The organism is Stenotrophomonas sp. TWI700 (assembly GCF_039673645.1).
GTDB classification, from domain to species: domain Bacteria; phylum Pseudomonadota; class Gammaproteobacteria; order Xanthomonadales; family Xanthomonadaceae; genus Stenotrophomonas; species Stenotrophomonas maltophilia_AA.
The window spans coordinates 1-57,070 of sequence record NZ_JBDJMB010000014.1 but is presented as its reverse complement, the minus strand read 5'-3'; the positions used below and the strand labels follow the sequence as shown (position 1 = coordinate 57,070).

Annotated in this window: 49 protein-coding genes and 1 riboswitch (1 of these 50 cut by a window edge); of the genes, 22 read left to right on the top strand and 27 right to left on the bottom strand. The window is 68.0% G+C overall.

Annotated features, from left to right (window positions below; genetic code table 11):
* Positions 1-195: the 3' portion of a phospholipase D family protein gene (locus ABE473_RS11740; RefSeq protein ID WP_346489591.1), read on the top strand. It extends 1,383 nt beyond the left edge of the window; 195 of the gene's 1,578 nt are visible here — the last part of the coding sequence; its start codon lies off the left edge, out of view; its stop codon occupies positions 193-195.
* 1 nt (position 196) lies between these two features.
* Here the strand turns inward: ABE473_RS11740 and ABE473_RS11735 are convergent, their stop codons facing one another.
* Positions 197-1,312, bottom strand: a complete 1,116-nt coding sequence (locus ABE473_RS11735) for an HDOD domain-containing protein (protein WP_346489619.1) — start codon at positions 1,310-1,312, stop codon at positions 197-199.
* Positions 1,313-1,599: 287 nt separating this feature from the next.
* Between ABE473_RS11735 and ABE473_RS11730 the strand changes: the two genes are divergently transcribed.
* A complete protein-coding gene (locus tag ABE473_RS11730; RefSeq protein ID WP_346489590.1) occupies positions 1,600-2,697 on the top strand; it encodes a Glu/Leu/Phe/Val dehydrogenase dimerization domain-containing protein in 1,098 nt (365 codons plus the stop codon).
* Between the two features lie 80 nt (positions 2,698-2,777).
* Here ABE473_RS11730 and ABE473_RS11725 read toward each other — a convergent pair whose 3' ends face one another.
* Complete coding sequence (locus ABE473_RS11725) at positions 2,778-5,645, bottom strand: S8 family serine peptidase (protein WP_346489589.1); 2,868 nt, start codon at positions 5,643-5,645, stop codon at positions 2,778-2,780.
* Between the two features lie 176 nt (positions 5,646-5,821).
* Between ABE473_RS11725 and ABE473_RS11720 the strand changes: the two genes are divergently transcribed.
* From ABE473_RS11720 to ABE473_RS11710, 3 genes are all read left to right on the top strand, one after another.
* Positions 5,822-6,997, top strand: coding sequence for a thiolase family protein (locus ABE473_RS11720; protein ID WP_346489588.1), 1,176 nt, complete (start codon positions 5,822-5,824; stop codon positions 6,995-6,997).
* A 124-nt stretch (positions 6,998-7,121) separates the two neighbouring features.
* Entirely contained in the window at positions 7,122-7,463 is a 342-nt protein-coding gene (locus ABE473_RS11715) for a hypothetical protein (RefSeq protein ID WP_019183430.1), read from the top strand.
* A 150-nt stretch (positions 7,464-7,613) separates the two neighbouring features.
* Entirely contained in the window at positions 7,614-8,018 is a 405-nt protein-coding gene (locus ABE473_RS11710; protein ID WP_346489587.1) for a hypothetical protein, read from the top strand.
* A gap of 66 nt (positions 8,019-8,084) precedes the next feature.
* Here the strand turns inward: ABE473_RS11710 and ABE473_RS11705 are convergent, their stop codons facing one another.
* Positions 8,085-9,716, bottom strand: coding sequence for an isovaleryl-CoA dehydrogenase (locus ABE473_RS11705; protein WP_346489586.1), 1,632 nt, complete (start codon positions 9,714-9,716; stop codon positions 8,085-8,087).
* A gap of 109 nt (positions 9,717-9,825) precedes the next feature.
* Between ABE473_RS11705 and ABE473_RS11700 the strand changes: the two genes are divergently transcribed.
* From ABE473_RS11700 to pdeM, 4 genes are read left to right on the top strand one after another with little or no spacing between them, the layout of a single operon-like run.
* The gene (locus ABE473_RS11700) at positions 9,826-10,830 is read left to right on the top strand and encodes a ligase-associated DNA damage response exonuclease (protein WP_346489585.1); all 1,005 of its coding nucleotides are present in this window, start codon (positions 9,826-9,828) and stop codon (positions 10,828-10,830) included.
* Positions 10,827-12,431: an ATP-dependent DNA ligase gene (locus ABE473_RS11695; protein WP_346489584.1), complete on the top strand. Its 1,605-nt coding sequence runs from the start codon at positions 10,827-10,829 to the stop codon at positions 12,429-12,431. The genes ABE473_RS11700 and ABE473_RS11695 overlap by 4 nt, the downstream gene beginning before the upstream one ends.
* A gap of 14 nt (positions 12,432-12,445) precedes the next feature.
* Positions 12,446-14,893, top strand: a complete 2,448-nt coding sequence (locus tag ABE473_RS11690; RefSeq protein WP_346489583.1) for a ligase-associated DNA damage response DEXH box helicase — start codon at positions 12,446-12,448, stop codon at positions 14,891-14,893.
* Complete coding sequence (pdeM, locus tag ABE473_RS11685; protein WP_346489582.1) at positions 14,883-15,527, top strand: ligase-associated DNA damage response endonuclease PdeM; 645 nt, start codon at positions 14,883-14,885, stop codon at positions 15,525-15,527. The genes ABE473_RS11690 and pdeM overlap by 11 nt, the downstream gene beginning before the upstream one ends.
* 44 nt (positions 15,528-15,571) lie before the next feature.
* Here the strand turns inward: pdeM and ABE473_RS11680 are convergent, their stop codons facing one another.
* From ABE473_RS11680 to ABE473_RS11645, 8 genes are all read right to left on the bottom strand, one after another.
* Entirely contained in the window at positions 15,572-15,841 is a 270-nt protein-coding gene (locus ABE473_RS11680) for a hypothetical protein (protein WP_176989201.1), read from the bottom strand.
* A 256-nt stretch (positions 15,842-16,097) separates the two neighbouring features.
* Positions 16,098-17,345 (bottom strand): NAD(P)/FAD-dependent oxidoreductase, encoded by a 1,248-nt coding sequence (locus ABE473_RS11675; RefSeq protein ID WP_346489581.1) that lies wholly within the window; start codon positions 17,343-17,345, stop codon positions 16,098-16,100.
* A gap of 63 nt (positions 17,346-17,408) precedes the next feature.
* Positions 17,409-17,615: a cold-shock protein gene (locus tag ABE473_RS11670; protein ID WP_019183439.1), complete on the bottom strand. Its 207-nt coding sequence runs from the start codon at positions 17,613-17,615 to the stop codon at positions 17,409-17,411.
* 88 nt (positions 17,616-17,703) lie between these two features.
* Entirely contained in the window at positions 17,704-18,450 is a 747-nt protein-coding gene (locus ABE473_RS11665; RefSeq protein ID WP_346489580.1) for an S-methyl-5'-thioinosine phosphorylase, read from the bottom strand.
* The gene (locus tag ABE473_RS11660; protein ID WP_019183441.1) at positions 18,450-19,004 is read right to left on the bottom strand and encodes a hypoxanthine-guanine phosphoribosyltransferase; all 555 of its coding nucleotides are present in this window, start codon (positions 19,002-19,004) and stop codon (positions 18,450-18,452) included. The genes ABE473_RS11665 and ABE473_RS11660 overlap by 1 nt, the downstream gene beginning before the upstream one ends.
* Positions 19,004-20,011 carry a beta-N-acetylhexosaminidase gene (nagZ, locus tag ABE473_RS11655; protein ID WP_346478688.1) on the bottom strand — a complete coding sequence of 336 codons (1,008 nt, stop codon included), beginning with the start codon at positions 20,009-20,011 and terminating at the stop codon, positions 19,004-19,006. Before nagZ ends, ABE473_RS11660 begins: the two co-directional genes overlap by 1 nt.
* Before the next feature lie 67 nt (positions 20,012-20,078).
* The gene (locus tag ABE473_RS11650) at positions 20,079-20,771 is read right to left on the bottom strand and encodes a DsbA family oxidoreductase (RefSeq protein ID WP_179458252.1); all 693 of its coding nucleotides are present in this window, start codon (positions 20,769-20,771) and stop codon (positions 20,079-20,081) included.
* 44 nt (positions 20,772-20,815) lie between these two features.
* Positions 20,816-21,319 carry a CYTH domain-containing protein gene (locus tag ABE473_RS11645; RefSeq protein WP_346489579.1) on the bottom strand — a complete coding sequence of 168 codons (504 nt, stop codon included), beginning with the start codon at positions 21,317-21,319 and terminating at the stop codon, positions 20,816-20,818.
* 78 nt (positions 21,320-21,397) lie between these two features.
* Here ABE473_RS11645 and ABE473_RS11640 point away from each other — a divergent pair, with 78 nt between their 5' ends.
* On the top strand, positions 21,398-22,009 hold the full coding sequence (locus ABE473_RS11640; protein WP_346489578.1) for a hypothetical protein: 612 nt from the start codon (positions 21,398-21,400) through the stop codon (positions 22,007-22,009).
* Between the two features lie 12 nt (positions 22,010-22,021).
* Here ABE473_RS11640 and rlmD read toward each other — a convergent pair whose 3' ends face one another.
* Positions 22,022-23,356, bottom strand: coding sequence for a 23S rRNA (uracil(1939)-C(5))-methyltransferase RlmD (gene rlmD, locus ABE473_RS11635; RefSeq protein WP_179458249.1), 1,335 nt, complete (start codon positions 23,354-23,356; stop codon positions 22,022-22,024).
* A gap of 137 nt (positions 23,357-23,493) precedes the next feature.
* Here rlmD and ABE473_RS11630 point away from each other — a divergent pair, with 137 nt between their 5' ends.
* Positions 23,494-24,228, top strand: a complete 735-nt coding sequence (locus ABE473_RS11630) for a response regulator (protein ID WP_346489577.1) — start codon at positions 23,494-23,496, stop codon at positions 24,226-24,228.
* 70 nt (positions 24,229-24,298) lie between these two features.
* On the opposite strand, the gene recO is transcribed toward ABE473_RS11630, so the two are convergent.
* The 9 genes from recO to rpoE all read right to left on the bottom strand — a co-directional run bounded on the left by recO (position 24,299) and on the right by rpoE (position 33,014).
* The gene (gene recO / locus ABE473_RS11625) at positions 24,299-25,024 is read right to left on the bottom strand and encodes a DNA repair protein RecO (RefSeq protein WP_346478684.1); all 726 of its coding nucleotides are present in this window, start codon (positions 25,022-25,024) and stop codon (positions 24,299-24,301) included.
* 31 nt (positions 25,025-25,055) lie between these two features.
* Positions 25,056-25,952 (bottom strand): GTPase Era, encoded by an 897-nt coding sequence (era, locus tag ABE473_RS11620; RefSeq protein WP_176989192.1) that lies wholly within the window; start codon positions 25,950-25,952, stop codon positions 25,056-25,058.
* Entirely contained in the window at positions 25,949-26,629 is a 681-nt protein-coding gene (gene rnc, locus ABE473_RS11615; protein ID WP_179458247.1) for a ribonuclease III, read from the bottom strand. Before rnc ends, era begins: the two co-directional genes overlap by 4 nt.
* Entirely contained in the window at positions 26,619-27,002 is a 384-nt protein-coding gene (locus ABE473_RS11610) for a DUF4845 domain-containing protein (protein WP_346489576.1), read from the bottom strand. The genes rnc and ABE473_RS11610 overlap by 11 nt, the downstream gene beginning before the upstream one ends.
* A 32-nt stretch (positions 27,003-27,034) precedes the next feature.
* Positions 27,035-27,829, bottom strand: coding sequence for a signal peptidase I (gene lepB, locus ABE473_RS11605; protein ID WP_313211356.1), 795 nt, complete (start codon positions 27,827-27,829; stop codon positions 27,035-27,037).
* Positions 27,830-27,929: 100 nt separating this feature from the next.
* Positions 27,930-29,720 carry a translation elongation factor 4 gene (lepA, locus tag ABE473_RS11600; RefSeq protein ID WP_176989513.1) on the bottom strand — a complete coding sequence of 597 codons (1,791 nt, stop codon included), beginning with the start codon at positions 29,718-29,720 and terminating at the stop codon, positions 27,930-27,932.
* 168 nt (positions 29,721-29,888) lie between these two features.
* Entirely contained in the window at positions 29,889-31,412 is a 1,524-nt protein-coding gene (locus ABE473_RS11595) for a DegQ family serine endoprotease (RefSeq protein WP_346489575.1), read from the bottom strand.
* Between the two features lie 85 nt (positions 31,413-31,497).
* Positions 31,498-32,397 (bottom strand): sigma-E factor negative regulatory protein, encoded by a 900-nt coding sequence (locus ABE473_RS11590; protein ID WP_346489574.1) that lies wholly within the window; start codon positions 32,395-32,397, stop codon positions 31,498-31,500.
* Positions 32,394-33,014 carry an RNA polymerase sigma factor RpoE gene (rpoE, locus tag ABE473_RS11585; protein ID WP_176989186.1) on the bottom strand — a complete coding sequence of 207 codons (621 nt, stop codon included), beginning with the start codon at positions 33,012-33,014 and terminating at the stop codon, positions 32,394-32,396. Before rpoE ends, ABE473_RS11590 begins: the two co-directional genes overlap by 4 nt.
* Before the next feature lie 238 nt (positions 33,015-33,252).
* On the opposite strand from rpoE, the gene ABE473_RS11580 reads away from it, so the two are divergent.
* The 4 genes from ABE473_RS11580 (at position 33,253) to ABE473_RS11565 (ending at position 37,868) form a co-directional block, all read left to right on the top strand.
* A complete protein-coding gene (locus ABE473_RS11580; protein WP_346489573.1) occupies positions 33,253-35,316 on the top strand; it encodes a 3-hydroxyacyl-CoA dehydrogenase NAD-binding domain-containing protein in 2,064 nt (687 codons plus the stop codon).
* Between the two features lie 158 nt (positions 35,317-35,474).
* Complete coding sequence (locus ABE473_RS11575) at positions 35,475-36,338, top strand: pirin family protein (protein ID WP_346489572.1); 864 nt, start codon at positions 35,475-35,477, stop codon at positions 36,336-36,338.
* A 114-nt stretch (positions 36,339-36,452) separates the two neighbouring features.
* Positions 36,453-37,175, top strand: a complete 723-nt coding sequence (gene aqpZ / locus ABE473_RS11570; protein ID WP_346489571.1) for an aquaporin Z — start codon at positions 36,453-36,455, stop codon at positions 37,173-37,175.
* A gap of 231 nt (positions 37,176-37,406) precedes the next feature.
* Positions 37,407-37,868 carry a hypothetical protein gene (locus tag ABE473_RS11565; RefSeq protein WP_346489570.1) on the top strand — a complete coding sequence of 154 codons (462 nt, stop codon included), beginning with the start codon at positions 37,407-37,409 and terminating at the stop codon, positions 37,866-37,868.
* 124 nt (positions 37,869-37,992) lie between these two features.
* On the opposite strand, the gene ABE473_RS11560 is transcribed toward ABE473_RS11565, so the two are convergent.
* Positions 37,993-38,844, bottom strand: a complete 852-nt coding sequence (locus ABE473_RS11560; protein WP_346489569.1) for a pirin family protein — start codon at positions 38,842-38,844, stop codon at positions 37,993-37,995.
* Between the two features lie 227 nt (positions 38,845-39,071).
* Between ABE473_RS11560 and ABE473_RS11555 the strand changes: the two genes are divergently transcribed.
* Positions 39,072-41,153, top strand: a complete 2,082-nt coding sequence (locus ABE473_RS11555) for a carbon starvation CstA family protein (protein ID WP_346489568.1) — start codon at positions 39,072-39,074, stop codon at positions 41,151-41,153.
* Entirely contained in the window at positions 41,153-41,377 is a 225-nt protein-coding gene (locus tag ABE473_RS11550; RefSeq protein ID WP_019183464.1) for a CstA-like transporter-associated (seleno)protein, read from the top strand. Before ABE473_RS11555 ends, ABE473_RS11550 begins: the two co-directional genes overlap by 1 nt.
* A 141-nt stretch (positions 41,378-41,518) precedes the next feature.
* Here ABE473_RS11550 and ABE473_RS11545 read toward each other — a convergent pair whose 3' ends face one another.
* The 3 genes from ABE473_RS11545 to ABE473_RS11535 all read right to left on the bottom strand — a co-directional run bounded on the left by ABE473_RS11545 (position 41,519) and on the right by ABE473_RS11535 (position 44,902).
* On the bottom strand, positions 41,519-42,769 hold the full coding sequence (locus ABE473_RS11545) for a DUF819 family protein (protein ID WP_346489567.1): 1,251 nt from the start codon (positions 42,767-42,769) through the stop codon (positions 41,519-41,521).
* 113 nt (positions 42,770-42,882) lie between these two features.
* Positions 42,883-44,214 (bottom strand): HAMP domain-containing sensor histidine kinase, encoded by a 1,332-nt coding sequence (locus ABE473_RS11540; RefSeq protein WP_346489566.1) that lies wholly within the window; start codon positions 44,212-44,214, stop codon positions 42,883-42,885.
* A complete protein-coding gene (locus ABE473_RS11535; protein ID WP_346489565.1) occupies positions 44,201-44,902 on the bottom strand; it encodes a response regulator transcription factor in 702 nt (233 codons plus the stop codon). The genes ABE473_RS11540 and ABE473_RS11535 overlap by 14 nt, the downstream gene beginning before the upstream one ends.
* A 130-nt stretch (positions 44,903-45,032) precedes the next feature.
* Between ABE473_RS11535 and ABE473_RS11530 the strand changes: the two genes are divergently transcribed.
* The 4 genes from ABE473_RS11530 to ABE473_RS11515 all read left to right on the top strand — a co-directional run bounded on the left by ABE473_RS11530 (position 45,033) and on the right by ABE473_RS11515 (position 51,623).
* On the top strand, positions 45,033-46,742 hold the full coding sequence (locus ABE473_RS11530) for a glycosyltransferase family 39 protein (RefSeq protein ID WP_346489564.1): 1,710 nt from the start codon (positions 45,033-45,035) through the stop codon (positions 46,740-46,742).
* Positions 46,743-46,962: 220 nt separating this feature from the next.
* On the top strand, positions 46,963-47,613 hold the full coding sequence (locus ABE473_RS11525; protein WP_346489618.1) for a phosphatase PAP2 family protein: 651 nt from the start codon (positions 46,963-46,965) through the stop codon (positions 47,611-47,613).
* On the top strand, positions 47,610-49,262 hold the full coding sequence (locus ABE473_RS11520) for a phosphoethanolamine--lipid A transferase (RefSeq protein WP_346489563.1): 1,653 nt from the start codon (positions 47,610-47,612) through the stop codon (positions 49,260-49,262). The genes ABE473_RS11525 and ABE473_RS11520 overlap by 4 nt, the downstream gene beginning before the upstream one ends.
* 378 nt (positions 49,263-49,640) lie before the next feature.
* On the top strand, positions 49,641-51,623 hold the full coding sequence (locus ABE473_RS11515) for a M2 family metallopeptidase (protein WP_346489562.1): 1,983 nt from the start codon (positions 49,641-49,643) through the stop codon (positions 51,621-51,623).
* A gap of 122 nt (positions 51,624-51,745) precedes the next feature.
* Here ABE473_RS11515 and ABE473_RS11510 read toward each other — a convergent pair whose 3' ends face one another.
* Together ABE473_RS11510 and ABE473_RS11505 are read right to left on the bottom strand one after the other, a co-directional pair.
* Positions 51,746-52,132 (bottom strand): hypothetical protein, encoded by a 387-nt coding sequence (locus ABE473_RS11510; RefSeq protein WP_176989172.1) that lies wholly within the window; start codon positions 52,130-52,132, stop codon positions 51,746-51,748.
* A gap of 70 nt (positions 52,133-52,202) precedes the next feature.
* The gene (locus tag ABE473_RS11505; RefSeq protein WP_346489561.1) at positions 52,203-53,426 is read right to left on the bottom strand and encodes a multidrug effflux MFS transporter; all 1,224 of its coding nucleotides are present in this window, start codon (positions 53,424-53,426) and stop codon (positions 52,203-52,205) included.
* A 280-nt stretch (positions 53,427-53,706) separates the two neighbouring features.
* Positions 53,707-53,808: riboswitch (glycine riboswitch) on the top strand.
* An 89-nt stretch (positions 53,809-53,897) separates the two neighbouring features.
* On the opposite strand from ABE473_RS11505, the gene gcvP reads away from it, so the two are divergent.
* Positions 53,898-56,777, top strand: a complete 2,880-nt coding sequence (gcvP, locus tag ABE473_RS11500) for an aminomethyl-transferring glycine dehydrogenase (protein ID WP_346489560.1) — start codon at positions 53,898-53,900, stop codon at positions 56,775-56,777.
* The last annotated feature ends 293 nt before the right edge of the window (positions 56,778-57,070 follow it).

Below are 57,070 nucleotides of genomic sequence, written 5' to 3'. Positions count from 1 at the left end.
CTGCGCCAGGAGTACCTGCGCCTGGCCAGCCCGAGCCAGAGCTACTGGGTGGCCCTGGGGCCGGACGGTGACGTCCGCTGGCTGGAACGCGATGCCCAGCCACCGCAGTGGCTGTATACCGAACCGGATACCGGGTTCTGGTTGCGCGTCAGCGCGCGCGCGATCAGCTGGCTGCCGCTGGAATCGCAGCTCTAGCTCAGCCGGCCCCGGCGACCTCGAGCTCGGCTTCTTCACCGTCCAGGGTCTCCACCGCACGCCCGTGCACGCGCCGCCAGATCCACTGCAGCGCATGCGGCGGCGTGCCGTCCAGTTGTTCCAGCAGGGCCAGCGCCTGGACCTGGCCGATCTGGCCGTGCCGGCACAGCAGGCTGGCCGCCGCCGCCGCGCGGGCGAAACGCAGGCTCGCCGCCAGTCCACTGCCGCTCTGGCGGATCAAGGCGTCGTGCACGGCCTTGGGCAGCTCCCATGCCGCCGCGATGCGGCTGGCCACCGGCAGGATCCAGTTGTCGAGCAGGTCCGCCGCCAGCGCACGGGGTGGCGCGGCCACCGACTGCTGCGCACAGGCATCGAGCAGGTGGCGCATCACCAGCGCTGCGCCCAGGCCCTGGGTCAGGCCCAGCCACTGCGCGGCGAAGCCATCTTCGTGGGTCACCGTGCGGGCGTGGTCGGCGGCCGCGCGCGAGGCCAGCAGCGCGTGCTCCCAGATCACCGCACTGAACTGCGGAAACGCATCGCACTGCAGCTGCATCACCGGCTGTACCAGCACCGCACTGATGATCTGGCGGATGCCATCGGTCCCCACCAGGGTGACCGCGCGCTGCAGCGTCTCCACCGGGCGCGCCTGCACCCGGTAGACGGGGCTGTTGGCGATGCGCAGCAGGTTGCCGGTCAGCACCGGATCCTGGCTGATGATCGCGGCCATCGCACGTGCCGATGCATCGCTGTCGTTGACGGTCTGGATCAGCTGCGGCAGCAGCTGCGGCCGACGTGGGAGGTGCTTGGCCGACCAGTCACGGGCCAGCAGCGACGCCGTGACAGCATCGCGCAGTTCCACCGTGTGCGGCGCCGCGGCATCGGCGGCATCGCCACTGCGGGGCACCAGCGCGAGCGTGTGCAGCCCGGCCTGCAGCACCGCGACCGGATCGGTGCCCGGCGACAGAGCGGCGGCAGGCACTGCCGTCGCCCCCGCCTGCCCGGCGGCGGCACGCGCTCTCGATGGCTGCGCCACGGCACGCCGGTGGCGGACCAGGCCGATCACCCCCAGCAACGCCAGCACGGCGGCGCCAACCAGCATCACGCCGATCACGCCCATGGCCCTGGACACGCCGGATCCCGCACTTGCCTTATTGCGACTGCGCCCACGTGATCCTTCCTGCGATGACCGGCCATCCACACCGTTGCCACGGCATCGGCCTGTGCTTCAGCAACTTTAATGGCGGCGCGACGGGAGAGCCCTGACAACACCCTCCGCCGGAATGCACTAGAATGGCGCCGCGCGACCCGTCCGAGACCCGACGACGTCGCTTTTTTTGTTTTACAACCCACCTTTTGCTGGCGCGTTCGCCGCTGTTCGCCACCGTTCGCACCATCGGAGCCACCATGTTATTTGAAACCCTCGAAACCACCGGTCACGAACAAGTGGTGTTCTGCCACAACCGCGACGCCGGTCTGAGGGCGATCATCGCCATCCACAACACCACGCTCGGCCCGGCCTTGGGCGGTGTGCGCATGCGCCCCTACGCCAGCACCGACGAGGCCCTCGCCGACGCGCTGCGGCTGAGCCGCACCATGACCTACAAGAACGCGCTGGCCGGTCTGAATGTGGGCGGTGGCAAGGCGGTGATCATCGGCGACCCGAAGCGCGACAAGTCCGAGGTGCTGTTCCGCGCGTTCGGCCGTTACGTGGATTCGCTGGGTGGCCGTTACATCACTGCCGAGGACGTCGGCACCGATGTCAACGACATGGAGAACATCTATCTGGAGAGCGAGTACGTCACCGGCGTACACCAGGTGCATGGCGGCTCCGGCGATCCGGCCCCGTTCACGGCGTATGGCGCCCTGCAGGCGCTGATGGCGTCGATGCAGCACAAGCTGGGCCATGAGGAAGTCGGCAAGGCCAGCATCGCGGTGCAGGGCCTGGGCCACATCGGCATGGAACTGGTGAAGCTGCTGCGCGACCGCGGCGCCAAGCTGTACGTCAGCGACCTGGACAGCGCGCGCGTTGACCGCGCGGTCACCGAATACGGTGCCGAAGCGGTCAAGCCGGAGGACATCTACGACGTCAACGCGGACATCTTCGCGCCGTGCGCGCTGGAAGGGGCGATCAATCCGGACACGCTGCCGCGGCTGAAGTGCAGGATCGTCTGCGGCACCGCCAACAACCAGCTCTCGAGCCTGGAAATAGGCGACGAACTGCATGCGCGCGGCATCCTCTACGCACCGGATTACGCGGTCAACGCCGGCGGTGTCATGAACGTCTCGCTGGAAATCGACGGCTACAACCGTGAGCGCGCGATGCGCCTGATCCGCAGCATTTACCACAACCTCGGCCGCATCTTCGCGCTGTCGCAGGCCGAGGGCATCGCCCCGCAGCGCGCCGCCGACCAGATCGCCGAATCGCGCATCCTGTCGATCGGCAAACTGAAGATGCCGCTGGGTCCCAGCACCCCGCGCCGGGGCACCCTGCGCGGCAACTGAGCCGTTGGGCGATACAACGAAAGAGGGCGCGATCATCGATCGCGCCCTCTTTTTTACACACGTCGCAGTGAGACCGGCCGTCAGAACCCGGCCGAATAGCGCAGCTGCACCTGGCGCAGATCGCCCCGCGGGCCGAAGCGCTGGTCGTAGCCGAACGCCAGGCGGCTGGTGCGGCTCAGCCACGATTCCACCGAGAGTCCGAACAGCCCGCCCGAGCGGGCCGGCTGCAACCCGGCCACCGGTGCCCAGGCCTCGACCCCGACGAAGCTGGCGTCCAAGGCCAGGCCGTCGCTGGACAGATGCTGTTGCCACTCGGCGTAGCCGCGCAGCGACCAGCCGCCCCAGCGACGCTCGGCACGCAGACCGGCCAGGGCCTGGCTGCGCGTGCTCACGGCATCGTGCGCACGCAGGCCAAAGCCCATGCCGCCCGCTTCGCTGAAACCGTCGCTGTCCACCCGGGCGTACTCGGCGCCCAGGTAAGGCGTCAGCGAGGCGGTGGCGCTGCCGAAGCGGTAGCCCGATTCCACGCTGGCCGCGCTGAAGCTGCCGCCGTAGCGCGCGTTGACGCCGTACTGGCCGGCCCCCAGCAGCAACTGGCGATCGATCTCACGGGTGAACTGGCCGGCACCGATCTGGCCCATCGCATACGCACGGCCGGTCCCCCAGCCCGCATACACCTGCGCCTGCGATTGACGGTCGCTGCCGCGGTCACTGCCCCACTCCCGGCTGCCGTAGCTGCGCGTTTCACCGAACGCGAAACCGAGCATGCCGTGGCTGCCCAGCGCCATGTCCTGGCCCATCATCCAGCCCCGGGTCGCCACCCCGTTGCCGGCGAAGCTGCCCTGGCCCGCCTCGCCCAGCGTGCTCTGCCAGGCACCGCGCAGGCGCGGTGCGGCCTGCACGTCACCGACCCGTGCCGACAGCGCACGACGGTTCATGTCGATGCTGTCGAAGGTCGCCGCCGTGGCCAGCGCATGCGCCTTGCCGGACAGGCTGTCCAGGCTCGCCTGCAAGGCGTTGGCCCCATCGACCTGCTGCAGCTGGCCGGCCGCGTCCGCGAACCCGTCCAGCGCCGCCCCGTTGCCATCGAGCACCTCGAACGCGGATTCCACGCGCGCCGCCGACGCCAGCGCCGTTCCACCGAGGCCGGCCTGCAGGCTGGCGCTGGTCACGTTGATGCGGTCGGTGACCAGGGTGACGTCGTTGCTCGCATGCAGCAGGCTGGCCTGGAGCAGGGTGCCGGGCGCCAGCCCGTTGGTGACGCTGGCGAAGGTGCCGGTCACCCCACCGTCGGCGTGCAGCAGCGGCTGCGTGCGTCCGTCCCGGGGCACGTAACCGGCGATGATGCTGTCCACGCGGACCGTGCCGGCCAGGGTGGCGGTGCCGTTCACCATGAGCGGGTTGGCACCCAGTGCGACCACCAGTTGCGCGCTGGCACGCTGGATGTAGTTGCCTTCGATGACCGCATCGATGTTGTCGCTGCGCAGGATCACGCTGGCGCCGTTGTCCACGTTGCCGCTCACCCGCGTGGTACCGTTCATGAACTGCAGCGCCGCGCCGTTGGGATCGCCTGCCTGCGGCACGATGAGCACGTTGGAACGCAGCGACGCACCGCCGCGCAGCGCGAGGGTGCCGCGCTCGATGAACGTGTCACCGGTGTAGGTATTGGCGCCGGCCAGGGTCAACGCACCCGCACCCTGCTTGGTCAGCCCGCCGTTGCCACTGATGTCGTTGCTCCACACCGAATCCAGCCCCAGCGTGCTGACATTGACCGTCGTATCGCCCCAGTCCAGCCTCGCCGGACCATTGATCGCCTTGGCGATGTTGAGCAGGCCGTAGCCGAACGTCCGGTCCACGCCGGCCGCGCCGAGATCGGTCGCGGTGCCCAGCAGCGTCTGGCGCACCAGGTCGTTGGTGAAATACGGATATTTCTGCCACACCAGGGCCGCCGCGCCGGAGACCAGCGGCGCCGCATAGGACGTGCCCGAGCCATAGTAGTACTCCGGCGTGCCCCCCTTGTTGGCCGGATCGACATAGGCCACCGTGCCCGGTGCGGCGAGGCAATACTGCGCCGCGACGCCGCAGGCGTTGGCATACGAAGCCAGCTTGCCCGGGTCTGCGGTATCGACCGCGGTCACGCTCAGCCAGCCGCGTTCCAGATCCGCCGCGGGCAGGCTGCCGCCCGGCCCAACCTGGCTGGGCAGCGCCGCCATGCTGGAGGGATCGGGCTTGCTCTCGTTGCCGGTGGCGAACACCACCAGGCCGCCGTTGCTGATGATGAAGGGCCGGTATTCCTGGGCGATCGGCGCGGTGGCCGACGGGTTGGTCCAGTACAGGCCGCCCCACGAGTTGTTCATGATCTTGACGCCGGCCGCGATCAGGTCCTGATGCACGCCGTCCAGGCCGATCGCACCGGTCACTTCGTTGCCACTGCCCGAGCCGTCATCGACGGGGCGCTTGTCGGCGATGATCCGCGCCGAGACGATCTGCGCTTCGCTGGCCACGCCGCCCGGCCAGCTGCCTACCCTGCGACCGGCGGCCAGTTCGGCGACGACGGTGCCGTGGCCGACCACGTCGTCCACATTGACGTTGTTCACGCGCGGATCGACGTAGCTGTAGTTCGCCAGCACCCGTCCGCTGAGCGCGGGATGCTCACGGTTCACGCCCGAATCGACGATGCCGATGCGCACGCCTGCGCCGGTCCAGCCGGCGGACTGCGCCGGCCCCGCCTGGACGATGGCCAGGTGCGCGTCGATCGCCGGCTGCGGCGTCGGCGCCGTGGTCGGCGGTGGAGAAGGTGGCGTGGTGGGGGGCGGCGACGGGGGCTGGGTCGGAGGCGGCGACGGCTCCAGATCCCCGCGGACATTGCTGCCTCCGCCTCCGCAGGCACTCAGTGCCAACGCCAATGCCGCGGCCAAGGCCGACCTGCCGATCACAACCTGCTTCATCCCTGCTCCCCTTGTGAATGGACCTTCCCCACCTGCCTGCCTCCCGGGCAGACACCGGCGGTCAATGCCGACCCTCTATACTGGACCGACCCCCACGCAGTCTGCCGGGAAATGCGGCGGCTTCCAACGCCCGCGTTCCCATTCCGCTCTTCGCTCACGCACCAAAGAGATTGCACATGTCCAACATCGTCATCGCCGCCGCCAAGCGCACCGCCATCGGCTCCTTCCTGGGCCAGTTCAACGGCGTGCCGTCCCCGACCCTGGGGGCCACCGTGATCGCAGCGGCCCTGGAGCAGTCCGGAGTACCGGCTGCGGACGTTTCCGAAGTGATCATGGGCTGCGTGCTGCCGGCCAATCTCGGCCAGGCGCCCGCCCGCCAGGCCGCGATCGCCGCCGGGATTCCGGTCTCCACCGGCGCCACCACCCTCAACAAGGTGTGCGGCTCGGGCATGAAGGCCATCATGCTGGGGCATGACCTGATCAAGGCCGGCTCGGCCAGCATCGTGGTCGCCGGCGGCATGGAGTCGATGTCCAACGCCCCGCACATGATCCCCAACTCGCGCACCGGCATCCGCTTCGGCAACTTCCAGGTGATCGACCACATGGCCCACGACGGCCTGGTCAATGCCTACGACGGCAAGGCCATGGGCGAGTTCGCCGAATGCACCGTGGAGAAGTACCAGGTCAGCCGCGAGGACCAGGATGCCTTCGCCATCGAATCGGTCCGCCGCGCGCAGGCCGCGCAGGCCAATGGCGCCTTCGACGGTGAAATCGTGCCGGTGAAGGTCAGCACCCGCAAGGGTGAGGTCGAGTACGCACAGGACGAACAGCCGAGCCGCTCGGACATCGCCAAGATCCCGACCCTGCGCCCGGCGTTCAAGAAGGACGGCACGGTCACCGCCGCCAGCTCCTCGAGCATCTCCGACGGCGCCGCCGCGGTCGTGCTGCTCGCCGAGGAAGACGCCGCCGCCCGCGGCCTGCAGCCGCTGGCCCGCATCGTCGGCCATGCCACTCATTCGCAGGCGCCGGAGTGGTTCACCACCGCGCCGATCGGTGCGATCCAGAAGCTGCTGGAAAAGACCGGCTGGACGCTGGACCAGGTGGACCTGTTCGAAATCAACGAAGCCTTCGCCGTGGTCGCGATGGCGCCGATCCGCGAGCTGGGCATTCCGCACGACAAGGTCAACGTCAATGGCGGTGCCTGCGCATTGGGTCATCCCATCGGTGCGTCGGGTGCACGCTTGGTGGTCACGCTGGTGAACGCATTGCGCAAGCGTGACGCCAAGCGCGGAATTGCTACCCTGTGCATCGGCGGTGGCGAAGCAACCGCCATCGCTATCGAATTGATTTGATTTGGTTTAACGCGCATTTCTCAAAACTGAATGCGCGATCGCTTGACAGCCAATCGTGGCTTGTCATCATGTTGCCGGGCGCGCAATAGCGCGTTGCCTAATCTAACGACGAGGATTCACAACAATGAGCATCAACAAGCTGCTGATCGCAATGGCCCTGGGCCTGGCCCTGACCGCCTGCTCGAAGCAGGAGCAGGCTGCTGACGCCGCCGCTTCGGCCAACGAAGCCGCCGCTGACGCCCAGGCCGCTGCTGACCAGGCCGCTGCTGCTGGCGCCCCGGCTGCTGACGCTGCCCAGGCTGCTGCTGACACCGCCACCACCGCTGCTGACGCTTCGGCTGATGCCGCTGCCCAGGCTGCTGGCGCTGCCACCGACGCTGCTGCTGAGCAGGCGAAGGACGCTGCCAAGACTGCGGAAAACACCGCTGAGCAGGCCAAGGACGCTGCTGAAGAAGCCAAGAAGTAATAACTTCTTTCTTCAAGCAGGTCTGAAGAAGCCGCTGGTTCGCCAGCGGCTTTTTCTTTGGGTGTTCTTTACCGCGCTGCCGCGCGCACCGCGTCTTCACAGGCGCATGAATAGGCTGGCCTCCCATCCATCGCCGTTCTGGAGCGCCACATGAAGATCCGTCCGCTGACCACCTCCCTGCTGGCCGCTTCCCTGCTGCTCGGCCTGGCCGCATGCAAGGGCCCGGAGGCCGAACAGGCCCGCCGTGACGCCGCGCAGGCCGCCGACAGCACCAATGCCGCCGCGCGCGAAGCCGTCGACAAGGCTGCTGCGGCCACCCGCAGTGCCGCCGATGATGCCGCGGCCGCCTCCGAGCGCGCTGCCGCCGATACCCAGCAGGCGCTCGACCGCGCTGCAGCGGCCACCTCCGAAGCTGCCGGGGAAGCCAAGGTCGCCGCCAAGGATGCGGCGGCCCACGCCAGCGAGTCCACCGCCGACGCCGCGCAGAAGGTCGCCGACAAGGCACGCGACGTCGCGGACGATGCCAACAGGAACGCCAACGAAGCCAAGCGCTGAGTCCGGCCGTCCTTCAAGTGCATCACGTGGGTCACGACGCCCCCTCCCTTGGAGGGGGCGTCTGCGTTATGGGAGTGCGCGGCCCAGCACGGCCCCGAAATCGATATCCGCCGGCAACGTGCCGAACGCCATCCCATGCTCGGCATCGAGCCGTGAACGGATGAAGGCCGATGTGTTCGGACTCTGCGCCCGCAGCAGGACCGCGGCCTGCAACAGCAGCGCCAGGCGTTCGGTGATACGGCGGGCCTGTGCCTGCTCCGGCGTGGCCGCGAGCTGGGCGCGCAACGCCCGCAGCGCAGCGTCATAGATCGCATCGGCACCGGCCACCGCATTCAATTCCGCATCCAGCGCGTGCAGCACGTGCGGTTCGCGTGACAAGGCACGCAGTACGTCCAGGCACTGGATGTTGCCGCTGCCTTCCCAGATCGAATTCAACGGCGCCTGCCGGTACAGCCGCGGCAGCATCGACTCCTCCACATAGCCCGCGCCGCCGAGGCACTCCTGTGCTTCATTGACGAACACGGCCGCGCGCTTGCACACCCAGTACTTGCCCACGGCCGTGGCGATGCGCGCGAACGCGGCCTGCTGTGGATCGGCGCCGGCCTGGTCCACCGCGCGCGCCACACGCATGGCGAACACCGTGGCCGCTTCGGATTCGATCGCCAGATCGGCCAGGACGTTGGCCATCAGCGGGTGCTCGCTCAGCCGCGTGCCGAAGCTGCTGCGGTGCCGTGTGTGGTGCAGCGCCTGGGCGAGCGCCATGCGCATCTCGGCGGCGGCACCGAGCATGCAGTCCAGCCGCGTCATCATGACCATGCCGATGATGGTGGCCACCCCGCGCCCTTCATCGCCGACACGCTGCGCCCAGGCACCGCACAGCTCCACCTCGCTGGAGGCGTTGGACCAGTCGCCAAGCTTGTCTTTCAAGCGCATCAGCCGGAACGCGTTGCGGTTGCCATCGGGCAGGCGCCGCGGCATCAGGAAGCAGCTCAGTCCCCCCGGCGCCTGCGCCAGCACCAGGAAGCCATCGGACATCGGCGCGGAGAAGAACCACTTGTGGCCGACCAGCGCATAGCTGCCATCGGCTTGGGGCTCGGCCCGCGTGGTGTTGCTGCGCACGTCCGAGCCGCCCTGCTTCTCGGTCATGCCCATGCCCAAGGTGATCCCGGTCTTGTCGGCGATCGGCACGTCACGCGGGTCGTAATGCGGGGCCGCCGCCTTGTCCGCCCAGACGGCGAGCGACGGATCCTGGCGCAGCACGGCGACGGCGGCGTGGGTCATCGTCAGCGGACAACTGGTCCCCGCCTCGGCCTGGTGATGCAGATAACTCAATGCCGCGCGCGCGACATGCGCACCCGGCCCACCATCGTGCCAGGACAGCCCGGCCACGCCGTGCGTCTTCGCCGTGATCATCAGCTGGTGGTACGCCGGATGGAACTCGACCGTATCGATGCGATGGCCCTGCGCATCGTGGGTGCGCAGGCGCGGCCGATCGCGATTGGCGTCGAAGCCGATCCGGTACAGCTCATCGCCGGCGAGGCCGCCATAGCGCGCCAGCTGGCCCATGAACGCGGCGCCTCCCTCGCGCTGCACTGCTTCGGCCAGCGCGACGTCATCGGCCCACAGATTGCGCCCCCCGAATGGTGGCGGCTGGTTGCTCACCTCGTGCGTTTCGAACGCGGGCAATGCTGACGTCATCACGGCGAGCTCCTTGCAGACAGATGCACCGATTCTGCCGCATCCCCCTGCAGGCCGCCGTTCATGCGGATTCTCACCTCCTGCACGAGCGCGGCGGCACAGTGCAGGCATGAACGCGGATGCCGACAACGACGACCTGGTGGTGCTCCGGCCCGAGGGGCTGTACTGCCCGGCCGGTGATTTCCACATCGACCCGTGGCGCCCGGTGCCGCGGGCGGTGATCACGCACGGCCATGGCGATCACGCGCGCAACGGCATGGGCCACTACCACTGCACCACGCAGACCCTGCCGATCCTGCGCTGGCGGCTGGGCGATGTGGACTGCAGCGCGCACGCATACGGCGAACGCTTCACCCTCGGCGACACCGAGATCTCCCTGCATTCGGCCGGGCACGTGCTCGGCTCGGCCCAGGTGCGAATCGCGCATGCAGGACGGGTCTGGGTCGCCTCCGGCGACTACAAGCGGCAACACGATCCGAGCTGCGACCCGTTCGAAGTGGTGCCCTGCGACACCTTCATCACCGAAGCGACCTTCGGCCTGCCGGTGTACCGCTGGCCGGACACGTCGCAGGTCGCGGCGGACATCGTGGCGTGGCGGCGCGAATGCGAAGCGCGCGGCGAGGCGGCCGTGCTGCTCTGCTACGCGCTGGGCAAGGCACAGCGGATCCTGGCCGAACTGCTGCCGCTGGATACGCAGCCGGCGCTGCTGCATGGCGCGATCGCCACCGGGGTGGCGGTCTACCGCGAGGCCGGAATTGCGATGCTCGCCACCGAGCCGGTCAGCGAGCAGGCCCGCGGTGCGGAGTTCGCCGGCAAGCTGATCCTGGCCCCGCCCTCGGCGGCGGGGAGTGCGTGGATGCGCCGCTTCAAGCGCGCGCAGCTTGGTTTCGCGTCCGGATGGATGCGGGTGCGTGGCAACCGCCGCCGCAACTACGACCGTGGCTTCGTCGTCTCCGATCATGCCGACTGGCCCGACCTGCTGCGCACCATCGCCGAGACCGGTGCCCGTCGCGTCATCGCCACCCACGGCAACACCGACGCGCTGATCCGGTTCCTGCGCGAGCGCGGCGTCGCCGCCGAGGCCTTCGCCACCGGCTACGGGGACGAAGAATGAAACGCTTCGCCGCGCTCTACAGCGAACTCGACCGCAGCACCGCCACCGGCGACAAGCGCGCCGCGCTGGTGCGCTACTTCCAGCAGGCGCCCCCGCACGACGCGGCGTGGGCGCTGTTCCTGCTGGCCGGCGGCAAGGTCACCAGCGCGCGCCGGAAGATCGCCGGCAACGCCGAGCTGCGCGCGTGGGTCGCGGAGATCTCCGACACGCCGGCCTGGCTGGTGGACGACAGCTACGACCAGGTGGGCGACCTGGCCGAGACGCTGACCCTGCTGATGGACGATCCGCTGCAGGTCGGCGCGGATATCGCGCTGGCCGACTGGATCGAGCAGAAACTGCTGCCGGTCGCCAATCAACCCGAACCGGTACGCCACGCAGCCATCACCGGGGCCTGGCAACAGCTCGCCTTCGACGAGCGTCTGGTGTTCAACAAGCTGCTGACGGGTGCGCTGCGCGTGGGCGTGTCGCAGCGGCTGGTGCAGCAGGCACTGGCGGAGTGGTCGGGGATCGATATCGCGCGCATCGCCCAGCGCATGCTCGGCAGCTGGGTGCCGACGCCCGGATTGCTCGCGGCCCTGCTGTCACCGGAAGAACGCCCTGAAGATCGCCAGCAGCCCTACCCGTTCTTCCTGGCCTCGCCGCTGGAGGCGGAGGTCGACACGCTCGGTCCGATCGAGGACTGGCTGCTGGAGTGGAAGTGGGACGGCATCCGCCTGCAGGTGCTGCGTCGCCAGGGCGAGGTCGCGCTGTGGTCGCGCGGCGAAGAGCGGCTGGATGGCCGCTTCCCCGAAATCGACGCGGCGGCGATGGCGTTGACCGATGGCTGCGTGATCGATGGCGAGCTGCTGGCCTGGGCCGACGGCGACGCACTGCCACTGCCGTTCACCGCGCTGCAGACCCGCATCCAGCGGCTCAAGCCCGGGCCGAAGACACTGCGCGATACACCGGTGCGCGTGCTCGCCTACGATCTGCTCGAGCTGGGCGGTGAAGACCTGCGCGCGCTGCCGCTTTCGCAACGGCGTGCGCGCCTGGCCGACGTACTCGCCACGCTGGACGACCCGCGCCTGATGCTGTCGCCGGAGGTCAGCGTCGCGGATTGGAGCGCCGCCGCCCTGCACCGCGATCTCGCCCGCGAGCGTGGTGTCGAAGGGTTGATGCTCAAGCGCCGCGATTCGGTCTACCAGGCGGGACGCCGGCGCGGCGACTGGTGGAAATGGAAAATCGATCCACTGACCATCGATGCGGTGATGATCTATGCGCAGTCCGGCCATGGCCGGCGCAGCACGCTGTACACCGATTACACCTTCGGGGTGTGGGATGGCGAGATCCTGGTGCCGGTGGCCAAGGCGTACTCGGGCCTGGACGACAAGGAAATCCTCGCGCTGGACCGCTGGATCCGCGCGAACACGATCGAACGGTTCGGGCCGGTGCGCAGCGTCCGTGGCGAGCAGGTGTTCGAACTCGGCTTTGAAGCGGTGAACCGCAGCAAGCGCCACAAGTCCGGCATCGCGGTGCGCTTCCCCCGCATCCTGCGCTGGCGGCACGACAAGCCGGCCAGTGAGGCCGACACCCTGGCCCAGCTGCAGGCGCTGGCGCGGTGACGCGACGGGAGGCCATGGCCCGCCTGACGGCGTGGTTCGCCAGCCGGGGCTGGGCGCCGCTGCCCTTCCAGAAAGCGATGTGGCGGCACTATCTGGCCGGCGAGTCCGGCCTGCTGCACACACCCACCGGCAGCGGCAAGACACTGGCGATGTTCGGCGGTCCGCTGCTGCAGGCGCTGCACGATCCGCCGCCACGGACGACCCGCGGCCGTGCGAAGACACCGGTGCCGGTCCTGCAGGTCCTGTGGATCACACCGCTGCGTGCGCTGGCCGCCGACACCGCGCGCGCGCTGCGCGAGCCGCTGGACGCGCTCGGGCTGGACTGGCAGGTGGGCCTGCGCACCGGCGATGCCAGCGCGCGCGACAAGCGCCTGGCGCGCGAGGGCCGGCTCGATGTGCTGGTGACCACGCCGGAGTCGCTGGCGTTGTTGCTGAGCTATCCCGACACGATGGCGCGCCTGCAGCACCTGCGCTGCGTAGTCGTGGATGAGTGGCACGAACTGCTGGGCAACAAGCGTGGCGTGCTGCTGCAGTTGAACCTGCGCCGGCTGCGCGATGCCCTGCCCACCCTGCAGGTATGGGGGCTCTCGGCGACGCTCGGCAACCTGGAAGAGGCGCGCGAGGTGCTGCTGCCGGACCTGCCCGACGCGCCGCTGGTGGCCGGCGCGCGGCCGCGCCCGGTCAGCGTGGAGACGCTGCTGCCGGCCCAGGGCGAGCGTTTCCCGTGGGCCGGTCATCTGGGCCTGTCGCAGCTGCAGCGCGTCCTGGAAAAACTGCTGGCGGTGCGCACCAGCCTGCTGTTCACCAACACGCGTGCCCACGCCGAACTGTGGCACCAGGCACTGTCGGCGGTGTGGCCGGAAGATCCGGACACGCTCGCCCTGCATCACGGCTCGCTCGACCCGGCCCTGCGCCGTGCCGCGGAACAAGGCCTGCGCGAAGGCCGGCTGCGCTGCGTGGTCGCCACGTCCAGCCTGGATCTCGGCGTCGATTTCCCCAGTGTCGACCAGGTCCTGCAGATCGGCAGCCCCAAGGGCATCGCCCGCCTGCTGCAACGTGCCGGGCGCGCCAAACATCGCCCCGGCGAATCCGGGCACATCGTGTGCGTGCCCTCGCATGCGCTGGAGCTGGTCGAGTACGCCGCGGCGCGACGCGCCCTGGCCCAGGGCCATATCGAGGCCCGCCGGCCGCTGCGGCTGTCGCTGGACGTCCTGGCGCAGCACGCGGTGAGCTGCGCGCTCGGCGGTGGCTTCGATCCCGATGCGCTGTTCGCGCAGGTACGACGCACGCATGCCTTCGCCGCGCTGGACCACGCGCACTGGGAGGGTGTACTGGAGTTCATCGTGCAGGGCGGTCGCGCGCTGTCGCAGTATCCGGATTTCCACAAAGTCGTGCGCGATGACGATGGCATCTACCGCGTGCATGACCGTCGCGTCGCGCTGCGACATCGTTTGTCGATCGGCACCATCACCAGCGATGGCAGCGTCATGGTCCAGTTCCTGCGCGGCGGCCGGCTCGGCGCGGTGGAGGAACAGTTCCTCAGCCGGTTGCGCCCGGGGGATCGCTTCCAGTTCGCCGGGCGCCTGCTCGAACTGGTGCGCCTGGAGAATCTGACCGCGTACGTGCGGCTGGCGCGCGGCGGCGACGGTGTGGTGCCTCGTTGGCAGGGCGGGCGCCTGCCGCTCTCCGAGGCGCTCGGGCATGAAATGGAAGCGGTGCTGGCCCGCCCACCGGAGAGCCCGGAGATGCAGTGGCTGGCGCCGCTGCTGTCGCTGCAGACGCGCCTGTCCGCGTTGCCCGCGCCCGAGCTGCTGCTGGTGGAACACGTCCGCCGCCGCGAAGGTCAGTTCGTGTTCGTGTATCCCTTCGCCGGCCGCCAGGTCAATGAAGGGCTGGCCGCGTTGATGGCGATGCGCTGGACGCGCGTGCAGACCAATACGTTCGGCTACGCGGCCAACGACTATGGGTTCGTGCTGGCGCCGGCGCATGCCGTCGAGATCGATGCCGCGCGCGTGCGCACCCTGCTGGAACCGGAAGGACTGCTCACGGATCTGCGCGAGAGCCTCAACCTGGGCGAACTGGCGCGACGCCAGTTCCGCGACATCGCGCGCGTGTCCGGCATGCTGGTGCCGGCCCTGCCCGGCCGTACGCCACGCAGCCTGCGCCAGCTGCAGGCCTCCAGCGGGCTGCTGTACGACGTGCTGCGTCAGCATGATCCGGATCACATCCTGCTGACGCTGGCCGAACACGAGGTGCTGCACGATCAACTCGATCTCGGCAGCCTGGCGCGTGCGCTGGCGTCCAGCCAGGCACGCACGTTGAGCCTGCAGCACCCCACCAGCCTGGGCCCGCTGTCCTTCCCGTTGTGGGCCGAACGACTGCGCGGCCAGCTCAGCAACGAAGACTGGAAGACCCGCGTCCTGCGCGCCGCACAGCAACTGGAGAAACGCCATGGCGCCTGAACTGCCGATCCCCCTCGCCGGCGAAACCGTCCAGCTGCTTGGCGCGCGTGCGCTGTATTGGCCCGCGCGGCAGGGCCTGATGATCGCCGATCTGCACCTGGGCAAGGCGGACCTGTTCCGGCGCTCGGGCATCGGCCTGCCCAGCGGGGGCACCTCCGATGATCTGCAGCGTCTCGGCGCGATGGTGCAGCAGCACGCGGTGCGCCAGCTGTGGATACTCGGCGATGTACTGCATGGCGCTGCACACCGCGCCGCGTGGTACCGGCAATGGCAGGGCTGGCGCGAACAACATCCCGGGCTCTGGATCGGCGCGCTGGAGGGCAATCATGACCGGGTGCTGCCCAAGGCCGATCTCGGCATCGACCTGCTGGGTGAACGTGTCCAGGAGGGACCGTTCCTGCTGCGTCACGCACCGCAGCGTCAGCCCGGCCTGCACGTGCTGTGCGGCCACCTGCATCCACTGGCCCGCCTGCCGGGCATGCAGCGGCGCTGGCCATCGTTCTGGCTGCGCGAGGGAATGACGATCCTGCCCGCCTTCTCAGGATTCACCGCAGGTATCGCGCCGGTGCTGGGCACGGGCGAAAGACTGGTGGCCTGCGTCGAAGACCAGGCCATCGCGTTGCCGGCGCGCTAGGTCGAGCAGCGCGCGACAGCGGTCACTCAGTCAACGTGTGTGGATCAGGCCGCCGAGACCAGCAGGTCCGGCATCAACCGGATGTCCGGCGCGTGCGGATTGGGCCGCACCGGTTGCCGCTGGATCGCGGTCAACATCTCGTGGGCGGCGGCACGGATGCGCGGATGGTGCTCCGGCGCCGCGTGCGTGATGAGGCTGGTCACATGGAACTCGAACACGTCTTCCATCACGTCCGGCTGATCCTCATGCAGCATCTGCAGTAGTCCGCGCAGTTTGCGGATTTCACTTTCCAGAGTTTCGGCCGAGAACAGCATTTCAATCTCCTTGGGTTGCGATCGGTCCACCGGACCGTAGGTCGCAAACGCAGCACCACCCTACCACCCGTCAGTCGCGGGCCTCCAAGCGATCAGGAATCGGACACCGCTTCGGCGTGAGCAGCACGGGGCGCAGGATGAAAAACCGCGTACGCTGCGTTTGCCACGCTGTTGTCCCATGCCGACGGTGAGTCCACCGTCAATGAATGTTATTCGCGTCCTCACATCGGCGCGCAGGCACCGCTACGCCGCGTTATCAGCGGATGCCATCGGGTGCGTGCAACGCGCGCATCGCCTGCGCGAAGCCGGGCGACAACGGCAGTCTGCCGAGCCAGCCGTGCTGCGTGCCGCTGAGCACGCGGAGCATGTGCCCGCGCCCGCCCGGGACGCGGCCCATCGGCTGGAACAGCAGATCGCGTGCGCGCGCCCAGCCGTCGCGCTCGGACTGGAACAACGGCGTCAGCCAGCGGCTCCAGTACTGGTAGATCGCGACGTGGGCGCGGCGCTGCGCCTGGTAGGCCTGCAGCGCGGCGTCGCGATCGGCATGGGTGCGCAGCGCATCGCGCAGCGCCATCGCGTCCATCAGGGCCATGTTCACGCCCTGCCCCAGCTGCGGACTCATCGCGTGGGCGGCATCGCCGACCAGCACCAGCCGCTCGCGATGCCAACGCGAGAGCACCGCATCGCGATAGCCGGCGCGGGCCAGTTGCGCCGGTCCGGTCACGCCGGCGAGGCGCTCATGCGCCTGCGGCCACAGCGCGGCGACCTCATCGAGCCAGCGCGCCATGCCGTCACGCTCCCACTGCGCGAACCGGTCGCGGGGCAGGCTCCAGAAGAAACTCAGCTGCGGCGTGTCGTTGCCCGGTCGCGTCCCCACCGGCAGCAGGCCGATCATCCTGCGCGCGGCCACGTAGCGCTGCCGCAGTTCATCGATGTGCGGCCAATCGCCGCGCGGCAGCAGGCACCACAGCGCGCCCCACGGGTATTCGCGGTCCAGCGTGGTGCCCTGCAGCTGCGCGCGCAGCGACGAGGCGGCGCCATCGGCGGCGATCACCAGATCGTAAGGGCCATGCCAGTGCCCGCGTGCGTCGCGCAGGCGCCCCTGTGCGCTGTCCACCGCGACGATGGCGGTGTCGGCCTGCAGGTTGCCCGGGTGCTCCCACGCGTCGGCCAGCAGCGAGAACAGCGCGCCGCGCTGCATGCCTATCCCGTGCAGCGATGGATCCAGGTCGGCATAGCGCATGTCCATCACCGCGCGCCCGCATGGAGTCTCCCCGAACAGCCGGCGCACGGCGGCCCCATGCCGCAGCACCGCCGGCAGCAGCTCCATCTGCCACAGCACGTCCAGGCCGCTGGGCTGGAGCAGGAACCCCGCCCCGACCGGACCGGGTGTGGTGGCACGCTCGAAGACGTGCACGTCGTGATGGTCACGTGAAAGCAGGATCGACAAGGCTTGGCCAGCCGTGCCGTAGCCGACGATGGCGATGGTGCGACGAGGGGTCATGCGCGGACTCACTGATAAAAAAAACCCCGCCGAAGCGGGGTTTTCAATGCGCAGCTGAAAAAATCACTCAGCCGGCACGATGTTCGAGGCTTGGGCGCCCTTCGGGCCCTGGGTCACGTCATAGGTGACCTTCTGGCCTTCCTGCAGACTGCGGAAGCCCTTGGAGTTGATCGCGGAGAAGTGCGCGAAGACGTCGGCGCTGCCGTCCTCCGGCGAGATAAAGCCAAATCCCTTGGCGTCGTTGAACCACTTGACGGTACCGTTCGGCATGGTGATGCGAGACCTTCTTCTATGAATGGGTGGTGTACGCTCAACCAGCGCACTGGCGGAGTATGCAAACCTTGTACCGGAATGACAATCACCCCCGTGCCAATTCACCGATCAATTCGGGCAGGCCGGAGGAGGCAGCGTCCACATTGGCCAGCACTTCGGCCATCGTGATCTCATCGCCATCGCCACAGCCGGCGGCCCAGTTGGCCACGATTGCCAGGCAGGCGTAGTCCAGCCCAAGCTCGCGGGCCAGGCTGGCTTCGGGCATGCCGGTCATGCCGACCAGATCGCAGCCATCACGGCGCATGCGCGCGATTTCCGCATTGGTTTCCAGCCGCGGGCCCTGGGTGGCGCCGTAGCAGCCCCCGTCCTGCAGGCGCACGCCGGTGACTTTCGCCGCGGCCAGCACCTTGCTGCGCAGCATCGGCGTGTACGGATGGCCGAAGTCGACGTGCAGCACCTCGGTACCCGGTTCTTCGCACAGGGTCGAGATGCGCCCCCAGGTGTAGTCGATCAACTGGTCCGGGCAGGCCAGCACGCGCGGGCCGAAGTGCTCGGTGATCCCGCCAACCGTGTTGAGCGCAAGCACGCGCTGCGCGCCGATCTGCTGAAGCGCAGCGAGATTGGCGCGGTAGTTGATCTTGTGCGGCGGCAGCGAATGGCCTTCGCCATGGCGCGCGAGGAAGGCCACGCGCTGGCCCAGCAGCGTGCCGACGCGGATCGGACCGGACGGCGTGCCGTAACGGGTCTCGACCTGGTGGCTGCTCACGTCGTCGAGCTGGGCCAGCTTGTAGACGCCGGTGCCGCCGATGACGGCGAGGGAAATGTGTTCCATCATTCCTTCATCGCGTAGATGGCCGGCACGCAGCGCAGCGTCTCGTTGACGTCCATGCCGAACCCGAACACATAGCGGTCCGGCAGGTCGATGCCGGCGTAGTCGGCCTTGACGTCCGGCAGCGCGCGGTCGTGCAGCTTGACCGTCAGCGCGGCGATGCGCACGTCGGTCGCGCCCTGCTCCAGGCACCAGGTGCGCACGCCCTGCAGCGTGTAGCCCTCGTCGAGGATGTCATCGACCAGCAGCACGCGGCGGCCGAACAGCGCGGTGGCCGGCTTGTGCTTCCAGACCAGGTCGCCGCCGGTGGTTTCACCGCGGTAGCGGGTGGCGTGCAGGTAATCGAACTGCACATCCTGGCCGCGTGCGCCCAGTTCCAGCGCAAGCTGGCCGGCGAACGGCAGCGCACCGTGCATGATCGACAGGAACAGCGGGACCTCGCCCTTGTAATCGCGCGCGATGGCGTCGGCGATGCCAGCGATGGCCTTGTCGATGGTGGGACGGTCGACCAGCAGGTCGGCCTGGGCCAGGGCCTGGGAAATGGTGAGGTTGGGCATCAGACGGTTCTTCCAAGGGTGTCAAGCAAACGGGATTGGGTGGTGCCATGGCGGGAATCGGCCAGCAGGCCGTCCCAGCCCAGCGCGCCGCGACCGATCAGGCCAAGCAGCGCAGCAGTGTTGAGGGTGCGGCCTTCGACCGCGCGCAGCGATTCTTCCACCAGTTCGGGGTGGCAGACCAGCACCACGTCGCAGCCGGCGTCCAGGTGCGCATCCACGCGCGCCTTGACGCCACCGGCCGAGAACGAGGCCGCCATGCCGATGTCATCGGAGAAGACCACGCCGCGGAAACCCATCTCCTCGCGCAATATCTGCTGGATCCAGCGCGGCGAGTAGCCGGCCGGCTCCGGCGCGACCTGCGGGTAGACCACGTGGGCCATCATCACCGCATCGGCGCCGGCGCGGATGCCGGCCGCGAACGGGACCAGGTCCAGCGCGCGCAGTTCATCGAGCGTGCGCGGGTCGCTGGCATCGTCGAAGTGGGTGTCTTCCAGCACGGTGCCGTGGCCCGGGAAATGCTTGAGCGTGGCGGCCATGCCGACGCTGTGCATCCCGCGCACATAGGCCGCGGTGAACGCGGCCACCACCTGCGGATCGGCGCTGAAGGCGCGATCGCCGATGGCCCGGTTGCCGCGGCCCAGATCGACCACGGGGGCGAAGCTGAGGTCCACGCCGCTGGCGCGCACTTCGCTGGCCATCAGCCAGGCGTGCTGCTCGGCCAGGGCCAGCGCAGCCTGCGGATCGGTGGCATACAGCGCATCGAAGCCCTGCAGCGGCGGCAGGGCGCTGTAGCCCTCACGGAAGCGCTGCACGCGCCCGCCTTCCTGGTCCACGCAGATCAGCTGCGGGCGCGGCGCGGCGGCACGGATCGCCGCCGACAGCTCGGCCACCTGCTCGCGCGAGGCGAAGTTGCGCTTGAACAGGATGACGCCGGCCACGGCGTCGTGCTGCAGCCATTCGCGTTCCTGGGCGGTGAGTTCGGTCCCGGCAACGCCGATCACGAGCATGGGGTGTCTCCAATACGGGGCGCCACCATGGCGCACCGCCGCATTGTCGCAGAACCCGCGCGCAGCGTCAGACCTCGCAGCCGTCCGGGCCGCAGCCGTCGCCCTGCCCGGCAGCCCCTGCGGGCGAACGCTCCGCCGCGATCTGGCGCAGTGCCTGGGCGAAGGCCTCCGGCGGCTGGGCGCCCTGGATGGCGTACGTGTCGTCGATCACAAAGGTGGGCACCGACTGAATGCCAAAGCGCTGCGCCTGTGCCAGCTGCGCCTGGATCTCCTCCAGCCCCTCCTCGCCCGCCAGCAGCGCGGTGATGCGCCCGGCGTCGAGACCACCGGCAGCGCCGGCGGCGATCAGGGTCTGCGGGTCGGCCAGGTTGCGGCCTTCCACGAAATGCGCGCGGAACAGCGCCTCGCCGACGGCGGCCTGGACGCCTTCACGCCCGGCCAGCCACATCAGACGGTGCGCCGGCAGCGTGGTGACCCGGACCTGGCCCTGGTCGAAGTCCATCGGCAGGCCTTCGGCGCGCGCCGTGGTCTGGGTCTGGGTCAGGATCTGTTCGGTGCGCTCGGCGCTGCCGAACTTGGCCGCGTAGGCCTCGCGCAGCGGGACGGGCGTGGTTCCCGCGTCGGGGTCGAGCAGGAACGGGTGCCAGTGCACCTCCACGTCGGGCGCGTCATCGCCCAGCAACGCCAGGCCCTGCTGGAACCGGTGCTTGCCGATCCAGCACCAGGGGCACACCACATCCGACCAGATATCGATTTTCATGTGGCCAGATTGTGGGTGCGGCGGGACGTTTACAAGGTCTGCGGTCAGCCGCGTTCAGCGCTGGACCAGCGTGAAAACGGGTGCGCGGCCAGCGCCAGATTGTAATAGCGGACCTCGTCGGTCACTTCAGCGCCGGCCCAGTCGGGCAGCGTGATCGCCTGGTCGGCGTGCTCGAGCTCGACTTCGGCCACCACCAGCCCGGCGTTCTCGCCCAGGAATTCATCCACTTCCCAGAGCAGCCCCTCGTGCTCGACCAGATGCCGGCGCTTGTCGATCAGCCCGCCGACACACAGCGCCAGCAGCGCGCGCGCATCGTCCACCGGGATCGGGTAATCGAACTCCTGCCGGGTAGGCCCGATCTCGCGCGATTTCATGTTGAGGAAGGCCTGCTCGCCCTGGATGCGCACGCGCACGGAGGCCTTCTGTGCGCCACTGTCGAGCGAGGCGGTGTCGTTGAGATAGCCCTGCGCCATCGGGATCACCGCGTGTGCGGCGGTGCGCCAGCCTTCACCGGTGACGAGGTATTTGCGTTCGATTTCGATGCCCATGCGCACAGTATGCGGCGATCCCGGCACGGCGGCCACGCGCTGCTTCTATACTGGCCGGCTGCCCTGCAAGGACGCCCGATGAAACCCCTGTTCCCCACCCTGCTGCTGTCGTTGCTGCCGCTGGGCGTGTCGGCCGCCGCGCCGCCCACGCACGCGCAGATCGAAGCGGCCATCATGGCCATGATCGAGGCCGAGAAGAAACCGGCCGCCTCCGCCCAGGATCTGCTGCTGCAGTCGATGTTCACCCCGCGCGGGTTCGAGCATGGGCCGTGCTTTGCCAGCACGACGGTGACCGGCGCGTACGAGTGCCTGGTCGGCATGGAGATCGGGCTCAAGAACCGCTACCGGATGCTGCGCTTCGTCCCGCAGGGGATGGGCTGGGCGATGCAGCGCGCCGATGTCGACGCGCCGGTGCCTCCGCGTGAGCGCGTCCGCGAACTGCTCATCGAACAACTCGATCATCGTGCCGCGGCCATCGACGATGCCGCTGCCCGAGAGGAACTGCGTGCCTTCCAGCAGCGCCTGCAGATCCTGGCGATCGAGGACTGCGAACTGCACTCCATGCAGGCGCCGGAAATCCGTTGCGACGTCACCGCCGGGGACGGCACCGAGCGCGGTACCGACCCGCAGACCTATGTGTTCGATGCACAGGGCCAGTGGCAGAACGCCGCGGCGGCAGACCGCCGCTGAGCCCGAACGCGGTCAGCGCTTTTCGAACACCGCGATGCTTTCCACGTGCGCGGTGTGCGGGAACATGTCCATCGCGCCGGCCGAGACCAGGGTGAAACCCTGTTCGTTGACCAGGTAGCCGGCGTCGCGCGCCAGCGAGCCCGGATGACAGCTCACGTAGACGATCCGCTTGAACTGCTTCAGCGGCAGCTGCTGCAGCACTTCGATCGCGCCCGAGCGCGGCGGATCCAGCAGCAGCTTGTCGAAGCCCTGGCGCATCCAAGACGCCTGGCGCTGGTCCTGGGTCAGGTCGGCGGCATGGAACTCGGCGTTCTCCAACCCGTTGCGCACGGCGTTCTCTTTCGCACGCGCGACCAGGCCGGCATCGCCTTCCACGCCGACGACGTTGCGAACGGTACGCGCCAGCGGCAGGGTGAAGTTGCCCAGGCCGCAGAACAGATCGAGCACGCGCTCGTCCGGGCCGGCATCGAGCAGCGCCAGCGCGTGCGCGATCATCTGCACGTTGAGCTTGGCGTTGACCTGGATGAAGTCCAGCGGGCGGAACGCCAGCTCGACATCCCACGGCGCCAGCTTGAACGACAGCGGTACTTCGGCCGGCCACAGCGGATGCACGGACTCCACGCCACCGGGCTGCAGCGAGATCGCGAAGCCGTGCTCCTGCCCGAAGGCGGTCCAGGCCGCGCGGTCAGCGTCGCTGAGCGGCTGCATGTGGCGGATGGTCAGGACGATCGCGTCATCGCCGGCGATGAATTCGATCTGGGGAATATCGCGTTTGCCATCGAGCGTTTCGATGAACTCGGACAGCACGCCGACCTTCATGCCGATCTCGGGAATGACGGTCAGGCACTGGCTCAGGTCCGCGACGAAGCGTGGATCCAGCTCGCGGAAGCCGACCAGGGTCTTGTCCTTCTTCTCGACGCGGCGCACCGAGAAGCGGCCCTTGCGGCGGTAGCCCCAGCTGTCGCCGACCAGCGGCGGCAGCACGGTGCCGGGGCTGACGTGGCCGATCCGGGTCAGGTTGTCGATCAGCACGCGCTGCTTGGCCACGATCTGCTGCGACTCCTCCAGGTGCTGCAGCACGCAGCCGGCACAGACGCCGAAATGCGGGCAGCGCGGGGTCACCCGCTGCGGCGAGGCCTGTACCACCTCGAGGGTCCGGGCTTCATCGAAATGGCGGTTGCGCGCGGTCGGTTCGGCGGTCACCACCTCGCCCGGCAGCGCGCCGGTGATGAAGGTGACCTTGCCACCCTCGCCGTCGCGGCGGGCAACGCCACGGCCATCATGGCTGAGGTCGAGGATGTCGGTCTGGAAGGGGGTACGGTCGAGGCGGGAGCGGGTTCGGGCCACGTGGCAACAGGCTGCGGGCAAAAAGGGTGCGTATTGTCGCAGATACCAACTGCCAACTGACTTGCCGCCCGCTGAAACCGCTTGCAGGCCGAGCCTTCGCGTTTACTATGGAGGCAGCTGACATGGAGGCAGCCCATATGCAGATGACCCCGAGGGATCCCATGCCCCGATTCCTGCTCGTCGAGGACGACACCATCAGCCGCGGCTTCTTCAAGGCCGCGCTGGAAACCCTGCCGGCCCAGGTCGATACCGCCGATTCACTGGCCACGGCCATGGACCGCGCCCGCGGCAGCCAGCATGACCTGTGGCTGATCGACGTCAACCTGCCCGACGGCAACGGCACCGAGCTGCTGCAGGAACTGCGCCGCTCGCGGCCGGACACCCCGGCGCTGGCGCACACTGCCGACGGCGATACCTCGATCCACTCGCGCCTGCGCGACGCCGGCTTCAGCGAAACCCTGGTCAAGCCGCTGAGCCGCGAACACCTGCTCAAGGCGGTCCGTCGTGCGCTGGTACATACCGCCGGCAGCCTGTCGGCCCCGCTCGACCCGGACGCGGATGATGCCGACAGCCTGCGCCAGGATTGGGACGAGACCACTGCCCTGGCTGCGCTGAATGGGCAGCGCCACCACCTGATCGCCCTGCGCGAACTGTTCCTGGCCGAGTTGCCGGGGGTGCGCGATGCCGTGGCCCAGGCCCTGCGCGAGGACGATGTGCGGGCCCTGCGGGGGCAGCTGCATCGGCTGCAGGCGAGCTGCGGGTTCGTCGGCGCCGCACGCCTGGCGCGGGCGGTCCGCCAGCTGCACCAGGCGCCGGAATCCACCGGTGCCCAGGGACGCTTCCGCGTGGCGGTCGACGCGCTGCTGCAGTGAGCACAGGGCGGCAGCCGGGGCACCGGCGCCGCGTGAGTCACCCCGCAACGATGCCGCGACCCAGCCGCGCCTACGTGCGCCGCCGGGCCAGGTCCTCCAGCATTTCCCAGGATTTCAGGCCGCGTCCGCCCAGATGGTGCATCAGCACCGCGCGCATCGGCCGGCGCAGGCTGCCCAGATCCTCGGGCCCGGGCATCGCATCGGCGGCCAGCGCCAGCAAGGCGCTGCCGGTCGCCGTGCCACGGCGCTGATCGACACCACGGTCGCTGAGCAGCCGACGCGGCCCCTCCTGCGGGTCCAGTTCGTAGCGCGCGGCCGGGTCGACCGGCTCGTCATCGCTGCCGTGCAGCAGATCGAAGCCGAAACCCAGCGCCTCCAGCAGATCGCGCTCGAAACGCCGCAGGGTCCAGGCCAACGGCTCGCCATCGCGCAACCGGGCACGCACCTGCGCGTAGTGGTCATAGAGCTCGGGCAGCGGGTCCTGGCGAGGCGCCAGCCGCATCATCAGCTCGTTGATATAGAACCCGGCCAGCATCGCCTCGCCGGTCAGCCGCGGCGCGGCATCGAGCGCTTCGGCCCCACGCAGCTGGGCGAGTTCGCCCCGCTGCACGGCGGTCAGGCGGATCCACTGCAACGGCTGCAGGGCCGCGCGCAGCGCCTGGCTGCGCGGGCTGGAGACACCCCGGGCCAGCACCCCGATCCGGCCATACTGCTCGGTCAGCACCTCAACCAGCAGGCTGGTCTCCCGCCACGCCCGGGCGTGCAGTACGAAGGCCGGCTCATCCTCGATGCGCATGGCTCAACCGCCCGGGGCCGGAATGGCCGGCTTATTCGTAGCCGAACGCCTTGAGCGCGGCTTCGTCGTCGGACCAGCCTTCGCGCACGCGGACCCAGGTTTCCAGGAAGACCTTGGCCCCGAACAGGCGCTCCATCTGCAGGCGCGACTTGGCCCCGATTTCCTTCAGGCGGGTGCCGGCCTTGCCGATCACGATCGCCTTCTGGCCTTCGCGCTCGACCCAGATCACCGCGCCGATGCGCAGCAGGTTGCCGTCTTCGACGAAGCGCTCGATCTCGACCGTGGTCGCATAGGGCAGTTCCTCACCGAGCTGGCGCATCAGCTGCTCGCGCACCAGTTCACCGGCCAGGAAACGTTGGCTGCGGTCGGTGATCTCGTCCTCGCCGAACATCGGCGGGGCTTCCGGCAACAGCTTCATCAGGTCGCGGACCAGCGACTCCAGGCCGTTGCGCTTCTGCGCCGAGATCGGATGCACGGCCGCGAACGTGCGGCCTTCGGTGACCTGCTGCAGGAACGGCAGCAGGGCGCCCTTGTCCTTGAGGCGGTCGATCTTGTTGACCACCAGCACCACCGGGATGCCGGAGTCGCTGAGCACGTTGAAGGCCAGGGTGTCTTCGTCATCCCAGCGGCCGGCCTCGATCACCAGCATGCCGGCGTCCACGCCCTCGAGCGAGCCGCGCGCGGCGCGGTTCATCACCCGGTTCATGGCGCGCTTCTGCGCGCGGTGCAGGCCGGGGGTGTCGACCAGCACGATCTGGCCGTCCGGGTAGCTGGCAATGCCCAGCAACCGGTGCCGCGTGGTCTGCGGGCGGTTGGAGACGATGCTGACCTTGGCGCCCACCAGGGCGTTGGTCAGGGTGGATTTACCGACGTTGGGGCGACCGATGACGGCCACGCTGCCGGAACGATGGGGGGTTGCTTCGTTCACTTGGAATCCAGTTGCTCAAGGGCGGCGGCAGCCGCTTGTTGTTCGGCCAGCCGTCGCGAGGCACCTTCGCCTTCGGTGCTGACAGCGGGGTCGGTTACGCCGCAGCGTACCCGGAAGGTCTTGGCATGATCGTCACCCGATTCTGACACCAGCTCGTACTGGGGCAGCGCCTTCTGCCGGGCCTGCAGCCATTCCTGCAGCCGCGTCTTGGGGTCTTTCTCGGGCTTGCCGGTGGCCGGCAGGGCCTGCATCGAGGCGCTGAACCAGGGCAGCACCACCGTGCCGCAGGCGGCAAACCCGGCATCGAGGTAGATCGCGGCGACGACGGCCTCCAGTGCATCGGCCAGGATGGAGTCGCGGCGATGGCCGCCGGTCTTCATCTCGCCGGGGCCCAGGATCAGGCGCTCGCCCAGTTGCAGCTCGCGCGCGATCACCGCCAGCGCGCCTTCACGCACCAGCTCGGCGCGGGCACGGGTCAGCGCGCCCTCGTCGGCCTTGGGCCAGCGTTCGTAGAGCGCCTGGGCCACCATCATGTTGACGATGCTGTCGCCGAGGAATTCCAGCCGCTCATTGTTGGGCGTGCCGGCGCTGCGATGCGTCAGCGCCTGCTGGAGCAGGCCCGGATCGTTGAAGGCGTGACCGATCAGGTCACCGCGTTGGAAGGTCTTAGTCGGCACCGCTACGGGTCAATTCCTGGTTTGAATCAAATTTGCCCACCACGTCCAGGTTGCCGATCATTTCACGGCGCACTTCGTAGTAGACCTTCATGTTCCAGCCGCCATCGATGCGATCGAACTTCACGTCGGCGGGTTTCACGTTTTCGGAGTAGTTGATGTACAGGCGCTTGAAGAACATGTCCTGGATGCGGTGCGGCTCCATGTTGCCCACACCGGGCTCCTTGGCCAGGCTCTTCATCGCCGAACGGACGGCGTAGTACTCCTGGTACATCGGGAACAGCTTCATGCCGATGTACAGGCCGAAGGCGACCACGATCAGCACCACCAGGAACGAGGTCAAGGTGATGCCGCGCTGCGATGTCATGTTCTTCATTGCGTTCTCCCCAGATACGCGTGTGCCATGAATCAATGGATGGCCGTGCCGATCCGCGACGGCTCAAAGCCGTCCTTGCAGAACCAGCCCGAGCAGTTCAGCCAGATCAGGAACGCCTTGCCGCGGAGGTTCTCTTCCGGCAGCAGGCCCCAGAAACGGCCATCGTCACTGTTGTCGCGATTGTCGCCCATCACCAGGTACTTGCCAGCCGGGACGGTCCACTGCCCTTCACCGCGGGCGTAATCGGTCTCCAGCACGGTATGCGTGCGGCCCGGCAGGTGCTCGACCAGCAGCGAGCTGCCCTCGCCCTGGCCGTTGTGGCCGGCGTACAGGCCCTTGTTGTCGTACTTGACCGGCTCGCCGTTGAGGATCAGGCCGTTGCCCTGGAACTCGATCTGGTCGCCCGGCACGCCGATCACGCGCTTGATGAAGTTCTCGCCCTTGGCCGGATCGTTGTCCGAATGGCCCGGGAAGTGGAACACCACCACGTCGCCGCGCTTGGGCTCGCCGAACGGGATCACCTTGGCGTTGTTCAGCGGCAGACGCAGACCGTAGGAGAACTTGTTGACCAGGATGAAATCGCCGATCAGCAGGTTGGGCATCATCGAGCTGGACGGGATCTTGTACGGTTCGGCGATGAAGCTGCGCACCACCAGCACGATCGCCAGCACCGGGAAGAACGCCCGCGCGTAGTCGACCATTACCGGCTCGGTGTCCAGCAGGCCGGCGCGCTGGGCGCGGCGCTTGGCGAAGTACAGCTTTTCGGCCAGCAGGATCAGGCCCGAGGCCAACGTCAGTACGACCAGGAGGAGCTCAAACAATTTCATGCAGTGTCCTTGGGAACGATTGCAGCGGTGTGGTGTGCCCCTGCGCGTCCGGCGACACCGATCCGGTGCCGCCCGCCGCTGCCGGGAAAGCCATCCGGCCTTACTTGTCCATCTGCAGCACGGCCAGGAAGGCTTCCTGCGGGATTTCCACGCGGCCGACCTGCTTCATGCGCTTCTTGCCTTCCTTCTGTTTCTCGAGCAGCTTCTTCTTGCGCGAAACGTCGCCACCATAGCACTTGGCCAGCACGTTCTTGCGCATCGCCTTGACCGTGGTGCGCGAGATGATCTGCGAGCCGACGGCGGCCTGGATCGCCACGTCGAACTGCTGGCGCGGGATCAGTTCCTTCATCTTCTCGCACAGCTCGCGGCCGCGGCGGTCGGCATGGCTGCGGTGCACGATCAGCGACAGCGCATCGACCTTGTCGCCGTTGATCAGCACGTCCACACGGACGAACGGGCCGGCATCGAAGCGCACGAAGTGATAGTCCAGCGAGGCATAGCCACGGCTGACCGACTTGAGCTTGTCGAAGAAGTCCAGCACCACTTCGGCCATCGGCAGCTCATAGCTGATCTGCACCTGGCTGCCCAGGTAGTTGATGCCGATCTGGCTGCCGCGCTTTTCCTCGCACAGCTTGATGATGTTGCCGATGTACTCCTCGGGAGTGAGTACGTTGGCACGGATGATCGGCTCGCGGATCTCATCGACCATGTTCACCGGCGGCAGCTTGGCCGGGTTGTCCATGTTGATGATGGTGCCGTCGGTCTTGAGCACTTCATAGACCACGGTCGGCGCGGTGCTGATCAGGTCCAGGTTGTACTCGCGCTCCAGGCGCTCCTGCACGATTTCCATGTGCAGCATGCCCAGGAAGCCGCAGCGGAAGCCGAAGCCCATGGCCTCGGAGCTTTCCGGCTCGAAGCGCAGCGCGGCATCGTTCAGGCGCAGCTTGTCCAGCGCTTCGCGCAGGTCCGGGTAATCCTCGGCATCGACCGGGAACAGGCCGGCGAACACGCGTGGCTGCATTTCCTGGAAGCCCGGCAGCGGCTTGGCGGCCGGATCGGCGGCCAGGGTCAGGGTGTCGCCGACCGGTGCACCGTGCACGTCCTTGATGCTGGCCGTCACCCAGCCCACCTCACCGGCGTTCAGTGCCGGCAGCACCTTGCGCTTGGGGGTGAACACGCCGACGTTGTCGACCTGGTGATTGCGGCCGGTGGACATCACCTGCAGCTTGTCGCCGGCCTTGATCTGGCCCTGCATCACGCGCACCAGCGAGACCACGCCCAGGTAGTTGTCGAACCACGAGTCGATGATCAACGCCTGCAGCTTGTCGGTATCGCGCGGCACCGGCGGCGGGATGCGATGCACGATCGCTTCCAGCACGTCGCCCACGTTCAGGCCGGTCTTGGCGCTGACCGCCACGGCGTCGGTCGCATCGATGCCGATCACGGCCTCGATCTCGGCCTTGGCACGGTCGATGTCGGCAGTGGGCAGGTCGATCTTGTTGATCACCGGCACCACTTCCAGCCCCTGCTCGACGGCCGTGTAGCAGTTGGCCACGGACTGCGCTTCCACGCCCTGGGCCGCATCGACCACCAGCAGCGCGCCTTCGCAGGCGGCCAGCGAGCGGCTGACTTCATAGGAGAAGTCGACATGCCCGGGGGTGTCGATGAAGTTCAGGTGGTAGGTGTGGCCGTCTTTGGCGACATACGGCAGCGAGACCGACTGGGCCTTGATGGTGATGCCACGCTCGCGCTCGATCGGGTTCGAGTCGAGCACCTGCGCCTCCATCTCACGGGCCTGGAGGCCGCCGCAAAGCTGGATGATGCGATCGGCCAGCGTGGACTTGCCGTGGTCGACGTGGGCGATGATGGAGAAGTTGCGGATGAACCGCATCGAATCAGAAGACATAGGTGGCGGCGGCGCGTCGCGTCGTCAGGATGACTGCGGATTATCGCATGGCCGGCCCGGTCCCGCGTGCGGCCGCCCGCGATTGGCGTGATCGCCCCGCCAGAAACGACCGGGCCCGCCGAAGCGGGCCCGGAAACGCAGGCGGGGCGGGGCTTACTGCCCGGCCTTGACCGCCACGAAGGCGCTGTTGCCGTTGGCGCGGATCAACAGCATGACCACATCGCCCTTGGAGTAGCCACCCAACGCCTTGTTCAGCGCGGCCACGCTGCCGACCGGGGTCCGGCCGACCTGCAGCACCACCAGGCCCGGCGACAGCCCGGCGTCACGCGCCGACTGGCCATTGACCCGGGTGATGCGCACGCCCTCGCCCGCCGACAGGCCCAGCTGCTGGCGCTGCGGGGCGGTGAGATCGGCTACCTCCAACCCCAGCAGGGCATTGGCACCGGTCTCCGGCTTGGCCGCTTCCGCGGCCGGACGGGCCGGACCGCGCTCGGCGTCTTCGGCCAGCTCGGTCAGGGTGGCGGTGATCTCCCGCTCCTTGCCATCGCGCAGCACGCTCAGGCGCACCTTGCTGCCCGGCGGCAGCGCGCCGATGGCCGGCGGCAGATCGCTGAAGGTAGTGATCGGGCTGCCGTTGACCGAGCGGATCACATCGCCCGGCTCGATGCCGGCCTTGAGCGCCGCACTGCCTGCGACGACCTCATTGACCAGCGCACCACGGCTGTCCGGCAGGCCCAGCCCCTGGGCCTTCAGGCCATCGATCGGGCCGACCGCCGCGCCGAGCTGGCCGCGGCTGACCCGGCCGGTCTTCTTGATCTGTTCGACCGCACCCATGGCCAGGTCGATCGGGATCGCGAAGCTGATGCCCATGTACCCGCCCGAAGCGGAGAAGATCTGCGAGTTGATGCCGACCACTTCACCGCGGGTATTGAGCAGCGGGCCGCCGGAGTTGCCCTGGTTGATCGCCACGTCGGTCTGGATGAAGGGCACATAGCGCTGGTCCGGGCCGCCGGTGCTGCGGCCGACCGCGCTGACCACGCCGGCGGTGACCGAATGATCCAGGCCGAACGGCGAACCGATCGCGACGACCCACTGGCCGGGCTTGAGGGTGTTGGAATCCCCCACACGCACGGTCGGCAGATTCTTGCCGTCGATCTTGAGCAACGCCACGTCGTACTGCTGATCGCTGCCGATCACCTTGGCGGTGAACTCGCGGCGGTCGCCGAGCTTGACCTTCACTTCGCTGGCGTCGGCGACCACGTGATAGTTGGTCAGCACATAGCCATCGGCGGAGATGATGAAACCCGAGCCCATGCCGCGGCCCTGGATGCGCGGGCCGTCGTCCTGGCCACCGGGGCCCTGCCCCGGCATCTGGAAGTCCGGGCCGAAGAAGCGGCGGAAGAACTCGGGCATTTCATCGTCGCCGCCCGGGCCCATGGTCCGGGCCTGGCGGTTGCTGCGCACGATGGTGGTTTCGACATTGACCACGCCCGGCCCGACCTGTTCGACCAGGTTGGTGAAGTCCGGCAGGCCACTGACCAGCTGCGGCGCAGGTGCCCGCGGTGCGGCGGCGGCCGGTGCGGCCGGGGTCGTCGGCGATGGCGACTGAGCGCAGGCCACCAGCGGCAGGGTCATGGCGATCAGCGCCAGGGCATGGGTACGGATACGGGCGGTCATCAGACACGAACCTCCGGGTCAGGAAACAAAGCGGGGGGGAGCGCTCCGGCGCACAGGCCGGAGCGGAACGTCAGGGCAACGATGTTCAGTCGCGGTGCCGGCGCGCAGGTTCGGCCGTGTCGGCCGATTCCTGAAGACGCGGCTCGAACGGATAGAACGCGGCCTGCGGTGCCTGCGTGGAGAAGCTGGCATTGAGCGCGCCGCCCGCAGCCGGGGCCAGGCTGGAGCGCGGCCACGGTTTGGCCTGCAGATTGCCCACCTCACCGAACGGGAACTGGCGCGCAGTGGCCGCCGGTACGGCCGGCGTCAGCGGCGCCTGGCTGGCGACCGCACGCTGCGGCTCGGCACTGCGCTCGGCAGCGCTGCGTGCCGCCTGCTGGGTGCGGGTGGCGCTGGCACGGCGTGCAGTTGCCACGTCCTGGCGGCGGCTGGCTGCCGCCACGGCTGCAGCCGGAACCGCCGCTACGGCCAGCGCCTGCTCGGCGGCAGAGGCTTCGGTCGCCGGCGCGGGCGCGGGCGGCAGCTCGGCCTGGCTGGCGATGATGGTGGTCGGCGCGTCCAGCGCTGCCGGGTCCGGCAGCTGCTCGCGGGTCATGAACATCGCCACGGCCGCGACGGAAGCGGCCAGTGCCGCGCCACCGCCCCAACGACGCCAGCCGCCACGGCGTTCCTTGCGGTCCTGGCTGCGCTCGACATTGGCCTGCATCGCTGGTGCCGGCTCAGCGACCACGGAAACGCGGACCCGCTCGGCGAAATCGACCGGCGCCGGCGCGCAGGCCTGCCCGCGCAGCACATCGCCGAGCATCTGCCAGCGTTCGTTGCAGCTGGACAAGGTCTCATCGTGTTCCAGCCGACGCAGCATGAAACGGGCTTCATCGGCCGACAGCTCGCCGTCGATCAACGACGACAGCTGCTGCCGGTAATGGGCGTCGAATTTATCGGGGGACGCGCCCCGGGAAGCATCATTGGACATATCGTGGCTCATGCGCGGCTCTTCTCGCGGGTGGCGCTGCCCACATCGAGCAGCGGCCGAAGTTCAGTGTCGATCGCCTCGCGGGCACGGAAAATCCGCGACCGCACGGTGCCGATCGGGCACCCCATCTTCTGCGCGATTTCGTCATAACTCAGACCCTCCACCTCGCGCATGGTGATGGCCGAGCGCAGTTCTTCAGGCAGCGCGGAGACCGCCTTCATCACCGTCTGCTCCAGCTCCTGGCGCATCAACTCGCGCTCGGGCGTGTCGGTGTCGCGCAGGCGCGTGCCGCTGTCGTACTGCTCGGCGTCCCCGATCTCGATGTCATCGGTGGGCGGGCGGCGGTTGTGGGCGGCGAGATGGTTCTTGGCAGTGTTCACGGCGATCCTGTGCAGCCAGGTATAGAACTGGGCGTCGCCCCGGAAACTGCCGATCGCGCGATACGCGCGGACGAAAGTGTCCTGGGCCACGTCCTGACATTCACTCCAGTCCGCGATGTAGCGCCCGATCAGCGCGATGATCCGATGCTGGTACTTGCGTACCAGGACATCGAACGCCGCGCTCTCGCCACGCTGCACACGTCGGACCAGCTCCAGGTCCAGCTCCTGTGGTGTTTCAACCTCGGCCATGGGGGGCCGCACTCCTGTCAGCCCAACCGACGTCGGGCAATGAGACTGCCAATCCCGGGAAAAGTTCAGCGCGCGATCACACCGCGCCGCACCAGCTTTTAACCACCGTTCCGTTAAGGTTTCCGATCCAGGCAATGGATCGACGGCTTCTCTCCCCCAGCTATAGGGATTTGACGGGGAGGAAACAACCTCTGGATCATAGCCCCCTTCTCCATACACAACCGGATGGAACGTTCCCATGCTCTCAGGCTTCGATGGGCTCCGCTTCTCGCATTGGCACCCGCAGATCCGTGACGATGGCGTCGTCGTGCTCAGCCTCGACCGCCAGGACAGCAGCGTCAATGCGATGTCGCAGGACGTGCTGCTCGAACTGGGCGACCTGATCGAGCGGATCGCGATGGACCCGCCCAAGGCGGTGGTGATCCAGTCGATCAAGGCGGCCGGCTTCATCGCCGGGGCGGACCTGAAGGAATTCCAGGAATTCGACCGCCGCGGTACCGTCAATGACGCGATCCGCCGGGGCCAGAGCACCTACCAGAAGCTGGCCGAGCTGCCCTGCCCGACCGTCGCCGCGATCCACGGCCATTGCCTGGGCGGCGGCACCGAGCTGGCCCTGGCCTGTCGTTACCGCGTGGCGTCGAACGATCCCTCCACCCGGATCGGCCTGCCGGAGACCCAGCTGGGCATCTTCCCGGGCTGGGGCGGCAGCTCACGCCTGCCGCAACTGGTCGGCGCACCGGCCGCGATGGACATGATGCTGACCGGCCGCAACCTGTCGGCCTCGGCTGCACGCAACATCGGCCTGGTCGACAAGGTCGTCGCACCGGCCGTGCTGCTCGATACCTCCGTGTCGCTCGCGCTGAAGGGCACCACCCGCCCGTTCAAGCAGCGCGCGACCGCCTGGATCACCAACACCTGGCTGGCCCGCAGGCTGCTCGCCCCGCAGATGGCCAAGCAGGTCGCCCGCAAGGCGCGGAAGGAGCATTACCCGGCGCCGTACGCGCTGATCAACACCTGGGCACGCACCGGTGGCAGCCCGATCCAGACCCGACTGGATGCCGAACGCCGCGCCGTGGTCAAGCTGGCCGGCACCCCGACCGCCCGCAACCTGATCCGCATCTTCTTCCTGACCGAACGCCTGAAAGCCCTCGGCGGCAAGGACCACGGCATCCAGCACGTGCACGTCGTCGGTGCCGGTGTGATGGGCGGTGACATCGCCGCGTGGTCGGCCTACAAGGGCTTCAACGTGACCCTGCAGGACCGCGAGCAGCGCTTCATCGACCCGGCCATGGAACGCGCGCAGGCGCTGTTCGCCAAGCGGGTCAAGGACGACAGCAAGCGCCCGGCCGTGGCGGCACGCCTGAAGGCGGATCTTGCCGGCGAGGGCGTGGCCCAGGCGGATCTGGTGATCGAAGCCATCATCGAGAACCCGGAGGCCAAGCGTGAGCTGTACCAGTCGCTGGAGCCGAAGATGAAGGCCGATGCGCTGCTGACCACCAACACCTCGTCGATCCCGCTGGACGAACTGCGCGACCACATCCAGCGTCCGGCGCAGTTCGCCGGCCTGCATTACTTCAATCCGGTCGCGCAGATGCCGCTGGTGGAGATCATCCATCACGACGGCATGGCGCCGGAGACCGAGCGCCGCCTGGCTTCGTTCTGCAAGGCGCTGGGCAAGTTCCCGGTACCGGTCGCCGGCACGCCCGGCTTCCTGGTCAACCGCGTGCTGTTCCCGTACATGCTTGAAGCCGCCACCGCGTATGCCGAAGGCGTGCCGGGCCCGGTGCTGGACAAGGCCGCGGTCAAGTTCGGCATGCCGATGGGCCCGATCGAACTGCTCGACACCGTCGGCCTGGATGTGGCGGCCGGCGTGGGCAAGGAGCTGGCGCCGTTCCTCGGCCTGCAGGTGCCGGCCGCACTGGCGACCGTGGAACAGGGCAAGCGTGGCAAGAAGGACGGCCAGGGCCTGTACAAGTGGGAGAACGGCCGCGCGCAGAAACCGGACGTCCCCGCCAACTACGCGGTGCCGGCCGATCTGGAAGACCGCCTGATCCTGCCGCTGCTCAACGAGGCGGTGGCCTGCCTGCACGACGGCGTCGTCGCCGATGCCGACCTGCTCGATGCCGGCGTGATCTTCGGCACCGGCTTCGCCCCGTTCCGCGGCGGCCCGATCCAGTACATCCGCGCCACCGGTGCCGACGCGCTGGTCGAACGCCTCAAGGTCCTGCAGCAGCGCCATGGCGACCGTTTCGCCCCCCGCCCGGGCTGGGATTCGCCGGTGCTGCGTGACCCGGTGATCTGAGGATCGCCGTGACCTGAAACGACGACGCCACCGCAGGGTGGCGTTGTTGTTCCCGCCGCCGGCGTGCAACCAGAACACCCTGTTACCGATACAGGCCTCCCACCCCCACACCCCGCGTGCGATCCTCCCGCTCTGTCCCCGCCCGCGAGACCGCCCGCATGACGACCATCATCGCCCCCCGCATCCATGACATCGGTGGCCTGCAGGTGCGCCGCGCCGTGCCGACCCTGCAGGCGCGCAGCGTCGGCCCCTTCGTCTTCGTCGACCAGATGGGCCCGGCCGTGCTCTCCCCCGGCACCGGCATCGACGTGCGCCCGCACCCGCATATCGGCCTGGCCACCGTCACCTTCCTGTGGTCCGGCGCCATCGGCCACCGCGACACGCTCGGCTCGGACCAGGTCATCCGCCCCGGCGACGTCAACTGGATGACCGCCGGCCGTGGCATCGCCCACTCCGAACGCACGCCTGCCATCGAGCGCGAACACGACCATCCGCTGCACGGCATGCAGACCTGGCTGGCGCTGCCGAAGAGTGCCGAAGAGACCGATCCCGCCTTCTACCACCATGCCGCCGACACCCTGCCCCAGCAGCGCCGCAACGGTGCCTGGCTGCGCGTCATCGCCGGCCGCGCGTACGGCGAAGAATCCCCGGTCAAGGTGTTCGCCGATACCCTCAACGTCGCCATCGATCTCGACGCCGATGCGGAAATCGACCTGGATACCGGCCACGCCGAGCGTTCGCTGTACATCCTCGAAGGCCAGGCCCAGCTCGACGGCGTGGACGTTCCCGCCCAGCACCTGATCATCCCCGAACCCGGCGCCCGCGGCCGCCTGCGCGCCAAGACCCCGATCAAGGCGATGCTGATGGGCGGCGAGCCGCTCGATGGCCCGCGCCACCTCTGGTGGAACTTCGTCTCCAGCTCCACCGAGCGGATCGAGCAGGCCAAACACGACTGGGAATCCGGCCGCTTCGGCACGATTCCGGGGGACGACAAAGAGTTCATTCCGCTGCCCGCGTACTGAGCCGCACACCCGGCGGCCAACCGTTCGTCGGGTCTTGACGTGACCGTCACCCCGATGAACCCCGATTCAGCTACGTTGCGCCTGCCCACCCCGGGCATAACGTGGAGCACATCGATGAGCATGGGCAAGCGTCTGGCCGCCGAGTTTCTGGGCACGTTCTGGTTGGTGTTGGGTGGGTGTGGCAGCGCGGTGCTGGCCGCCACGTTCGGCGGCGACGGCAATCCGCTGGGGATCGGTTTCGTGGGCGTCGCGCTGGCCTTCGGCCTGACCGTGCTGACCGGCGCCTATGCGTTCGGGCATGTCTCCGGCGCGCACTTCAATCCGGCCGTCAGCGTCGGCCTGTGGGCCGGCGGCCGCTTCCCGGCCCGTGACCTGCTCCCCTACATCGTCGCGCAGGTGCTCGGTGGTGCGCTGGCCGGCTTCATCCTGCTGCAGATCGCCTCCGGCGCGCCCGGCTTCCAGATCGATGGCAGCCAGGCCGGCGCGTTCGCCAGCAACGGGTATGGCGCGCTCTCACCGGGAAGCTACAGCCTCGCGGCGGCGTTCCTGTGCGAAGTGGTGCTGACCGCCTTCTTCCTGATCGTCATCATGGGCTCGACCCACGGCAACGCACCGGCGGGCTTTGCCCCGATCGCGATCGGGCTGGCCCTGACCCTGATCCACCTGATCAGCATTCCGGTCACCAACACCTCGGTCAATCCGGCCCGCTCTACCGCCGTGGCCCTGTTCGCCGGCAGCGGTGCGCTGAGCCAGCTCTGGCTGTTCTGGCTGGCGCCGCTGCTGGGCGGCCTGATCGGCGGCATCGTCTACAAATGGATCGGCGCGGCGCCCCGCTGAGGATCCGGCCGGGCGGCCGCGCGCTGCCCGGCCCGCGGTGCGGAAAGGTTCACCTGAAACCGTTATTTGTACACTGAGTCACATTCCGTTAAGGTCCGGGTCACTCGTCCGACACTGACGGCAGCGAGTCATCCGGTACGCGCGCGGGGAATGCGCCACCACGGCCTGGGTTGTCGACGGCCGCCGGAATGCCTGTCAGCGACGGACGCGATCATCGACCCTGGGGGAACCATGAACGTCCTGAGCGCTGTCGTGTGTGTGTGTCTGCTGATGTCTGTCGGCGCCGTCGCGGCGCAATCCACCAGCGAATGTCCGTCCCTGCCCGCCAGCAGCGGCCTGCACTGGCAGGAACTGGCCCAGCGGGATCTGATCCTGTGCAAGGCCAGCACCGCCGAGGGACGTGAAGTACTCAGTCTCACTTTGAGTGTCCGCAACCCCGAGCTGCCGTTGAACCGCGCGCTGCGCCAGGAAAAAGGCAGCTTCGCGGGTGAAACGCTGTACTGGTACCAGCCCGACCTGGGCGGCCAGAAACCGCCGGGCTACGACACCCGCCGGATTACCGTGGTGAAGTTCGACAGGAACCGCTTCGCCCAGATCGCGCTGTATGCCGGTGATCCCAATGAACTCGGTTCGCTGCAGTCGCTGGCACAGGGGATGAACCTGACGCCCTCGGCCGTTGCCGCCGGGCGCTGAGGAAGAGGCCGGGACGGTGCGCCGCACTCATCCCGGAAGCAACAGTAGCGCCGGCCGCTGGCCGGCGCCTCCCCCACGGTCAGGTGTCATGCGGTTGCCGGCCAACGGCCGGCACTGCCGCGCCTCAGAAGCGGCCTTCCTGGAAATCCACGAAGGCCTGCATCAGCTCCTGCTTGGTGTTCATCACGAACGGCCCGTGCCGCATCACCGGCTCGCGCAGCGGGCGGCCCGCCACCAGGATCAGGCGCGCACCGGTCTCGCCCGCGCGCAGGGTCAGCTGCTGACCGCCGCCCAGCACCGCCAATTCCTGCTTGGCCACCGGGCGCGCATCGTCGCCCTCGCCGATCTCCAGCCCCCCTTCGAACACGTAGGCAAACGCGTTGTGGCCATCAGGCAGCGTGTAGCTCCAGCCCGCGCGCGCCTCCAGGGTGATGTCCAGATACACCGGGTCGGTGGCCGGCTGCACGATCGGCCCGGCGGTGTCACCCACCTGCCCGGCGATCACCTTGACCTGCACGCCCTCGGCCGGCGCCGTCACCGGGATGTGGTCCGGCGCGAACTCCTGGTATTTCGGGTCCGTCATCTTGTCGCGCGCCGGCAGGTTCACCCACAGCTGGAAACCGCGCATCTGGCCGGATTCCTGCTCGGGCATCTCCGAGTGGATCAGGCCGCGTCCGGCGGTCATCCACTGCACGCTGCCCGGCGTGAGCAGGCCCTCGTTGCCGTGGTTGTCCTTGTGCCGCATGCGGCCGTCGAGCATGTAGGTGACGGTCTCGAACCCGCGGTGCGGATGGCTGGGGAAGCCGGCGATGTAGTCCTCGGCACGGTCCGTGCCGAATTCATCCAGCAGCAGGAACGGATCCAGGTCGGGCAGCGACGGCCCACCGATGACCCGCGTCAGGCGGACGCCGGCGCCATCGGAGGTGGCCATGCCACGGATGGTGCGCAGCACGCGCACCGGGGTTGGGCTGCTCATGGTGACTCCAGGGTCGGTGATCTATCGACAAGATGGCCTCGCCGGCCCCGCCGGCCAACCGTCACGCCCGCAACCGATTGTTCCAAGCGTGATGTTCCGATGACGTGCACGGGCACGTGCCACAACCAGCCTACGACCAAAGTACTAGCGGCAAGCCCCCGTCATTGCATTGACCCCGTCAGTGCCAAGGCGGACTCTTACGACGATCTCCAGGGAGACGCAATCTCATGAAAGGTTTTTCGAAACTGGGCTGGGCAGTCATCGCACTGCTTGGCGCATTCTGTCTAGGCACCGTCGCGCTGCGCCGCGGTGAACCCATCAATGCGCTGTGGATCGTCGTCGCTGCGGTCTCCATCTATCTCATCGCGTATCGCTTCTACAGCCTGTTCATCGCCGACAAGGTGATGCAGCTCGATCCGACCCGGGCCACGCCCGCGGTGATCAACAACGATGGCCTGGACTACGTTCCGACCAACAAGCACGTGCTGTTCGGCCACCACTTCGCCGCCATCGCCGGTGCAGGCCCGCTGGTCGGGCCGGTGCTGGCCGCGCAGATGGGCTACCTGCCCGGCCTGCTCTGGCTGGTGGTGGGCGTGGTCGTGGCCGGCGCGGTGCAGGATTTCATGATCCTGTTCCTCTCCAGCCGCCGCAACGGTCGCTCGCTGGGCGATCTGGTGCGCGAGGAAATGGGGCCGGTGCCCGGCACCATCGCCTTGTTCGGTGCCTTCCTGATCATGATCATCATCCTCGCGGTGCTGGCGATGGTGGTGGTCAAGGCGCTGGCCGAAAGCCCCTGGGGCATGTTCACGGTCATCGCGACCATGCCGATCGCGATCCTGATGGGCGTGTACATGCGCTACATCCGCCCGGGCAAGATCGGTGAGATTTCCGTGGTCGGCCTGATCCTGCTGCTGGCCGCGATCTGGTTCGGTGGCAAGGTCGCCGCCGATCCGGTCTGGGGCCCGGCCTTCACCTTCACCGGCATCCAGATCACCTGGATGCTGATCGGCTACGGCTTCGTTGCCTCGGTGCTGCCGGTGTGGCTGCTGCTGGCGCCGCGCGACTACCTGTCCACCTTCCTCAAGATCGGCACCATCGTGGCGCTGGCGATCGGCATCCTGATCGTCATGCCGGAACTGAAGATGCCGGCGCTGACCCAGTTCGCCGCTACTGGCGACGGCCCGGTCTGGAAAGGCGGGATGTTCCCGTTCCTGTTCATCACCATCGCCTGCGGCGCGGTGTCCGGTTTCCATGCGCTGATCGCCTCGGGCACCACGCCCAAGCTGCTCGCCAATGAGCGCCACATGCGCTACATCGGCTACGGCGGCATGCTGATGGAATCGTTCGTCGCGGTGATGGCGCTGGTGGCCGCCTCGATCATCGATCCGGGCATCTACTTCGCCATGAACGCGCCGGCCGCCGTGATCGGTCCGGATGCGGTCTCCGCTGCGGCCTACATCAGCAATACGTGGGGCTTCATCATCACCCCCGAGCAGCTGGAGGCGACGGCCGCGGCCATCGGCGAGCCCACCATCCTGCACCGCGCCGGTGGCGCACCGACGCTGGCGGTGGGCATCGCGCAGATCCTGCACGAGGCGATCCCGAGCGGCAGCAACGCGATGATGGCGTTCTGGTACCACTTCGCGATCCTGTTCGAAGCCTTGTTCATCCTCACTGCGGTCGATGCCGGTACCCGTGCCGGTCGCTTCATGCTGCAGGACCTGCTGGGCAACTTCATCCCGGCCCTGAAGAAGACCGAATCGTGGACTGCCAACATCATCGCCACCGCCGGCTGCGTGGCGCTGTGGGGCTATCTGCTCTACACGGGCGTGGTCGATCCCTTCGGCGGCATCCAGACCCTGTGGCCGCTGTTCGGCATCTCCAACCAGATGCTGGCGGGTATCGCACTGATGCTCGGCACCGTGGTGCTGTTCAAGATGAAGCGTGACCGCTTCGCCTGGGTGACCGGCGTGCCGGCCGTGTGGCTGCTGATCTGCACCACGTATGCGGGCCTGATCAAGATCTTCGACAAGAACCCGGCACAGGGCTTCCTGGCCCAGGCGCACAAGTACCAGGATGCGATCGCCAGCGGCACGCTGACCGCGCCGGCCAAGACCGTCGGCCAGATGCACCAGATCGTGGTCAACGCCTACGTCAACACCGGCCTGACCGTGCTGTTCCTGTTCGTGGTGTTCTCGATCCTGTTCTACGCGATCAAGACCATCTTCATGGCCCGTCGCACCCCGCAGCGGACCGACAGGGAAACCCCGTACGTGGCGCTGGAACCGCACCAGATGGCGGACCTGTGATGAGTACCGAACTCGTCCCCGCCGGTCAGTACCAGGCCCACCGCCGCATCTGGCGGCGCCTGGTGCAGACCGCGCGGCTGTGCTGCGGCATTCCCGACTACGACAACTACGTCCGGCATGTGCTGGAGAAGCATCCGGACCGCGTGCCGATGGACTACAAGACGTTCTTCCGCGAGCGCCAGGAGGCGCGTTACAGCGGCAAGAACGGAGGACGGTGCTGCTGAAGCCGCAGCATCCGCACGGTCCCGACTGTTGATCGGGATACCGATACAAAAAAACGGCGGCGCGAAAGCGCCGCCGTTTTCATTGGGCCGCACCGCGGCCTGGACCGGCCACGACGTGGGTCGTGGCGCCTCGATCCCGCCTTAGGCGCCGGCCATCCACTTCAGGATCAGCCCGGTCACATAGGCCAGCCCGGTCCCGGTGGCATAGCCCACGGTGCCCAGCAGCACGCCGACCGGGGCCAGCGATGGATGGAATGCCGCGGCGACCACCGGGGCCGATGCCGCTGCACCGATGTTGCCCTGCGAGCCGATCGCGAAGAAGAACAGCGGTGCGCGCAACAGCTTGGCGGCGATCCACAGCACCAGAATGTGCGTGAGCATCCAGATCGCACCGAGCGCGAACAGCCACGGACGGTCGAGCAGCGAGAGCAGGTCCATCTGCATGCCGATGCAGGCGATCAGGAAGTACAGGAACATCGTGCCAAGACGCGACGCACCGGCCGATTCCAGCCGCCGCGCGCGGGTGAAGCTCAGGGCCAGGCCGAGCGCGGTGGACAACAGGACCACCCAGACGAATGCGCTGTCCAGGCTGAACTGGCTGGCCCAGCTCACATTGGCCTTGAACCAGCCGCTCAGCGGCGCCGCGATGGCATGCGCCAGGCCGACACCACCCAGTGCCACACCGACGATCACCATCAGGTCGGTCAGGCTGGGAATGCGCGCGTTCTGCGCTTCGTAGGCAGAAATCCGGGCTTTCATCTCATCGATGGCGCGGGTATCGGCCCCGTTGCGCGCATCGATCTGCGGGGCGCGGTTGGCCAGGAACAGCAGCACCGCCATCCACAGGCTCGCGCAGGCCACATCGACCACGGCGAACTGGCCGAACGTGGTCGCATCGGTGCCGAATACTTCGCGCATCGCCACCATGTTGGCACCGCCACCGATCCAGCTGCCGGCCAGTGCGGCCATGCCCTTCCAGGTATCGCCGGCCACGGTGGCCGGGTGGATCCAGGACATCGTCTGGAACGACACGATGGCGCCGAGGATGATGCCCAGCGTGCCGGCGCAGAACACCAGCAGCAGCTTCGGGCCGAGCTTCATGACGCCCTTCAGGTCGATCGAGAGCGTCAGCAGCACCAGCGCGGCAGGCAGCAGCACGTCACGGGCGATCGGGTTGTAGAGCGAGGTGTTGTGGCCGTCGATGAGGCCGGCGGTGTTGTAGATGGCCGGGATGAAGTAGCACAGCAGCAGCGCCGGCACCCAGGCGAACACCTTCTTCAGCAGCGGCGTCGGGCCGCTGGCGGCCCAGAAAATCACGGCGAGCGTGGCGGCGATCAGGCCGAGGCCGACGATGTCATTGGTGATCAGGGCAGTACTGGGTTCGGTCGGCATCACGCCATCCTCTGTCGATCGAAGGGATAAAAAAAGCGCCGCATAGAGCGGCGCCTCCGGAGCTTAACATTGTCTTCACGAGGTCACACTTTGCAGCGCAGCGATCAGGGCGATCACGACGCTGGCAGCGAGCCCGTGCGGCTGCGCTCCGGCAGCGAGGCCCCCAGATCCAGGATCACGCAGGTCCCACGCGGCACGCAGGGCTGGATCTGCAACGCCCAGCCAAGGTGTTCACAGAGCCGGGCGATGAGCTCCAGGCCGATCCCGCTCTGCTCGTTGCGGTCGCCCCGCGCCATGCGGGCGTAGACGGCCGCGATCTCCTCCGGGCTCATGCCCAGCCCGGGATCCTGCAGCGTCACCACCGCCTGGTCCGACACTTGGATGTGGATCGTGCCGCGGCCACTGTTCTCGATCGCGTTGCGCAGCAGGTTGCCGATCGCCGCCTGCACCACGCCCAGCGGCGCGATGATGTCCACCCGCGCCAGGCCATCGATCCCGATGCGCAGGTCCTTGTCGCCCATCAGGTGACGATGGTCTTCGATGATGTCCGGTACCAGCAGGTCCAAGGGAATGCGTTCGCCCAGTGCGGCCAACCGCGCAGGATCGCGCGCGAGCACCAGCAGCAGCTGGATCAGTTGCTCCACGCCCTGCGCCGTGCGGTGCACGCGCTGCATCTGCTGTCGCGCACGCTCAGGGATGTCAGGCTGGCCGAGCGCCAGCTCCGAGGCCCCGGTGATCACCGCGATCGGCGTGCGCAGTTCATGGCTGGCCGTGCTGATGAACACGCGCTCGCGCTCGACGAACTGTTCGTTGCGCGCCAGGTAATCGTTGAGCGCATTGGCAATGACGTACAGCTCCGAGCTGGCACGCGGGTCCACCTCCACCCGCTGCCCGGGAACACCCGGGTGCAGCTCATCGATGCGCTTGGCCAGCGAGCTCAGCGGGCGCACCAACCGGCCGACGCCGAAGGACGCCATCAGCACGGTGACGATGATCATCAGCACGCCGGCCAGCAACACCCAGCGCGTGGCGAACTGTTCCAGCTCATGGAAATCGTTGATGTCCAGCACCAGCGCCAGCCGCCCCAGCTGCGGGGTCTCGCGGATCATCACCGCACTCTGGCGATCATTGACCATCACCCCGTCGTGCAGGCCCGGGTGCAGCGTGCGCAGGCTCTCCGGCACCGCCGGGCTGCCGTTGATATGGAACAACCGCAGTGTGTCCGAATCCTGCCAGCGGTAGTGCGGCTCGTGTTCGATGTGGTTGACGATGCTGTCCAGCTCGGAGTTGAGCAGCGCGCGCCATGCCGAGTGCTCGGCATGTTCATGCACATAGTTGCCCACGCTGAACACCGCCAGCGAGATCAGGGCCAGATACCCCAGCAGCCACCACACCATGCGCCGGTGCATCGGCGCTGGCATGGGCGTGCGCTTACGCCACTGCATCGGCAGTATCCGCAGCCGACACGCCCAGGCGGTACCCCACCCGCGGCAGGGTATGGATCAGCTTCTTTTGGAACGGGCCATCCACGCTGCGGCGCAGTTCGTAGACATGCGAGCGCAGCAGATCGCCGTCGGGCAGCTCGTCGCCCCACAGCGCGAACTCCAGCTGCTGGCGGGTGACCGCCCCCGGGCTGGCACGCATCAGCACTTCCAGCAGTTTGCGGCAGGCCGGATACAGGTGCAGCGGCTTGCCGTCGCGCTGCGCTTCCAGCGTGGCCAGATCCAGCCTGAGGTCGGCCACCTCCAGCACCTTGCGCGGGTTGCGCCCTTTGGCACGCACCATCAGTGCTTCCAGGCGCACTTCCAGCTCGGGCAGCGCGAACGGCTTGGTCAGATAATCATCGGCGCCGGCGCGGAAACCGGCGATCTTGTCCGGCAGTTCGTCGCGGGCGGTCAGCATGATCACCGGCACTTCCGAACCGTGGTCGGCGCGCAGCCGCCGCAGCACTTCCGGGCCTTCCATGCGCGGCAGCATCCAGTCCAGGATCAGCGCGTCATAGGGCTGCGACACGGCCAGATGCAGCCCGGTCACGCCGTCGGGCGCGACATCAAGCACATGGCCCCGCGATTCGAAGTAATCGAAAAGATTGGCAACCAGCTGACGGTTGTCTTCAATGACCAGCAGCCGCATGGGACACTCTCTTGACCGGTTGCGCGCATGGTAGCGGGAACCATGTCGGAATCCGGTCGCAATCGGGTGGTTCCGACGCTTTTCCTACGCTGTCGGGCAGACAGTGGCTGTTTTGCCGATGAGCCTGGGCGTGACCGAATCCTTCTTCCTGCGGCGCTGGCCGCGTGTGCTGGTCTGCCTTGCCCTGCTGCTGGCGCTGGCGGCCGGCATCGGCCTGCGCCAGCCCTCGCCGCCGGATGAGCCGCGTTTCGTGCTGGCGGCCCGTGCCATGGTCGACTCCGGCCAGTGGCTGCTGCCCCACCGCGGCAGCGAACTGTATGCGGAAAAACCCCCTGTTTTCATGTGGATGCAGGCGGCCAGCCACCAGCTGTTCGGCGGCTGGGCCGTTGCCTTCCTGGTGCCGTCGCTGCTGGCGGCCCTGCTGACCCTGTGGCTGACCTGGGATATGGGTCGGCGGCTGTGGACCCGGCGCGTCGGGTGGTGGGCCATGCTCGCCTTGTTCAGTTGCCTGCAGTTCGGCCTGATGGCCAAACGGGCCCAGATCGACATGGTGCTGGTGGCGATGACCACCCTGTCGCTGTGGGGGCTGCTGCGGCATCTGCTGGAGGGCCGCAACCGGCCGGCGCTGTGGCTGGCCGGCGTCGCGGCCGGTCTCGGCACGGTGACCAAGGGCGTGGGCTTCCTGCCGCTGCTGGTGCTGGTGCCGTTTGCCCTCTGGCGCTGGCGCACTCGTGGCACGGCGCTGCCGCCGGGCAGCGCGCGCGATCTGTGGTGGCTGCTGCCGGCGTTCCTGCTCGGCACCGCGGTCTGGCTGGCGCCGTTGGGGGTGGCACTGCTGCACTCGCCCGATCCGGCCCTGCACGCGTATGCGCGTGAACTGCTGTTCAAACAGACCGGCACCCGCTACGCCAACGCCTGGCACCACGTAAAGCCGGCCTGGTACTACCTGCAGGTGATGGCGACCCTATGGCTGCCCGGCAGCCTGCTGCTGCCCGCGCTGATCCCGGCATGGTGGCGGCGCCTCAAGCGCCTGGACGGGCGCTGGTGGCTGCTGCTGGGCTGGGCCCTGCTGGTACTGGTGTTCTTCAGCGCGAGCCCGGGCAAGCGCGAGGTCTATATCTTCCCGATGCTGCCCGCGCTGTGCCTGGCCGCCGCGCCCCTGCTGCCCGGGCTGCTGCGTCGTGCCGGGCCGCGTTGGCTGCTGTGGGCGTATGTCGTCGTGCTGGGCGCGGCCGGGTTGTACATCGGCCTGCAGCTCTGGAACGGCAGTGCGTGGGCGCATGCGCAACTGGCACGGCGCGCCATGCCCGACAGCCTGCTGCCGGTGCTCGGCGGCTGGCTGCTCGCCTTCGGCGTAGTGCTGCTGGCCTTGGCACTGTGGTGGCGGCCACGCCGTGTCGGCGCGCTGGTGGTGGCGACGTCATTCCTGCTCTGGAATCTGTATGGCTGGGTGCTGATGCCAACCCTGGACCCGTACAGCTCCGCCTCCGCCGTGATGCAGCAGGTGGGCGCGCGGATCGGCCCGCAGGCCGAACTGGGCGTGGTCGCCTGGCGCGAGCAGAACCTGCTGCAGGCCGACCGCCCCGTCACCGACTTCGGTTTCAAGACACCGTGGGAGCAGCAATGGCAGGCCGCCGGCCCGTGGCTGGCGCAGGCGCCCGCGCAGCGCTGGCTGCTGGTGCTGGATGAAGCGATCAGTCCCTGCGTGGACCCCGCGGCCGTGATCGAGATCGGCAGCGCGAACCGCAACCGCTGGCTGCTGTTGCCGGGCACCGCGTGGCAGCCGGACTGCCACGCGGCGGTGACCGCGACCGACACCGCGCAGGACGAGGAAGACTGAACGGCAGGTCGCGCTTAACCGGTGGCCAACATCGCTCCGACCGCTCTCCGACACCCCGCTGACGACCATGGCGCCGGAATCTCCGCCGGCCCCTTTGTCCATGTTCCCAGCGTCCACCGTTGCTCTTTCCTCCGCGCCCGTTGCCACGGCCACGCCGGGTTTCCTCCGCGACCACCTCTGGGCTCCGCTGGCGTTGACCCTGCTCGCCAGTGCGGTGCTGATGGGCGCCGGGGGCGACCAGTGGCTGGCCGACCAGTGGTATCGCCTGGAAGGCCAGCAGTGGGCGCTGCAGAACGCCTGGTTCACCACGCATCTGATCCATCAAGCCGGCAAATGGGCCAGCAGTGTGGCGGCGCTCGTGGCGATCGTGCTGTGTTTCCACGCGTGGCGCAGCGAGCGTGCGGCCGGGTGGCGCTGGCCGCTGCTGTACCTGGTGCTGGCGGTCGCGCTGGGCACCGGTCTGGTCTCGCTGCTCAAGTCATTGACCAACATGGACTGCCCGTGGGATCTGACCCGCTACGGCGGCACCCGCGCGTTCATCGGCCTGTTCGCCACACGCCCACCGGGCATGCCGCGCGGGGTGTGCTTCCCGGGCGGGCACTCCAGCGCAGGCTTTGCGTGGATCAGCCTGTACTTCTTCGCCCTGATGGTGCGCCCCGCCTGGCGCTGGCGCGGCCTGGCGGTCGGCCTGCTGGCCGGCGGCGTGTTCGGGTTCTCGCAGCAACTGCGTGGCGCGCATTTCCTCTCGCATGATCTGTGGACGCTGGCCATCTGCTGGGGGGTGTCGCTCGGCCTGTATCTGCCGGTACAGCGTGTGCTGCGCGGCGAACGTAGCGCTGCACCGGTCGCCGGCCCGGGAGAGGCCGCATGAGCGCCACCCTCCCGCGCGCCGCGCGCTTCCCGGCGCTGGCCGCGCTGCGTGCCTGGCGCCCGCAGTGCACGACCGAGACCCTGATCCTGCTCACCAGCGTGTTCTTCGCGCTGGCCTGCAATGGCTTGTTCTGGCACAGCGCGATGGCGACCCACCCGGGTAGCCTCCGCTTCGCGCTCTCGCTGCTGCTGTTCCTGGTCGGCGCGCACAGCCTGCTGATGGGGCTGCTGGTCTGGCGCTGGAATGCCAAGGTGATCCTCAGCGTGCTGCTGATCGGCACCGCACTGGCTGCGCACTACATGGGCAGTTACCACATCTATCTGGATGCGGACATGCTGCGCAACGTGCTGGCGACCGACCACAAGGAGAGCCGGGAACTGATCACCCCCACCCTGATCCTGCCGTTGCTGCTGTTGGCCTTCGCACCCATGCTGCTGCTGTGGCGCGTGCAGCTGCGCCGGCGCACGCTGGGCGCGGCGCTGCTGTGGCGCATCGGTTTTCTGCTGCTCTCGGCGTTGATCGCCTTCGGCGGGGCGATGCTGTCCTTCCAGGAAATGTCATCGCTGATGCGCAACCAGCGCGAAGTGCGTTACCTGGCCACGCCCGGCAATTTCCTGCTCGGCCTGCCCAAGGCAGTGCGCGGTGACAATCCGATCCAGCGCGCTCCCAAGCTGCCGATCGGCATGGATGCCAAAGCGACTCCGCGTGCTGCGGCCAGCCGCCCGCGCCTGCTGGTGATCGTCATGGGCGAGACCGCGCGCGCGCAGAACTGGGGGCTCAACGGCTACGCCAGGCAGACCACGCCGGAACTGGCCCAGGCCGGAGTGATCAACTTCCGCGACATGCACTCGTGCGGCACCAGCACCGAAGTTTCCCTGCCCTGCCTGTTCTCGCCCTACGGCCGCCACGACTACGACGAGAAGAAGATCCGCGCGCACCAATCGCTGCTGCACGTACTGGACCACGCCGGCATCGCCACGTTGTGGCGCGACAACCAGTCCGGCTGCAAGGGCGTCTGCGAGGGCCTGGAGATGCAGGCACTGGACGATGCCAAGCACCCGACCCTGTGCACCAACGGGCGCTGCATGGATGAAATCCTGATCGACGACCTCGCCGCCCAGGTCCGCGCCAGACCCGGTGACCGCGTGGTGGTGCTGCATCAGCTGGGCAACCACGGGCCGAGCTACTTCGAGCGCTATCCGGCACGCTTCCGCCGCTTCACCCCCACCTGCGATACACCGGACCTCGGCAAATGCAGCCGCGCGCAGATCACCAACAGTTACGACAACGCGCTGCTGTACACCGATCACCTGCTCTCGCGCACGATCGGCACCCTCAAGGGCATGGACGACTACGACACCGCGATGATCTACCTCTCCGATCACGGCGAGTCGCTGGGCGAGAAGGGTCTGTACCTGCACGGTGTGCCGTACGCGATCGCCCCGCAGGAACAGACCCGCGTGCCGATGACGATGTGGTTCTCCCCGTCCTTCGCCGCCAACCGTGGGCTCAACCTGGCCTGCGTGCGGGAGCGCGCGGGCAAGTACACCGATCACGACACTCTGTTCCCGTCGGTGCTGGGGCTGATGCAGGTCAAGACCTCGGTGTATGAGCGTGACCGGGATCTGTTTGCGTCGTGCGAGGTTTGAAGCGGAACGACCACTGCTGTCAGCTATTCGCTCTTCCGTTTTGGTCGAGGCAGGCAAAGGCACAGCATTCGCTGAGACAGCCAACGTTCGCTCTGAACGCCGTTGTTGTTCCCATGAGCACCGACCCACTGTCGACGGGGCGGTGTGGGTGGGTTGGCGGGACCGTTATGCGCCATGGATGGCGCATATCGAGCCCCCATGGACGGGTTCACGGCGGGTCCCGACAACCCGCTCGCACCGACCCAAACCACGATGCCATGACGCCACGCCGTTGACGTTGGCGCTACGATCCCACCCGAACCCTGCTGCCCTGCCCCTTGCGGTGCGCCCGGCGCTTCACTAGCCTTCGCCGGTCTGTCACCACCCAAGGATGTGCCCGTGAACCACCGCCCGCTCCTGCTGGCCCTGGCAGTCAGTGCTGCCGCACTGACGCTGGCGGCCTGCCAGAAGGAACCGTCCCCCGCCGATGCACCGGCTGCGGGCGCCACCCAGTCCAAGGAAACCGCGGACCAGTTCATCGCCCGCGTCAACGCCGAGTACAAGGCCATGTACCCGGAAATGACCTCGGCGCAGTGGCTGTCCTCCACCTACATCAATGACGATTCCGAGCGCGTCGCGGCCAAGGCCAACGAACGCTGGCTCACCGTCCTCAACGGCTGGATCACCCAGGCCGGCCAATACGACGGCCAGCCCATGAGCGAAGACACCAAGCGCCAGATCCACCTGCTCAAGCTGATGACCTCCATGCCGGCCCCGCGCGACCCGGCCAAGCTCTCCGAGCTGACCCGCATCGCCAGCCGCATGGAAGGCGCCTACGGCTCCGGCAAGTACTGCACCGACGAAGCCAACCCGCAGACCTGCCGCCAGCTCGGCGACCTGGAACAGGTGCTCGCCCGCAGCCGCGACTACGACCAGCAGCTGGACGCCTGGCAGGGCTGGCACGGCACCACCAAGCCGATGCGCGCCGATTACGAACGCTTCGTCAGCCTGGTCAATGAAGGCGCCAAGGAAATGGGCTTCGCCGACGCCGGCCAGATGTGGCGCAGCGGCTACGACATGCCCGCCGACCAGATCGGACCGGAAACCGACCGCCTGTGGGACCAGGTCAAGCCGATGTACGAGCAGCTGCACTGCTATGCACGTACCAAGCTCGACGCCACCTACGGCAAGGACAAAGCCGAGGTCAACGGCGGCCTGATCGCCGCGCACCTGACCGGCAACATGTGGCAGCAGGACTGGTCCAACCTGTGGGACCAGCTGGAACCGTACCCCGGCGCGGGCAACCTGGATATCACCGCCGCACTGGAAAAGCAGTACCAGACCAACCTCAGCGGCGCGTTGGCCAAGGCCGGCAGCGGCGCGAACGTGGAGGCGCTGTACAAGGCGCAGCGTGAGGCCGAACTGCGCACCGCCAAGCAGATGACCGAGCGCGCGCAGGACTTCTACGTCTCGCTCGGCATGCCGGCCCTGCCGAAGTCGTACTGGGACAAGACCCAGTTCATCAAGCCGCTGGACCGTGATGTGGTCTGCCACGCCAGCGCGTGGGACATGAACATGGACGGCGACGTGCGCACCAAGATGTGCATCAAGCCCAACGAAGAGAACTTCACCACGATCTACCACGAGCTGGGCCATATCTATTACGACCTGGCCTACAACCCGCTGCCGCCGTTGTTCCAGGGCGGCGCCAACGACGGCTTCCACGAAGCGATCGGCGACACCATCGTGCTCGCGATGACGCCGCAGTACCTCAACTCGATCGGCCTGGTCGACACGCCGCAGGAAAGCCGCGAAGCCACCATCAACGCGCAGATGCGCATGGCCCTGAGCGGTGTGTCGTTCCTGCCGTTCGGCCTGATGATCGACCGCTGGCGCTGGGGCGTGTTCGACGGTTCGATCACCCCGGACCATTACAACCAGGCGTGGTGGGACCTGAAGGCCAAGTACCAGGGCGTGGCCCCGGCCAGCGCGCGCGGTGAGGAATTCTTCGACGCGGGTGCCAAGTACCACGTGCCGGGCAACACCCCCTACACCCGCTACTTCCTGGCGCGCATCCTGCAGTTCCAGTTCTACAAGGGCCTGTGCGATGCGTCCGGCTACAAGGGCCCGCTGCACCAGTGCAGCTTCTACGGCAACAAGGAAGCCGGCCAGAAGTTCTGGGCGATGCTGAGCAAGGGCGCCAGCCAGCCGTGGCAGGCCACGCTGAAGGAAATCACCGGCGGCGACAAGCTCGATGCCGGCCCGATGATCGAGTACTTCACCCCGGTCAACGAGTGGCTCAAGCAGCAGAACCAGGGCCAGATGTGTGGCTGGCAGGCTTCGACGGCCGCGGCTGCACCGGTGGCCCCCAAGGCACCGTAACGGCTGCCGCCGGGGCCCGCCCGGCGACAGCGGTAAAACGAAAAACCGGCCGCAAGGCCGGTTTTTTTATGCGCACATCGGGGACTGCAGCCGGGGGACGGGCACGGCCACCCAACGCGGCGTTATGACTTCGGTTTCAGGGCTGCCGCCAGCTCGACCTTGAACTGCTCGAAATCCATGCCGTCCGCTTTCGCCTCGGCATGCGCGGCGTCCTTCAGTGCATCCGAATACACCAGGCGCACCGGCGTTCCCTGGCGTTCGTGCAGTTCGGCGGCCTGCATGATCAGGGCCAGCACCCGCGCCGCGCTCGGCGTCTGGCCGGCGATGCGACCATCCATGCCCAGCACCCACTCGCCGTCCCGGCGGACGATGCCGGCCAGCAGCGTGCGCTGCTGGTCCCGCAGTTCGGCATGCGGCTCAACCGGCGTGGCGGTGGCCTGCTCGCGGTTGGCGGCCTGGGTTTCGCGGCGCCGGCGGATGTCGCGGCGCAGTTTGGAGGTGGTCGACATGGGAAAATCCGGACTGCGTCAAAGCGCCAAGGATACCGCACGGCCCCTGGCGGGCCTGTGCGGCAGGGGGTCACTCGATGGGCGTCAGTACTTCACGGCGGCGCTCGGCGTGCCGCTCCCAGTACCAGAAGCTGCCACCGATGGCGAAGAACGCCGCGTAGCCCAAGGCCAGATGCAGGGGGCTGCTGCTGAGCATCGGCGAGACCACGCCGGCCACCACCGTGTTGATCATCAGCTGGATGAACATCTGCATGGACGAGGCCAGGCCGCGCTGATGCGGATACATGTCCAGCACGGCCAGCGCCAGGATCGGGAAGATCAGCGCCATGCCGACACCGCCCAGGAAGATCGGCATCACCGCCCACGGCAATGCGATCTGCGGCACCGACACCACGTAACCGAAATTCAGCAGCGCCGAGACCGCGCACAGCGCGAAGCCGATCGCGATCTGCCGCTGCGGCACGATCCGCCCGGCCATCCGGCCGGACAGGAACGAGCCCACGGTCATGCCGCCGATGGTCGGAATGAACAGCCAGGCAAAGCCGCCCTCGCCCAGCTGCAGGTGCTGCATCACGAACACCGGCGCCGAGGCGATGTACAGGAAGATGCCGGAGAAATTGAACGCCCCGGCCGCGGCCAGGCGCAGCAGGCGCGGGTTGGAGCCCATGCGCGCGTAGCTGCGGAGCAGTTCGCGCATCGACAGCGGCGTGCGTGCTTCAACGGGGTGGGTTTCCGGCAGCCACTTGCTGGTGGCCAGCAGCAGCACCACGCCGAACAGCACCAGGAACCAGAAGATCAACGGCCAGTCGCCGCCGCCCAGCAGGATCCAGCCACCGATGATCGGCGCGATCGCCGGCGCGACGCCGAAGATCATCGAGACCTGGCTCATCAACCGCTGCGCATCGGCACCGTGGTACAGATCACGGATCACCGCGCGGCCGACGATCACGCCGACACCGGCGGTCACGCCCTGCAGCGCGCGGAACACCAGCAGCGTGGTCATGTCGCGCGACAGCGCACAACCAATCGAGGCGCCGATGAACAGCACCAGCCCGCCGATGATCACCCGCCGGCGGCCGAACGCATCCGAGAGCGGGCCGTGCGCCAGGCTCATCAGGCCGTAGAACAGCAGGTACACGCTGATGGTCTGCTGCACCGCGACCTGGTCCACTTGCATGCGGTCGCCCAGCAGCAGGAAGGCCGGGAAAATGGTGTCGATCGAGAACGGACCGAACATCGCCAGGCCTGCGAGCAGCAGGGCCAGGCGGCGGGTCGAGGGTGAGGCGGGCGTCATGCGGGCTTCCGTCAGCGGCCGTGCGCAATGCGCGGCGGGCGCCAGCCCGGTACGGGCGGCGCCAGATGAATACGAGGATCCAGCGATCATAGGCCTTTGCCGCGCCCGGCACCATGCCCGGGGGCACGTTTCCGGGGTCCGGACGGCCCCGTATTCATGTGCTGGAAAGGCCCAGCGGCCGAAAGCGCTGGGCTATAATCGCCGGGCTACATGGTGGGAGAAGCGGACACCCGCTGCCGAAGGCGCAACGCCCGTAATCGCTCAGGCCCGATACCACCCGCATCAAAACTCTGGAGAGACCGGCGAATGCCGGCGCCGAAGGGGCACGAAGCACGCAGATGCGCGCTTTTAAACTCTCAGGCAAAAGGACAGAGGGGCACCCAGGAAGACCGCAAGGTCCGGTGGATCGCTGTCGCCCGCGACGCGCCCTGGCCCCGGCCGCTTTCCGAACGTGCGTGCCCACTCTCCGAGATGCCAGCCATGTCCCAGAACACCCCCTCCCTGCGCGAGCTTGAACACAGCCACGCGTTCGTCGAACGCCACATCGGCCCCAACGACGCCGAAATCGCGCAGATGCTCGACGTGGTCGGCCACGCCTCGCTGGACGCGCTGACCGATGCGATCGTCCCGGCCGGGATCAAGTCGCCGGCACCGCTGGACCTGCCCGAGTCGCTGACCGAAGTGCAGGCACTGGCCAAGATCCGCGCCATCGCCGACAAGAACCAGGTCTTCCGCACCTTCATCGGCCAGGGCTACTACGGCACGCTGACCCCGAACGTCATCCTGCGCAACGTGCTGGAAAACCCGGCGTGGTACACCGCCTACACCCCGTACCAGGCCGAGATCTCGCAGGGCCGCATGGAAGCGCTGATCAACTTCCAGACCCTGTGCGCCGACCTGACCGGCATGGAGATCGCCAACGCCTCGCTGCTGGATGAAGCCACCGCCGCCGCTGAAGCGATGACGCTGGCCAAGCGCTCGGCCAAGTCGAAGTCCGACACCTTCTTCGTGCACGACGCCGTGCACCCGCAGACGCTGGAACTGCTGCGCACCCGCGCCGAGCCGATGGGCATCGTGCTGCGCGTGGGCACGCCGGCCGAGGCGATGGACGCCGAAGCCTACGGCGTGCTGCTGCAGTACCCGGATACCTTCGGCCATATCGGCGACTACAAGGCGCTGGCCGATGCCGTGCACGCGCGTGGCGGCCTGGTCGCGGTGGCGACCGACCTGCTGGCGCTGACCCTGATCGCCGCTCCCGGCGAATGGGGCGCGGACATCGTGGTCGGCAACTCGCAGCGGTTCGGCGTGCCGTTCGGCTTCGGTGGCCCGCACGCCGCCTTCATGGCCTGCCGCGATGCGTACAAGCGCTCGATGCCGGGCCGCCTGATCGGCGTCTCGGTCGATGCGCAGGGCAATGCCGCCTACCGCCTGACCCTGCAGACCCGCGAGCAGCACATCCGCCGCGAGAAGGCGACCTCCAACATCTGTACCGCCCAGGTGCTGCTGGCGGTGATGGCCTCGATGTATGCCGTGTACCACGGCCCGGAAGGCCTGACCCGCATCGCCCGCCGCACCCACCGCCTGGCCGCGATCCTGGCCGCTGCCCTGCGCAGCGCCGGCGTCAACGTGGGCGAGCACTTCTTCGACACCCTGCACGTCAGGGACATCGACGCCAAGGCGATCCACGCCAAGGCCGCCGCAGCGCGCATCAACCTGCGTGCGATCGACAGCGACGCGGTCGGCATCAGCCTGGACGAAACCGCCACCCGCGCCGACATCGTCGCGCTCGGCCAGCTGTTCGGTGCGACCGTCGACGTGGACGCACTGGATGCGGCCACCGCCGATGCGCTGCCGGCCGATCTGGTGCGCACCAGCGCCTTCCTGACCCACCCGGTGTTCAACACCCACCACAGCGAACACGAACTGCTGCGTTACCTGCGTTCGCTGGCGGACAAGGACCTGGCCATGGATCGCACCATGATCCCGCTGGGCAGCTGCACCATGAAGCTCAACGCCACCGCCGAGATGATCCCGGTGACCTGGCCGGAGTTCGCCAACATCCATCCGCTGGCCCCGGCCGACCAGGCCACCGGCTACAAGGAACTGATCGACGGCCTCGAAGCGATGCTGGTCGAGTGCACCGGCTACGACGCGGTCAGCCTGCAGCCGAACTCCGGCGCGCAGGGCGAATACGCCGGCCTGCTGGCGATCCGCGCCTACCACCGCTCGCGCGGCGAAGGCCACCGCGACGTCTGCCTGATCCCGGATTCGGCGCACGGCACCAATCCGGCCTCGGCGCAGATGTGCGGCATGAAGGTCGTGGTGACCAAGACCGATGCCAACGGCAACGTCGACCTGGACGACATCCGCATCAATGCGGAGAAGTACAGCGACCGCCTGGCCGCGCTGATGATCACCTACCCGTCCACGCATGGCGTGTTCGAGGAAGAGGTGGTGGACATCTGCGAGATCGTGCACAAGCACGGTGGCCAGGTGTACACCGACGGCGCCAACATGAACGCCCTGGTCGGCGTGGCCAAGCCCGGCAAGTGGGGCTCGGACGTGTCGCACCTGAACCTGCACAAGACCTTCTGCATCCCGCACGGCGGCGGCGGCCCGGGCGTCGGCCCGTGCGCGGTCAAGTCGCACCTCGCGCCGTTCCTGCCGAAGGTGCTGGGCGGCGAAGGCGATGTCGGCATGGTCAGCGCGGCCAGCTTCGGCAGCGCCTCGATCCTGCCGATCAGCTGGATGTACATCACGCTGATGGGCACCGCCGGCCTGCGCAAGGCCACCCAGGTCGCGCTGCTCAACGCCAACTACATCGCCAAGCGCCTGGCCCCGCACTTCAAGACCCTGTACACCGGCCGCAACGGGCTGGTGGCACACGAGTGCATCCTGGACGTGCGTCCGCTGGAGAAGACCTCCGGCATCGGCGCCGAGGACGTGGCCAAGCGCCTGATCGACTTCGGCTTCCACGCCCCGACCCTGAGCTTCCCGGTCGCCGGCACGCTGATGGTGGAACCGACCGAGAGCGAATCGCTGCACGAGCTGGATCGCTTCATCAACGCGATGATCCAGATCCGCGAGGAAATCGCCGCGATCGAAGACGGGCGACTGGACCGTGAGGACAATCCGCTCAAGCACGCCCCGCATACCGCCACGGCGGTCTCGGCCAGCGAGTGGGCCCACGCCTACCCGCGTGAGCTGGCGGCCTTCCCGCTGGCCAGCCTGCGCCAGCAGAAGTACTGGCCGCCGGTGGCGCGCGTGGACAACGTCTACGGCGACAAGAACGTGATGTGCGCCTGCATCCCGGTCGATGCGTACAAGGAAGACGAGGGCGTGGAGGTCTAAGCCCTCCTGCCCGGATGCAACAGCAGACGGCCCGCGCAAGCGGGCCGTTTTTGCTATGGGCTGCTGCCGACTCCCCACCTCCCGACTCCCGGTTCCCGCGCGCCTTGGAGGAGAGCCGCCTTCAGATTCTGCAGGCTGGGCAGGGGTGTGTGGGTTCGCGGGACACGCCGTGAATCCATCCATGGAGCAACTGTGTTGTTGGAGGGACTTCGGCCCCTCCAGCAGACGGGCGCGGTAGTGCCGGCCGCTGGCCGGCAGCCTTTGGAGATGTGCCCGTGCGCGCTTCAGGCCGG

What these genes read in the sequence shown, in the direction of transcription:
- ABE473_RS11590 (WP_346489574.1), bottom strand. Translation starts at nt 32,397, where the DNA reads ATGAGCCACGATATGTCCAATGATGCTTCCCGGGGCGCGTCCCCCGAT.
- nagZ (WP_346478688.1), bottom strand. Translation starts at nt 20,011, where the DNA reads ATGCTCGTGATCGGCGTTGCCGGGACCGAACTCACCGCCCAGGAACGC.
- pdeM (WP_346489582.1), top strand. Translation starts at nt 14,883, where the DNA reads ATGGCGCCTGAACTGCCGATCCCCCTCGCCGGCGAAACCGTCCAGCTG.
- ABE473_RS11720 (WP_346489588.1), top strand. Translation starts at nt 5,822, where the DNA reads ATGTCCAACATCGTCATCGCCGCCGCCAAGCGCACCGCCATCGGCTCC.
- ABE473_RS11595 (WP_346489575.1), bottom strand. Translation starts at nt 31,412, where the DNA reads ATGACCGCCCGTATCCGTACCCATGCCCTGGCGCTGATCGCCATGACC.
- ABE473_RS11705 (WP_346489586.1), bottom strand. Translation starts at nt 9,716, where the DNA reads ATGACGTCAGCATTGCCCGCGTTCGAAACGCACGAGGTGAGCAACCAG.
- ABE473_RS11520 (WP_346489563.1), top strand. Translation starts at nt 47,610, where the DNA reads ATGAGCGCCACCCTCCCGCGCGCCGCGCGCTTCCCGGCGCTGGCCGCG.
- ABE473_RS11735 (WP_346489619.1), bottom strand. Translation starts at nt 1,312, where the DNA reads ATGGGCGTGATCGGCGTGATGCTGGTTGGCGCCGCCGTGCTGGCGTTG.
- ABE473_RS11575 (WP_346489572.1), top strand. Translation starts at nt 35,475, where the DNA reads ATGACGACCATCATCGCCCCCCGCATCCATGACATCGGTGGCCTGCAG.
- ABE473_RS11550 (WP_019183464.1), top strand. Translation starts at nt 41,153, where the DNA reads ATGAGTACCGAACTCGTCCCCGCCGGTCAGTACCAGGCCCACCGCCGC.
- ABE473_RS11675 (WP_346489581.1), bottom strand. Translation starts at nt 17,345, where the DNA reads ATGACCCCTCGTCGCACCATCGCCATCGTCGGCTACGGCACGGCTGGC.
- ABE473_RS11725 (WP_346489589.1), bottom strand. Translation starts at nt 5,645, where the DNA reads ATGAAGCAGGTTGTGATCGGCAGGTCGGCCTTGGCCGCGGCATTGGCG.
- ABE473_RS11665 (WP_346489580.1), bottom strand. Translation starts at nt 18,450, where the DNA reads ATGGAACACATTTCCCTCGCCGTCATCGGCGGCACCGGCGTCTACAAG.
- ABE473_RS11525 (WP_346489618.1), top strand. Translation starts at nt 46,963, where the DNA reads ATGGGCGCCGGGGGCGACCAGTGGCTGGCCGACCAGTGGTATCGCCTG.
- ABE473_RS11645 (WP_346489579.1), bottom strand. Translation starts at nt 21,319, where the DNA reads ATGGGCATCGAAATCGAACGCAAATACCTCGTCACCGGTGAAGGCTGG.
- ABE473_RS11690 (WP_346489583.1), top strand. Translation starts at nt 12,446, where the DNA reads ATGGCCCGCCTGACGGCGTGGTTCGCCAGCCGGGGCTGGGCGCCGCTG.
- aqpZ (WP_346489571.1), top strand. Translation starts at nt 36,453, where the DNA reads ATGAGCATGGGCAAGCGTCTGGCCGCCGAGTTTCTGGGCACGTTCTGG.
- ABE473_RS11660 (WP_019183441.1), bottom strand. Translation starts at nt 19,004, where the DNA reads ATGCCCAACCTCACCATTTCCCAGGCCCTGGCCCAGGCCGACCTGCTG.
- ABE473_RS11710 (WP_346489587.1), top strand. Translation starts at nt 7,614, where the DNA reads ATGAAGATCCGTCCGCTGACCACCTCCCTGCTGGCCGCTTCCCTGCTG.
- ABE473_RS11715 (WP_019183430.1), top strand. Translation starts at nt 7,122, where the DNA reads ATGAGCATCAACAAGCTGCTGATCGCAATGGCCCTGGGCCTGGCCCTG.
- ABE473_RS11555 (WP_346489568.1), top strand. Translation starts at nt 39,072, where the DNA reads ATGAAAGGTTTTTCGAAACTGGGCTGGGCAGTCATCGCACTGCTTGGC.
- ABE473_RS11560 (WP_346489569.1), bottom strand. Translation starts at nt 38,844, where the DNA reads ATGAGCAGCCCAACCCCGGTGCGCGTGCTGCGCACCATCCGTGGCATG.
- ABE473_RS11565 (WP_346489570.1), top strand. Translation starts at nt 37,407, where the DNA reads ATGAACGTCCTGAGCGCTGTCGTGTGTGTGTGTCTGCTGATGTCTGTC.
- ABE473_RS11580 (WP_346489573.1), top strand. Translation starts at nt 33,253, where the DNA reads ATGCTCTCAGGCTTCGATGGGCTCCGCTTCTCGCATTGGCACCCGCAG.
- ABE473_RS11505 (WP_346489561.1), bottom strand. Translation starts at nt 53,426, where the DNA reads ATGACGCCCGCCTCACCCTCGACCCGCCGCCTGGCCCTGCTGCTCGCA.
- lepB (WP_313211356.1), bottom strand. Translation starts at nt 27,829, where the DNA reads ATGAAATTGTTTGAGCTCCTCCTGGTCGTACTGACGTTGGCCTCGGGC.
- ABE473_RS11695 (WP_346489584.1), top strand. Translation starts at nt 10,827, where the DNA reads ATGAAACGCTTCGCCGCGCTCTACAGCGAACTCGACCGCAGCACCGCC.
- recO (WP_346478684.1), bottom strand. Translation starts at nt 25,024, where the DNA reads ATGCGCATCGAGGATGAGCCGGCCTTCGTACTGCACGCCCGGGCGTGG.
- ABE473_RS11670 (WP_019183439.1), bottom strand. Translation starts at nt 17,615, where the DNA reads ATGCCGAACGGTACCGTCAAGTGGTTCAACGACGCCAAGGGATTTGGC.
- ABE473_RS11680 (WP_176989201.1), bottom strand. Translation starts at nt 15,841, where the DNA reads ATGCTGTTCTCGGCCGAAACTCTGGAAAGTGAAATCCGCAAACTGCGC.
- lepA (WP_176989513.1), bottom strand. Translation starts at nt 29,720, where the DNA reads ATGCGGTTCATCCGCAACTTCTCCATCATCGCCCACGTCGACCACGGC.
- rpoE (WP_176989186.1), bottom strand. Translation starts at nt 33,014, where the DNA reads ATGGCCGAGGTTGAAACACCACAGGAGCTGGACCTGGAGCTGGTCCGA.
- ABE473_RS11640 (WP_346489578.1), top strand. Translation starts at nt 21,398, where the DNA reads ATGAAACCCCTGTTCCCCACCCTGCTGCTGTCGTTGCTGCCGCTGGGC.
- ABE473_RS11700 (WP_346489585.1), top strand. Translation starts at nt 9,826, where the DNA reads ATGAACGCGGATGCCGACAACGACGACCTGGTGGTGCTCCGGCCCGAG.
- ABE473_RS11630 (WP_346489577.1), top strand. Translation starts at nt 23,494, where the DNA reads ATGCAGATGACCCCGAGGGATCCCATGCCCCGATTCCTGCTCGTCGAG.
- ABE473_RS11610 (WP_346489576.1), bottom strand. Translation starts at nt 27,002, where the DNA reads ATGAAGAACATGACATCGCAGCGCGGCATCACCTTGACCTCGTTCCTG.
- ABE473_RS11510 (WP_176989172.1), bottom strand. Translation starts at nt 52,132, where the DNA reads ATGTCGACCACCTCCAAACTGCGCCGCGACATCCGCCGGCGCCGCGAA.
- ABE473_RS11545 (WP_346489567.1), bottom strand. Translation starts at nt 42,769, where the DNA reads ATGCCGACCGAACCCAGTACTGCCCTGATCACCAATGACATCGTCGGC.
- ABE473_RS11650 (WP_179458252.1), bottom strand. Translation starts at nt 20,771, where the DNA reads ATGAAAATCGATATCTGGTCGGATGTGGTGTGCCCCTGGTGCTGGATC.
- gcvP (WP_346489560.1), top strand. Translation starts at nt 53,898, where the DNA reads ATGCCAGCCATGTCCCAGAACACCCCCTCCCTGCGCGAGCTTGAACAC.
- ABE473_RS11535 (WP_346489565.1), bottom strand. Translation starts at nt 44,902, where the DNA reads ATGCGGCTGCTGGTCATTGAAGACAACCGTCAGCTGGTTGCCAATCTT.
- ABE473_RS11540 (WP_346489566.1), bottom strand. Translation starts at nt 44,214, where the DNA reads ATGCAGTGGCGTAAGCGCACGCCCATGCCAGCGCCGATGCACCGGCGC.
- ABE473_RS11730 (WP_346489590.1), top strand. Translation starts at nt 1,600, where the DNA reads ATGTTATTTGAAACCCTCGAAACCACCGGTCACGAACAAGTGGTGTTC.